The sequence below is a fragment of the Orrella marina genome (assembly GCF_003058465.1).
GTDB lineage: Bacteria > Pseudomonadota > Gammaproteobacteria > Burkholderiales > Burkholderiaceae_B > Algicoccus > Algicoccus marinus.
This window is the reverse complement of the sequence record NZ_CP028901.1, coordinates 2,650,258-2,707,032: the sequence shown is the minus strand read 5'-3', so window position 1 is coordinate 2,707,032 and position 56,775 is coordinate 2,650,258. Positions and strand designations below refer to the sequence as shown.

51 protein-coding genes, 1 tRNA gene and 2 pseudogenes are annotated in these 56,775 nt (G+C 56.0%); 27 read left to right on the top strand and 27 right to left on the bottom strand.

Annotated features, from left to right (window positions below; all coding sequences use genetic code 11):
• Window positions 1-623: 623 nt before the first annotated feature.
• Together pgi and DBV39_RS12255 are read right to left on the bottom strand one after the other, a co-directional pair.
• On the bottom strand, window positions 624-2,216 hold the full coding sequence (gene pgi, locus DBV39_RS12260) for a glucose-6-phosphate isomerase (protein WP_108621767.1): 1,593 nt from the start codon (window positions 2,214-2,216) through the stop codon (window positions 624-626).
• 110 nt (window positions 2,217-2,326) lie between these two features.
• Window positions 2,327-3,708 (bottom strand): annotated as a pseudogene (locus tag DBV39_RS12255) (phosphomannomutase/phosphoglucomutase).
• A gap of 254 nt (window positions 3,709-3,962) precedes the next feature.
• Between DBV39_RS12255 and DBV39_RS12250 the strand changes: the two are divergent.
• The gene (locus DBV39_RS12250) at window positions 3,963-5,360 is read left to right on the top strand and encodes an FAD-binding oxidoreductase (protein WP_108623255.1); all 1,398 of its coding nucleotides are present in this window, start codon (window positions 3,963-3,965) and stop codon (window positions 5,358-5,360) included.
• Here DBV39_RS12250 and mutM read toward each other — a convergent pair.
• Window positions 5,332-6,186 (bottom strand): bifunctional DNA-formamidopyrimidine glycosylase/DNA-(apurinic or apyrimidinic site) lyase, encoded by an 855-nt coding sequence (gene mutM / locus DBV39_RS12245; protein ID WP_108621766.1) that lies wholly within the window; start codon window positions 6,184-6,186, stop codon window positions 5,332-5,334. The two genes, DBV39_RS12250 and mutM, sit on opposite strands and share 29 nt — an antisense overlap.
• A gap of 80 nt (window positions 6,187-6,266) precedes the next feature.
• Between mutM and DBV39_RS12240 the strand changes: the two genes are divergently transcribed.
• The 8 genes from DBV39_RS12240 (at window position 6,267) to DBV39_RS12205 (ending at window position 13,121) form a co-directional block, all read left to right on the top strand.
• A complete protein-coding gene (locus tag DBV39_RS12240) occupies window positions 6,267-8,093 on the top strand; it encodes a tetratricopeptide repeat protein (RefSeq protein ID WP_159078928.1) in 1,827 nt (608 codons plus the stop codon).
• A gap of 86 nt (window positions 8,094-8,179) precedes the next feature.
• On the top strand, window positions 8,180-8,755 hold the full coding sequence (lolB, locus tag DBV39_RS12235; protein ID WP_159078927.1) for a lipoprotein insertase outer membrane protein LolB: 576 nt from the start codon (window positions 8,180-8,182) through the stop codon (window positions 8,753-8,755).
• Window positions 8,756-8,819: 64 nt separating this feature from the next.
• Window positions 8,820-9,827: a 4-(cytidine 5'-diphospho)-2-C-methyl-D-erythritol kinase gene (ispE, locus tag DBV39_RS12230; protein WP_108621763.1), complete on the top strand. Its 1,008-nt coding sequence runs from the start codon at window positions 8,820-8,822 to the stop codon at window positions 9,825-9,827.
• A tRNA-Gln gene (locus DBV39_RS12225) sits at window positions 9,805-9,881 on the top strand. The genes ispE and DBV39_RS12225 overlap by 23 nt, the downstream gene beginning before the upstream one ends.
• An 86-nt stretch (window positions 9,882-9,967) precedes the next feature.
• On the top strand, window positions 9,968-10,918 hold the full coding sequence (locus tag DBV39_RS12220) for a ribose-phosphate pyrophosphokinase (RefSeq protein WP_193853070.1): 951 nt from the start codon (window positions 9,968-9,970) through the stop codon (window positions 10,916-10,918).
• A gap of 115 nt (window positions 10,919-11,033) precedes the next feature.
• Window positions 11,034-11,645: a 50S ribosomal protein L25/general stress protein Ctc gene (locus DBV39_RS12215; RefSeq protein ID WP_108621762.1), complete on the top strand. Its 612-nt coding sequence runs from the start codon at window positions 11,034-11,036 to the stop codon at window positions 11,643-11,645.
• Window positions 11,646-11,751: 106 nt separating this feature from the next.
• Complete coding sequence (gene pth / locus DBV39_RS12210) at window positions 11,752-12,372, top strand: aminoacyl-tRNA hydrolase (RefSeq protein ID WP_108621761.1); 621 nt, start codon at window positions 11,752-11,754, stop codon at window positions 12,370-12,372.
• Entirely contained in the window at window positions 12,369-13,121 is a 753-nt protein-coding gene (locus DBV39_RS12205; RefSeq protein ID WP_108621760.1) for a CPBP family glutamic-type intramembrane protease, read from the top strand. The genes pth and DBV39_RS12205 overlap by 4 nt, the downstream gene beginning before the upstream one ends.
• 76 nt (window positions 13,122-13,197) lie before the next feature.
• Here DBV39_RS12205 and DBV39_RS12200 read toward each other — a convergent pair whose 3' ends face one another.
• Window positions 13,198-14,760, bottom strand: coding sequence for a class I adenylate-forming enzyme family protein (locus tag DBV39_RS12200; RefSeq protein WP_108621759.1), 1,563 nt, complete (start codon window positions 14,758-14,760; stop codon window positions 13,198-13,200).
• Window positions 14,761-15,229: 469 nt separating this feature from the next.
• Here DBV39_RS12200 and ychF point away from each other — a divergent pair, with 469 nt between their 5' ends.
• Window positions 15,230-16,321 (top strand): redox-regulated ATPase YchF, encoded by a 1,092-nt coding sequence (gene ychF / locus DBV39_RS12195; protein ID WP_108621758.1) that lies wholly within the window; start codon window positions 15,230-15,232, stop codon window positions 16,319-16,321.
• Window positions 16,322-16,380: 59 nt separating this feature from the next.
• Here ychF and DBV39_RS12190 read toward each other — a convergent pair whose 3' ends face one another.
• From DBV39_RS12190 to DBV39_RS12160, 7 genes are all read right to left on the bottom strand, one after another.
• Window positions 16,381-16,938, bottom strand: coding sequence for a rhodanese-like domain-containing protein (locus DBV39_RS12190; protein ID WP_108621757.1), 558 nt, complete (start codon window positions 16,936-16,938; stop codon window positions 16,381-16,383).
• Between the two features lie 11 nt (window positions 16,939-16,949).
• A complete protein-coding gene (locus DBV39_RS12185) occupies window positions 16,950-17,165 on the bottom strand; it encodes a SlyX family protein (RefSeq protein ID WP_108621756.1) in 216 nt (71 codons plus the stop codon).
• A gap of 244 nt (window positions 17,166-17,409) precedes the next feature.
• The gene (locus DBV39_RS12180; protein ID WP_108621755.1) at window positions 17,410-18,108 is read right to left on the bottom strand and encodes an SDR family NAD(P)-dependent oxidoreductase; all 699 of its coding nucleotides are present in this window, start codon (window positions 18,106-18,108) and stop codon (window positions 17,410-17,412) included.
• A 21-nt stretch (window positions 18,109-18,129) separates the two neighbouring features.
• Complete coding sequence (locus DBV39_RS12175) at window positions 18,130-19,701, bottom strand: cryptochrome/photolyase family protein (protein WP_227870614.1); 1,572 nt, start codon at window positions 19,699-19,701, stop codon at window positions 18,130-18,132.
• Complete coding sequence (locus tag DBV39_RS12170) at window positions 19,698-21,023, bottom strand: DASH family cryptochrome (protein WP_108621753.1); 1,326 nt, start codon at window positions 21,021-21,023, stop codon at window positions 19,698-19,700. Before DBV39_RS12170 ends, DBV39_RS12175 begins: the two co-directional genes overlap by 4 nt.
• Window positions 21,024-21,202: 179 nt before the next feature.
• A complete protein-coding gene (locus DBV39_RS12165) occupies window positions 21,203-23,770 on the bottom strand; it encodes a YbcC family protein (protein WP_108621752.1) in 2,568 nt (855 codons plus the stop codon).
• 62 nt (window positions 23,771-23,832) lie between these two features.
• Window positions 23,833-25,461 (bottom strand): NADH-quinone oxidoreductase subunit L, encoded by a 1,629-nt coding sequence (locus DBV39_RS12160; protein ID WP_108621751.1) that lies wholly within the window; start codon window positions 25,459-25,461, stop codon window positions 23,833-23,835.
• A 221-nt stretch (window positions 25,462-25,682) separates the two neighbouring features.
• On the opposite strand from DBV39_RS12160, the gene DBV39_RS12155 reads away from it, so the two are divergent.
• Window positions 25,683-26,603 (top strand): LysR family transcriptional regulator, encoded by a 921-nt coding sequence (locus tag DBV39_RS12155; protein ID WP_108621750.1) that lies wholly within the window; start codon window positions 25,683-25,685, stop codon window positions 26,601-26,603.
• A gap of 34 nt (window positions 26,604-26,637) precedes the next feature.
• On the opposite strand, the gene DBV39_RS12150 is transcribed toward DBV39_RS12155, so the two are convergent.
• Window positions 26,638-28,449, bottom strand: a complete 1,812-nt coding sequence (locus tag DBV39_RS12150; RefSeq protein WP_108621749.1) for an IlvD/Edd family dehydratase — start codon at window positions 28,447-28,449, stop codon at window positions 26,638-26,640.
• Window positions 28,450-28,609: 160 nt separating this feature from the next.
• Between DBV39_RS12150 and DBV39_RS12145 the strand changes: the two genes are divergently transcribed.
• On the top strand, window positions 28,610-30,469 hold the full coding sequence (locus DBV39_RS12145) for a sensor histidine kinase (RefSeq protein WP_159078926.1): 1,860 nt from the start codon (window positions 28,610-28,612) through the stop codon (window positions 30,467-30,469).
• Between the two features lie 86 nt (window positions 30,470-30,555).
• Here the strand turns inward: DBV39_RS12145 and ribA are convergent, their stop codons facing one another.
• The gene (gene ribA / locus DBV39_RS12140; protein WP_227870613.1) at window positions 30,556-31,770 is read right to left on the bottom strand and encodes a GTP cyclohydrolase II; all 1,215 of its coding nucleotides are present in this window, start codon (window positions 31,768-31,770) and stop codon (window positions 30,556-30,558) included.
• Window positions 31,771-31,842: 72 nt separating this feature from the next.
• On the opposite strand from ribA, the gene DBV39_RS12135 reads away from it, so the two are divergent.
• Entirely contained in the window at window positions 31,843-32,535 is a 693-nt protein-coding gene (locus DBV39_RS12135; protein ID WP_108621746.1) for a RibD family protein, read from the top strand.
• Here DBV39_RS12135 and DBV39_RS12130 read toward each other — a convergent pair.
• From DBV39_RS12130 to DBV39_RS12120, 3 genes are read right to left on the bottom strand one after another with little or no spacing between them, the layout of a single operon-like run.
• A complete protein-coding gene (locus tag DBV39_RS12130; RefSeq protein ID WP_108621745.1) occupies window positions 32,480-33,649 on the bottom strand; it encodes a glycosyltransferase family 4 protein in 1,170 nt (389 codons plus the stop codon). The two genes, DBV39_RS12135 and DBV39_RS12130, sit on opposite strands and share 56 nt — an antisense overlap.
• Window positions 33,634-34,044, bottom strand: coding sequence for a 6-pyruvoyl trahydropterin synthase family protein (locus tag DBV39_RS12125; RefSeq protein ID WP_108621744.1), 411 nt, complete (start codon window positions 34,042-34,044; stop codon window positions 33,634-33,636). The genes DBV39_RS12130 and DBV39_RS12125 overlap by 16 nt, the downstream gene beginning before the upstream one ends.
• A 2-nt stretch (window positions 34,045-34,046) precedes the next feature.
• The gene (locus DBV39_RS12120; protein ID WP_193853026.1) at window positions 34,047-35,051 is read right to left on the bottom strand and encodes a zinc-dependent alcohol dehydrogenase; all 1,005 of its coding nucleotides are present in this window, start codon (window positions 35,049-35,051) and stop codon (window positions 34,047-34,049) included.
• 263 nt (window positions 35,052-35,314) lie between these two features.
• Here DBV39_RS12120 and mdoH point away from each other — a divergent pair, with 263 nt between their 5' ends.
• The 5 genes from mdoH (at window position 35,315) to DBV39_RS12095 (ending at window position 41,343) form a co-directional block, all read left to right on the top strand.
• Window positions 35,315-37,084, top strand: a complete 1,770-nt coding sequence (mdoH, locus tag DBV39_RS12115) for a glucans biosynthesis glucosyltransferase MdoH (RefSeq protein ID WP_108621743.1) — start codon at window positions 35,315-35,317, stop codon at window positions 37,082-37,084.
• On the top strand, window positions 37,084-38,886 hold the full coding sequence (locus DBV39_RS12110) for a glucan ABC transporter ATP-binding protein/ permease (protein WP_108621742.1): 1,803 nt from the start codon (window positions 37,084-37,086) through the stop codon (window positions 38,884-38,886). Before mdoH ends, DBV39_RS12110 begins: the two co-directional genes overlap by 1 nt.
• Before the next feature lie 46 nt (window positions 38,887-38,932).
• Window positions 38,933-39,790 (top strand): class I SAM-dependent methyltransferase, encoded by an 858-nt coding sequence (locus DBV39_RS12105; protein ID WP_159078925.1) that lies wholly within the window; start codon window positions 38,933-38,935, stop codon window positions 39,788-39,790.
• Between the two features lie 30 nt (window positions 39,791-39,820).
• Window positions 39,821-40,864, top strand: coding sequence for an AsmA family protein (locus DBV39_RS12100; protein ID WP_108621740.1), 1,044 nt, complete (start codon window positions 39,821-39,823; stop codon window positions 40,862-40,864).
• Between the two features lie 119 nt (window positions 40,865-40,983).
• Entirely contained in the window at window positions 40,984-41,343 is a 360-nt protein-coding gene (locus tag DBV39_RS12095) for an MOSC domain-containing protein (RefSeq protein ID WP_108621739.1), read from the top strand.
• Window positions 41,344-41,360: 17 nt separating this feature from the next.
• Here DBV39_RS12095 and DBV39_RS12090 read toward each other — a convergent pair whose 3' ends face one another.
• Genes DBV39_RS12090 through rsmD form a run of 3 tightly spaced genes read right to left on the bottom strand, consistent with a single transcriptional unit; the run spans window position 41,361 to window position 42,726 of the window.
• Window positions 41,361-41,615, bottom strand: a complete 255-nt coding sequence (locus DBV39_RS12090) for a YfhL family 4Fe-4S dicluster ferredoxin (RefSeq protein ID WP_108621738.1) — start codon at window positions 41,613-41,615, stop codon at window positions 41,361-41,363.
• Window positions 41,616-41,639: 24 nt separating this feature from the next.
• Window positions 41,640-42,158, bottom strand: a complete 519-nt coding sequence (gene coaD, locus DBV39_RS12085; RefSeq protein WP_108621737.1) for a pantetheine-phosphate adenylyltransferase — start codon at window positions 42,156-42,158, stop codon at window positions 41,640-41,642.
• A 7-nt stretch (window positions 42,159-42,165) separates the two neighbouring features.
• Window positions 42,166-42,726 carry a 16S rRNA (guanine(966)-N(2))-methyltransferase RsmD gene (gene rsmD / locus DBV39_RS12080; RefSeq protein WP_108621736.1) on the bottom strand — a complete coding sequence of 187 codons (561 nt, stop codon included), beginning with the start codon at window positions 42,724-42,726 and terminating at the stop codon, window positions 42,166-42,168.
• Window positions 42,727-43,255: 529 nt separating this feature from the next.
• On the opposite strand from rsmD, the gene ftsY reads away from it, so the two are divergent.
• Window positions 43,256-44,260, top strand: coding sequence for a signal recognition particle-docking protein FtsY (gene ftsY / locus DBV39_RS20460; RefSeq protein ID WP_407669291.1), 1,005 nt, complete (start codon window positions 43,256-43,258; stop codon window positions 44,258-44,260).
• Window positions 44,261-44,633: 373 nt separating this feature from the next.
• Here the strand turns inward: ftsY and DBV39_RS12065 are convergent, their stop codons facing one another.
• The 3 genes and pseudogenes from DBV39_RS12065 to DBV39_RS20015 form a co-directional block, all read right to left on the bottom strand.
• Window positions 44,634-44,885, bottom strand: a complete 252-nt coding sequence (locus tag DBV39_RS12065) for a hypothetical protein (protein ID WP_108621733.1) — start codon at window positions 44,883-44,885, stop codon at window positions 44,634-44,636.
• Window positions 44,886-44,962: 77 nt separating this feature from the next.
• Entirely contained in the window at window positions 44,963-46,165 is a 1,203-nt protein-coding gene (locus DBV39_RS12060; RefSeq protein WP_227870612.1) for a CHAD domain-containing protein, read from the bottom strand.
• 155 nt (window positions 46,166-46,320) lie between these two features.
• Window positions 46,321-46,515, bottom strand: a pseudogene (locus DBV39_RS20015) (CYTH domain-containing protein); the annotation flags it as partial.
• Window positions 46,516-46,976: 461 nt separating this feature from the next.
• Between DBV39_RS20015 and ribBA the strand changes: the two are divergent.
• Genes ribBA through DBV39_RS12030 form a run of 6 tightly spaced genes read left to right on the top strand, consistent with a single transcriptional unit; the run spans window position 46,977 to window position 51,108 of the window.
• Window positions 46,977-48,071 (top strand): bifunctional 3,4-dihydroxy-2-butanone-4-phosphate synthase/GTP cyclohydrolase II, encoded by a 1,095-nt coding sequence (gene ribBA, locus DBV39_RS12055; RefSeq protein WP_407669290.1) that lies wholly within the window; start codon window positions 46,977-46,979, stop codon window positions 48,069-48,071.
• Window positions 48,068-48,556: a 6,7-dimethyl-8-ribityllumazine synthase gene (ribH, locus tag DBV39_RS12050; RefSeq protein ID WP_108621731.1), complete on the top strand. Its 489-nt coding sequence runs from the start codon at window positions 48,068-48,070 to the stop codon at window positions 48,554-48,556. Before ribBA ends, ribH begins: the two co-directional genes overlap by 4 nt.
• Complete coding sequence (gene nusB / locus DBV39_RS12045) at window positions 48,556-49,053, top strand: transcription antitermination factor NusB (RefSeq protein ID WP_227870611.1); 498 nt, start codon at window positions 48,556-48,558, stop codon at window positions 49,051-49,053. Before ribH ends, nusB begins: the two co-directional genes overlap by 1 nt.
• Before the next feature lie 15 nt (window positions 49,054-49,068).
• Window positions 49,069-50,049 (top strand): thiamine-phosphate kinase, encoded by a 981-nt coding sequence (gene thiL, locus DBV39_RS12040; RefSeq protein WP_108621730.1) that lies wholly within the window; start codon window positions 49,069-49,071, stop codon window positions 50,047-50,049.
• Window positions 50,039-50,593, top strand: coding sequence for a phosphatidylglycerophosphatase A family protein (locus tag DBV39_RS12035; RefSeq protein ID WP_108623251.1), 555 nt, complete (start codon window positions 50,039-50,041; stop codon window positions 50,591-50,593). The genes thiL and DBV39_RS12035 overlap by 11 nt, the downstream gene beginning before the upstream one ends.
• Window positions 50,590-51,108, top strand: a complete 519-nt coding sequence (locus DBV39_RS12030) for a CinA family protein (RefSeq protein ID WP_227870610.1) — start codon at window positions 50,590-50,592, stop codon at window positions 51,106-51,108. The genes DBV39_RS12035 and DBV39_RS12030 overlap by 4 nt, the downstream gene beginning before the upstream one ends.
• 300 nt (window positions 51,109-51,408) lie before the next feature.
• Here the strand turns inward: DBV39_RS12030 and pyrF are convergent, their stop codons facing one another.
• Together pyrF and DBV39_RS12020 are read right to left on the bottom strand one after the other, a co-directional pair.
• Window positions 51,409-52,230 (bottom strand): orotidine-5'-phosphate decarboxylase, encoded by an 822-nt coding sequence (gene pyrF / locus DBV39_RS12025; protein ID WP_108621728.1) that lies wholly within the window; start codon window positions 52,228-52,230, stop codon window positions 51,409-51,411.
• A complete protein-coding gene (locus tag DBV39_RS12020) occupies window positions 52,227-52,571 on the bottom strand; it encodes a diacylglycerol kinase (protein ID WP_227870930.1) in 345 nt (114 codons plus the stop codon). Before DBV39_RS12020 ends, pyrF begins: the two co-directional genes overlap by 4 nt.
• A gap of 203 nt (window positions 52,572-52,774) precedes the next feature.
• On the opposite strand from DBV39_RS12020, the gene DBV39_RS12015 reads away from it, so the two are divergent.
• Window positions 52,775-53,149: a tautomerase family protein gene (locus DBV39_RS12015; RefSeq protein ID WP_108621726.1), complete on the top strand. Its 375-nt coding sequence runs from the start codon at window positions 52,775-52,777 to the stop codon at window positions 53,147-53,149.
• A gap of 58 nt (window positions 53,150-53,207) precedes the next feature.
• The gene (locus DBV39_RS12010; RefSeq protein ID WP_108621725.1) at window positions 53,208-53,822 is read left to right on the top strand and encodes a LysE family translocator; all 615 of its coding nucleotides are present in this window, start codon (window positions 53,208-53,210) and stop codon (window positions 53,820-53,822) included.
• Between the two features lie 56 nt (window positions 53,823-53,878).
• On the opposite strand, the gene DBV39_RS12005 is transcribed toward DBV39_RS12010, so the two are convergent.
• The 3 genes from DBV39_RS12005 to DBV39_RS11995 form a co-directional block, all read right to left on the bottom strand.
• Window positions 53,879-54,925 (bottom strand): adenosine deaminase, encoded by a 1,047-nt coding sequence (locus tag DBV39_RS12005; RefSeq protein WP_108621724.1) that lies wholly within the window; start codon window positions 54,923-54,925, stop codon window positions 53,879-53,881.
• Window positions 54,926-54,959: 34 nt separating this feature from the next.
• Entirely contained in the window at window positions 54,960-55,553 is a 594-nt protein-coding gene (locus tag DBV39_RS12000) for a cupin domain-containing protein (protein ID WP_159078924.1), read from the bottom strand.
• 345 nt (window positions 55,554-55,898) lie between these two features.
• Entirely contained in the window at window positions 55,899-56,459 is a 561-nt protein-coding gene (locus DBV39_RS11995) for a phosphorylase family protein (RefSeq protein WP_108621722.1), read from the bottom strand.
• Between the last annotated feature and the right edge of the window lie 316 nt (window positions 56,460-56,775).

Genomic DNA, 56,775 nt, shown 5'->3' with positions numbered 1-56,775 from the left:
GCAACTGGGGGTGGTTCATCAACACAAGGTTGTCTCCTCCACCCTCCTCCTTTGGTGGATTTGGCCCGGAATCTTACGATCCCGGGCCTTTTTTTATGTGCGCCCAGCATGGGCGCACACCTGCGGGTGCAAGTCCCGCTGCGAGCTGGTCACAGTGAGCAAAGTGAAGCGCAACTGCGAAAGGGTGACCGATCGTGGGGAGAGCGAAGCGAGGGGCCAAGCGTGGAGCGTAAGTTGCGAGCCGACGAACAGAAATCGCATACAAGGCACTGCCGAGCAGAGCGAGCGGGCCATAGACCGCAAAGCTCTTGTGTCCAAGGCGAGGTGGTGTAGATGCGGCGGTTGTGCGACGAAGGTGTGCGTGAACCCTTACCTGGGGAGATCTCGCCTTGATCCTGAAAGGGTATAACGGCGTTGAGCCGGAGCGAGAAGTCAGCAGAGGTCGTAGTAGTCGTCGAACGCAAGGTTGCATCAAAAGCTCTGGACAAACGGATACGTCATCGGCTGCAGGCCCTCACGCTCAGACAATGGCATGGGGACAGATTGGCTTGCACAGGTGCTGTTGAGCGAGTGCACGACAAGCTCCATCCTCGGGAAACCGTCATTCAGGGTTCGAGAATGCGTCAACCGTCAGACAGTAGTGACTGCATCCAGTAGCGCGTGGAAGCGTCCAGATCGCCAAGCGCTTGCTGGTCACCCTGAGTCATGCGTCGGGCCATGTTCTTGCCAAACTCGACACCCCACTGATCAAATGGATTGATTCCCCACAACACGCTCTGGACAAAAACTTTGTGCTCATAAAGTGCTAGCAGTGAGCCTAGTGTGTGTGCAGATAACTCTGGAAGCACAATCAGTGTCGACGGTCTGTTGCCCGGGTGCACCAGATGTGGGGCGAGCTTCTCGATGTCATCTTCACTGCGTCCGGCTTGTGCCAGTTCCTGTCTGACTTGTTCCAGCGGTTTGCCTTGCCAGAGTGTGGCTCGCTGCGCCAGGCAGTTGGCCACCAGAAGTCGCTGGTGTTCCGGGTGCTGGCAATCTGCGCTCCTGCGCACAATGAAATCGACCGGTGCACCTGTCTGGTCCTGGTGAAGCCACTGAAAGAACGTGTGCTGGCTGTCAGTGCCAGGCATGCCCCAGACTGCCGGGCTGATATGCAGTCGGATGGGGCGTGAGTTCTCATCGACAGATTTGCCCAGGGATTCCATTTCGAGTTGCTGTAACCACATGACGAATCCCGCCAGCCTGGCGTCGTACGGGCAGATGACCTGAGATGAGTACCCGAGCACGCTTGTGTTGGCCACCGCGCTCAGTGCCATCTGGACTGGTGCGTTGGTCTGGACAGGACTATCCATGAAATGGGTGTCCATGTCCCTCGCCCCAGCGAGCAGTTGCAGGAACGTGCTCCATCCTAGTGTCAGCGCCAGCGACATGCCAATGCTCGACCAGAGGGAGTACCGTCCACCTACCCAGTCCCAGAACTCGAATATTTGTGCATCGGGTACACCAAATGCTTGAGCCGCTTTGCGATTGGCAGTGAGCGCAACAGTCTGGGCATAAGGATCTTCTACGCCGGCGTTGCGCATCCATTGCAGCGCGTACTTTGCATTGGTAATGGACTCAATGGTCGTGAAGGACTTGGAGGCAATCACGAGCAGCGTGTCTCTCGGGTCCAGACCGTCGAGCGCGGTGGTGATTGCTTGCGCGTCAATGTTGGCTGCAAAGCGAAGCTTACGCCGTGTTTCGTGACCTCTGAGTGACTCCCAGACCATGCGAGGCCCCCAGTCACTACCGCCTATGCCCAGGTGAACGATGTTGCGAAACTGGTTTCGCGCGTTGCACTGATCGACGAATGCTTTCATACATGCAAGCGATTCAGCAATCTGCGCTGATACGACCTCAGGCGCAGGACTCTGGCGCAGAGCTGTGTGCAAAGCAGGCCGGTCTTCGGTCCAGTTTACGTGTTCGCCGCGAAATAGTGCCTGACGCATGGTGTTGAAGTGGTGTGCTTCGAGCAAAGCGACAGAGGCATCATTCATTTCCTGGCTGTTGTGTTGAAGGCTCAGGTCAATGTCCAGGTCTGCAGCCCGGATGATCCGGGTGTCGGCGCAACGTTTCTGGTGAGCACTCCTGACCGAGCGCTCGAAGTCGCTCCACACTTTATTTACGGTTTCAGAATTCTGAAGACTGGACGAGTCAGATAAGCGCAATTTATTCATTTTTCAATTGTGATCAACGATGCAGTGGTTGGCGGGACGATCCTCCCCCGCCAGCCCATGACTAATGCAGCACACTTTGTATCGTTTGAAGGCGAGTCAGTACGAGTTGTTTAGAAAGGTAGCTTGGCATTCGGAGCAAGCCTGGTGAGCTTCTCTCTGAAGACGCCCTTGATCCGGTCGAGTGCCATCGGAGTGTCACCTTCGAACCTGAGTACGACGACTGGTGTCGTGTTGGATGCCCTTGCAAGTCCGAAACCATCCTCATAGTCTGCTCTCACGCCGTCAATGATCGAGACGTCCGCCGGACCGAATGACTGGTCTGCTTGTAAGGCAGCGATGATCTTGAAGGGTTCGCCTTCGGCCATCTCGATCTTCAGTTCCGGGGTTGAGAATGCGTTCGGCAGTGCTTCAAGCTCTGCGCAAGCGTTCTCTGAGCGAGACAGAATCTCCAGAAGACGTGCGCCTGTATAAAGGCCGTCATCAAATCCGAACCAGCGTTCTTTGAAGAAAATGTGACCACTCATCTCTCCTGCCAGTGGTGCGCCGCTTTCTTTGAGCTTGGCTTTGATTAGCGAGTGTCCCGTTCTCCACATGACGGGCTTGCCACCGGCCTGTTCGATGGCAACTGCAAGCTGTCGTGAGCATTTGACATCAAACAGGATCTCGCTACCTGGATTGCGCGACAGCACATCGCGCGCGAACACGATCATCTGGCGATCTGGCCAGATGATCTCGCCGGAACGGGTGACGATACCGAGCCGGTCACCATCACCATCAAAGGCCAGTCCAAGTTCGCAGTCCTCGCGCTCGACTGCAGCAATCAGGTCCTGGAGGTTGTGTGGATCTGCAGGATCGGGGTGATGGTTAGGAAATGAGCCATCGACTTCGCAAAAGAGCTCAACCACCTCGCAACCCAGTGCCCTGAACAGGCGAGGTGCGATCTCCGATGCAACGCCGTTGCCACAGTCGATGGCGATCCGGATGGGGCGTGCCAGTCTGACGTCGCGGGTGATTTCCTCAATGTAGGTATCAATGATGTTGGTGGGGCGGGATTCGCCCCGGCGATCAGCGATCGCAACAGGCCGTAACATCTCGTCTCGCAGGCTGGTAATGGCCTGTCCGTATAGCGTGACCCCTGCCATCATCATCTTGAAACCGTTGTATTCGGGGGGGTTGTGACTGCCAGTAATGGCCACCCCGGTGCCTGTTTCCATCGTGTGAGCGGCGTAATAAACGAGCGGAGTAGGAACCTGCCCAACCTCGATCGTATCGACGCCTTCTTCCTGGATGCCTGTCACGAGTGCCTGGGCAAGATCCGGGCTGCTGTGCCGGCCATCGTATCCGACCACGATGGCAGAAACCTGGGCTTGCCTTGCGCGCTTGCCCAGTGCCCGCCCAAGGAGGGTGGCAAACTCGGGTTCAAGGCGTCGGGGACGACACCCCGGATGTCATAGGCTTTAAAAACATGTGCAGGAAGTTCGCGGTTTGGCATGATGGCGGTATCGCAATAAGGAGCTGGCCAGACCAGGTAGTCGGCCAAGGTTGGTTCGAAGCGCTCGAGGCACTCGCTGAGATTCTCTTGGGGAAAGCTTCATCGGTATTATGGCAGACTGAAAGGTGATATGACGATGATGCACAGGGTTGTCGGATTATGAGGATCAACAGATCTAACAAGGCCCGGCGGTCAGGACAGTACATGACGCAGCGGGACATGACGCGACAAGGGGTTGACACTTGAAAACTGAACTGCAAGCAATTGTTGGAGTGGAGCATGTGCTGACGGATGAGGCGGCGCAACCGTACCTGGAAGACTGGAGAAAGCGCTACAGAGGTCAGGCACTTGCGGTGGTGCGCCCGGGTTCGACCCAGGAGGTCGCCGCGGTCATCAAGCTTTGCTACGATGCCGGCGTCCCGATTGTGACTGTCGGCGGGAATACGGGGCTATGTGGCGGCGCTACTCCCGACTCGTCAGGGCGTTCAGTGGTGCTGTCGACCGGGAGGCTGAACCGCGTTCGTGAAATTGATACAGATAACGACACGATCACGGTCGAGGCGGGGTGCGTTTTGCAGAACTTGCAGGAGGCGGCTCGCAAGGCAGATCGTCTGTTTGCTCTTAGTCTGGCGGCAGAGGGTAGTTGCACAATTGGTGGCAATCTGGCGACCAATGCCGGAGGGACTCAAGTCCTGCGATACGGCAACGCCCGCGAACAGGCGCTTGGTCTGGAAGTGGTGACGCCCCAGGGAGAGATCTGGGATGGGTTGCGCGGTCTCAGAAAGGACAACACTGGTTACGACTTGCGTGACCTTTTTATTGGTAGTGAGGGCACGCTTGGCATCATCACTGCAGCGACGCTCAAACTGTATCCCGTGCCAGTGGCGCAGCGTACTGCGCTGCTTGCGCTACGAAGTCTGCCTGACGCCGTGGCCATGCTCTCTCGCGCACGATCCGGGTTCGGACCTTCTTTGACGGGGTTTGAAGTCATGGCGGGTCATGTGCTGGAAGCGGTCGTGAAGCTGTTCCCGCAGCAGCGGATTCCGTTTGATGGGGATAGTGCCAAGTCTGCCTGGTTTGCGCTGCTGGAGCTGTCCGATAGCGAAAGCGCGGAGCATGCTCAGACGCGGTTTGAGCACGTGCTCGGGCAGGCGATAGAGGATGGTCTGGTGCTCGATGCGGCGATTGCCGAATCGGTTGCGCAAAGCAAGGCGTTATGGCATCTGCGCGAAAGTATTCCGCTTGCCGAGGCAGAGCTTGGTAAAAGCGTCAAGCACGATGTCTCCATTCCGATCTCCCGAATTGCTGAGTTCGTGGACGTGACCAATGCAGCGCTGCAAACAAAGTTTCCCGGCGTCAAGAACATCGTTTTTGGCCATCTGGGCGACGGTAACCTGCATTACAACGTCTCACGATCTGAGGATCAGACCGAACAGGAACTGTTGGGCTTGCAGGACCAGATTTATCAGCTGGTTCACGACAGTGTCCATGCTTTTAACGGCTCAATCAGTGCCGAACATGGGGTTGGCCAGCTAAAGACGCGAGAGTTGCCCCGGTACAAGAGTGAACTCGAATTGCGGTTGATGCGTCAGATCAAGGTGGCGCTGGATCCGAAGGGGCTGCTCAACCCCGGGAAGGTGCTCTACGTCTGAGGCGTTGACATCCCGGGCAGAAGTAAGTGGCCCGTTGCCCCTGCACGATGCGCCGGATGGGTGTCGTGCAGACTCTGCAAGGTGTGTTTTCGCGTTCGTAAACTGCTGCGTGAATGGTGAAATAGCTGCCGGGCTCCCCTGTTGCATTGACATAATCGCGCAGCGTGCTGCCGCCGCTCTCAAGCGCATCTTGCAGGGTCTGGATGATCGCAGCGTGTAGTCGCGTGGCCTGTTGCCGGGTCAGGTCACAGGCAGGCATCTGTGGGTGAATCCGTGCACGAAACAGGCTTTCCGATGCGTAAATGTTTCCGACACCCACCACGATATGACCTGCGAGGAGGGCTTGTTTAATGCTGACACGCCGGTTTTTGACGCCATCAAGCAATGTGTGAGGTGTAAATGCCTGACTCAGTGGTTCCACACCGAGGCGCTCGAGTAGAGGATGCTCAAGCAGGGGCTTGTCCCCGCGCACATGCCAGAGAATCGCACCGAATCTTCTGGGGTCATGCAACCTCAGACTGCAATTCCGGTCAAACAACCATTCGACGTGATCGTGGGTTCTCCAAAGTGCGCCAGGTTCGACTGAGCGGATGGAGCCTGACATACCTAGGTGAACGATCAGGTGGCCTGGATCGAAGCCGAGCAAAAGGTACTTGCCGCGTCGTTCGACCGAGTTCAGGGTGTGACCGACAATTACCTGGGGCAGACAGTCAGGAACAGGCCAGCGTAGCTGACGCTGACGTATCAGCATCGCTTGAAGCTTCTGTCCCTTTGCCGCGGTTTCAATTCCTGCGCGAGTTGTTTCGACTTCTGGTAATTCCGGCATACTCGGGTGCTAAGATCAGGTCTCTATCCAGTTGTGGCAGATTGTGCCACTAATGAGGTGGGTTTGTGGGATTGACTCGTTTGTTTACAACGTCTTCGAAAGGCTGGCTTGGCCCTGCCAAATGTCTGAGCGCTGCGCTGCTGGCCGCTGCCTTCAGTGGTGCCTGTGCCTCGCCGCCGGCCAGCTTTGCGCAGGATAGCGACCTGGAAATACGGCCATTGCCGCAGGAGGATGATGTTATTGTCCTTCAGTCGGACCAGCTGCCCGGCGTGAGGCTGACTGCCGATGTGCTCTACCGGCTTCTGGTCGCTGAATTCGCTGCTCAGCGAGGCGGATTTCAGCCGGCAGCGGACACCAGCCTGGAACTTGCCCGGTTTACAGGCGACCCTCGCCTGGCCCAGCGAGCGGTTGAGTTCTACATGCTTGTCGGAAATTACAGAGGGGCACTTAGCGCTGTCAATGCCTGGCGTGTGATTGATCCAGGCAACGAAGAGGCGCAATCCATGCGACTGGCACTGATGGCGGCCATCGGTCAGACCGGTGGGCTGGTTGATGCGCTGGTCGAGCATGTGGACGCCCGGTCTGACAAAACCGAGGCACTGGCACAGGTCATGGGTATTCTGGCGCGGATGAAGGACCGTGAGGAAGCGCTCCAGATCATCACCGATGTGATCGATCAGAGTGGGCAGACGGGTACCATGTCAGCATTCATGGCAACTGCGGATCTGGCCGAAGCCGCGCAGAACTATGAGCTCGCGTTTGAACAGGCTAGCAAGGCGCTTGCGCTGGATCCGGGCTCTGAAGATGCCGCGATGCGAGTGCTTGACTACGGAGTTCCTGTTGACGCTCAGAAAGCGATTGCCGCTGCCAGGCAGTTTGCGCGGTCTCACCCGCAGGCCAGGCGCCTGAGACTGATGCTGGCTGGACAAATGGCTGAACAAGGCGCGATTGACGAAGCGTTTGATGAGCTTCGCTTGATGTCCGCCGAGTTTCCCGAGGACTTTGATCTGCTGTTTATTCGGGCGCAGTTTGCGTTTCAGATGGGCCGGCTTGACGACGCCAGTCTTTTGCTCAGTGAGTTTATCGAGGTGCAGAGTCAGCGCGAGGACGCGATGTCTGCGGGTGCAACCGACGCGACCGCTGCATTGACCGACGCGTACACACTCATGTCCAGTATCGCAGAGCGTCAGGGTCAGCATGATCGGGCGGTCGAGTGGCTCGGATGGATTGAAGATCCCACAGCGATGTATTCAGCCCGACTGCGTCAGGCCAAGATCCGGGGAGATCAGGGACGTGTCGACGAGGCGGTTCGCATGATCGACGCGGCGCACCCTCTGGATCAGGATGAGCAGCTGATCGGCGTTTTGACGCTCACGCAGATTCTTCGCCAGGATGGCCGGATCGATCAGGCCATCGAGCGGCTGAGAGAGGCTGACAACCAGATCCCTGATTCGGTCGAGATCAAGTATGAGCTGGGTATGTTGCTCGAGCGCAAGGACGATATTCTCGGAATGGAGCGTTATCTTCGGCAGGTGATCGCACTTGATCCAGGGTATGCACACGCTTACAACGCACTCGGATATACCCTGGCAGATCGGGGGGATCGCCTGGGTGAAGCCCTGCAGCTGGTTACTCAGGCGCACCAGATTCTGCCGGACGACCCTTATATCCTGGACAGTCTGGGGTGGGTCAAATACCGTCAAGGCGACCTTGAACAGGCGCGCCGATACCTTGAGCAGGCCTACAACATGCGACCGGAATCCGAGATTGCTGCTCATCTGGGAGAGGTGCTCTGGGAGCTCGGGCAGCAGGAAGCTGCGCGCGCGATCTGGCAGGAGGGCCTGCAGATCAATTCACAGGATCCCGTGCTGATTGAAACCATTCAGCGCTACGGAGCTGATTCTTGACGCAAGTGCTCTTGATTTCAGTGCGACTACGCGATTCAAAGGTGATCAGGTCGCTCTGGCGTTTAATTTGTTTCACAGGGGCGGTCATGCTGATCGCTTCTTGTGCCTCGCATCCTGAACCTGGTTTTGTGTCTCAGTTTGAGAGGTCCGGAAGATTTGTGGCTCAGGTTGTGGCGTCGGGTGAGCCTGCGGAGTCTGTCCAGGGCGGGTTTCGATGGCGTCAGGCAGAGTACGGCTGGCAACTGGACTTGCTCGGTCCGCTCGGAAACACACTTGCGCGTCTGGATGCTTCTCCGGGCGTTGTTGTGTTGCAGCGTCCGGGAAATGAGACAAGGAGCGCGCCTACAGCTTCTGCGCTTGTTGCTGATCTGTTCGGTGCGCAGGTTCCGGTTGATGCACTCGCTGACTGGTTGCGTGGTCATATCCAGGATGATGCGCGTGTCCAGAACGTGCAGTACGACGAGCAAGGTCGTGTTGTCTCGTTGCGACAGGACGGCTGGCAGGTCAGGTTTGATCGTTATGACGGGGCAGGTCCGAGATTGATGGAAATTTCTGGTGTTGAACTGGGACGGACGGTGATCTTGCGGATGGTGGTGGACTCTGCGCACGTATCAGGAAGTTCGCGGGAAGACGGTCACGGTCCGGCAAGCACGGTATCCTGAATCCTCTCCAGGGCCTTTTTGTCAACTCATGTGCACATCAAGTTTTTATTAATTGCCCGAACCGATGACCTTCTACGATTTGCCGGCCCCCGCGAAACTCAATCTGTTCCTTCATGTCGTCGGTCGGCGAGAGGATGGTTATCATCTTCTCCAGAGCCTGTTCCGTCTGATTTCTCTGTCTGACTCCATTACGATTGATTTACGTCGAGACGGAAGGATCAGCCGCGAAAGCACGCTCACGGAGCAGATCGCCGACGAATCAGATCTGGTTGTACGGGCTGCGCGCGCTATTCAGAGAGCAACCGGTTGCGTACTGGGCGCACATATTCATGTCAACAAGCGGATTCCTTCCGGTGCAGGTCTCGGTGGTGGATCCAGTGACGCGGCGACCGTGTTGCTTGCGCTTAATCGTATGTGGCGAACAGGTCTGAATCGCCAGCAACTCATGGCGATTGGCTTGACGCTCGGTGCAGATGTGCCATTCTTTTTGCAGGGTACGGCTGCCTTTGTGCAGGGAATTGGCGAGCAGATCGAGTCAGTCAACGTGCCGGATATCAGTTATCTGGTCTTTAAACCGGATGTCCATATCGAGACCGCAGCAGTTTTTACAGATCCCGATTTGACACGAGACTCAGAAACAGTCAAAATAACGGACTTTTCTGGTTGCATCAATTTCGTTGGGTCAGGAAACACAGTCCAAAACAGGTTGTCCGATGGCGTTATAATGCGAAACAAGACAATCTGGTCAGGCAGCGGTTTCGGGAAAAATGATCTTGAAGCGGTGGTTCTCAGAAGGTTTGCTGCGGTTCATCGGGTAAAATCCTGGTTGTCCACGCTAGGAGTCGAAGCAAGATTGTCCGGTTCGGGGTCTTGCCTGTTTGCAGAAGCAGACACTCCTGAAAGCGCGCAGTTGGCATCAGAAGAATTGCTCGCTAAAATGCAGTCTGGCAATGAAATATCCAACTTCAAGTTGGGGGGTTCTCTGAAATCAGTTCACGTTTGTGACGGGCTTCAGTTCCACCCTTTAAAAGATTGGGTATCCGACTCGTTGGGGAGTCGCCAAGTTGGTTAAGGCACCGGATTTTGATTCCGGCATGCGAGGGTTCGAGTCCTTCCTCCCCAGCCACTCATTCACAAGCTGTTGAACATGCCTCACATCCGTTCGGCGCGGTTCAACAGCTTTTTGTTTTTGACGTGAGCGACGCTTTCATCATGGCCTCTGAAAGTTTCATGATATTTACGGGGACGGCGAACACCCGTCTCGCCGTAGACGTAGTTAATCATCTTGACATGTCGCTCGGCAAAATGACCGTGGGTCGGTTCTCCGACGGCGAAGTCATGGTCGAGATTAACGAAAATGTCCGGGGAAAGGACGTTTTTGTTCTTCAGCCCACCTGTGCACCCACCAATGACAATTTGATGGAAATCATGGTCATGGTTGATGCATTGCGTCGAGCCTCGGCAGGTCGTATCACGGCGGCAATTCCTTACTTTGGCTACGCACGTCAGGATCGGCGTCCACGCTCAGCCAGAGTTGCGATTTCTGCCAAAGTGGTTGCGAACATGTTGCAGGTCGTTGGTGTCGACCGCGTGCTGACGATGGACCTCCACGCCGACCAGATTCAGGGGTTTTTTGATATCCCGGTCGACAACATCTATGCGGGGCCGATTCTGCTCGGAGATATCTGGCGCCGCAATCTTTCCAACCTGGTGGTGGTGTCTCCCGACATCGGTGGCGTGGTTCGTGCGCGTGCGCTTGCCAAGCAGCTTGAAGCAGACCTTGCGATCATCGACAAACGCAGGCCGAGGGCCAACGTATCTGAGGTGATGAATATCATTGGCGAGGTAGACGGACGGACTTGCGTGATCATGGACGACATGGTCGATACAGCCGGGACGCTCTGTAAGGCCGCTTCGGCTCTGAAAGAACGTGGAGCGGGTGCCGTATATGCCTATTGCACTCACGCTGTACTCTCGGGTGGCGCGGTCGAGCGGATCGCTGAGTCAGAACTTGATGAGCTGGTTGTGACAGATACGATCCCGCTTTCTGCGGAAGCGGCGGCAACTGGCAGGATTCGCCAGCTTTCTTGTGCGGCGTTGCTCGGGGAAACAATTCTCCGGATCTCGCACGCTGAATCCGTGAGCTCACTGTTTGTAGACTGATCGTCTCTGATGAACAAGAATTAGATTTCATGCTGGTCGCGGCATGAAACCGATGCAGGGTGCCATAAGGCGCCCTGCCAACATTGGGTCGAGTGACCCGTTCTGGAGTTTAGAAATGGAATTTAACGCAACCCCACGTAGCGTTCAGGGATCGAGTGCGAGCCGCCGCCTGCGCCGTGCAGGTCGGGTGCCTGCAATCGTATACGGTGGTACTGATCAGCCGCTGAGCATCGAACTGGATCATAATGAGATCTACCATAGCTTGCGCAAGGAGCAGTTCCATGCATCCGTGCTGGATATGAAGATCGAGGGCAAGACCCAGTCGGTGATTTTGCGTGACGTGCAATGGCACCCCTACAAGCAGCTCGTTTTGCACGTTGACTTCCAGCGTGTCAGCGCCAAAGAGGTCATTCATACCAAAGTGCCTCTGCACTTCATCAATGCCGAAACTTCACCAGCAGTCAAGCTTTCGGCAGCCGTGATTACTCACGTCGTAACCGAACTCGACATCGAGTGTCTGCCTGCAAACCTGCCCCAGTTCATTGAAGTGAATCTGGCCAAGTTCGTTGCAGGTGCTTCGATGCACCTCGCAGACATCCGTCTGCCCGTAGGTGTCAAGTTCGTTCCGCATGGTGGTGACGAAAATCCGTTGCTCGTAACGGCAGTTATGCCAGGTGGCGCCAAGTCTGACGAGGCTGCTGAGGAAGGTGACGAAGCCGCCGAGTAAACGAGTCTTGTCCGGGTTGCGAGCCTGACAGGTTGTCGACCCGTTACGTGACATTGACCGGCCCTGCTGACATACTAGTCAGCAGGGCGTTTTTTTGGGTGCAAGCATGATAGAAAGTTCGATCCAGCTCGTTGTCGGACTGGGTAATCCGGGTAGTCAGTACGAGCAGACACGTCACAACGTAGGTTTCTGGTTAGTGGAACAGTGGGCGTCACGACTAGGCTCTGCGTTTCATCTGGAGAAGTCTTTTTTTGGGGAAGTAGCCAAATCCAGGAACCATGGGCAACCGATGTGGTTGCTCAAGCCTCAGACTTACATGAACCGTTCTGGACAGAGTGTGAGTGCACTGGCGCGTTTTTACAAGATTGACCCCGAACAGATACTCGTGGTGCATGATGAGTTGGACCTGTTGCCAGGTCAGGTGCGTCTCAAAAAGGGTGGTGGACATGCCGGACACAACGGCCTGAGGGATATTCAATCTGCTCTAGGTGGGCCCGGGTTCTGGCGCCTGCGCATTGGCATTGGACATCCGCGTAGTCTTGGCTTGCAGCAGGGAGTCGCGGATTTTGTGCTGCATCCTCCCCGCCTGGAGGAGGCCAGGGCGATTGATGAGGCACTCGCTCGTTGCGATCAGGCAATGGACAAGATTCTGGACGGCAACATGAACAAGGTGATGGGTGAGTTGCATCGTGATCCGGTCGCTTCTCAACAGGCAACAGGCGCATGACCGCTCAGACGTGGCGCCAGCAGTGGCGCTTGTTCATCCGGTTTTGTGCCAGACCTTATCTGGCACCACGCCGTCGTCATATTCACCCGCGTGCCGGTTGGGTGCAAGACTGGTTACCCGATATCGGTTGGCGTGATCTCCTGAAGTGGGCAACGGCGCTCTGGTTGCTGAACATGTTCCTGTTCGGTCCGCTGGTGATCGGTGTAGCACAGAGTGCGGGTGCAACCCACGCTGTCAGCCCTACGCAGTTGCCATGGTTACTGGCGCTTGTGTGGGCGCCGCTGGTCGAGGAGATGTTGTTCCGGTTCGGTTTGCGTCGACCAGCTATTGCTTTATGGCTGGTGCCGCTCATGATCATGGCACTCTGGAACGGGCCCGGCCTGGTGCAAGGTTTGCTGTTTGCGTTGGGCCTTTACCTGATCTATCGTTCAACGCGATCAACCAGTGTGCCAGCACCTGGCGCGAGGCGATGGCTAAAGCGATATCGCAATCATTTCTGGTGGATCTTTCACGCTTCGACTTTGCTGTTTGCCGCCCTTCATATTAAAAACTTCACGTTCGAAGCGTTCGAATGGTGGATGCTGCCTATTCTGGTATTGCCCCAGTGGATCACCGGGCTGGTACTTGGCTGGATGCGGGTGATGCACGGCATTGGCGCGGCGATCCTGTTGCATGCGCTCTTTAATTTTGGGCCGCTTTTACTGGTCTGGACGACCGTTCAGCTCGTGCCGTCAGACATGTTGCCCTAGCCGACATTCAGAGCAGGCGTACCGCCCGATCCGACAGTGATGGGGTGGTGATCGTCCACCCAATTCCTGGTGTCCGTCAGTTAAGTACGCCGTGGTCGCGAGAAAAGCTGTCTCGCAACTCACGTTTGAGGACCTTGCCGATTGCGTTGCGGGGCAGCTCAGCGACTATCTCAAGTCGTGCCAGGCGCTGTGTCTTTCCCAGCCGTTCATTGACCCAGGCCAGAATATCACCATCACCCGCACTCGCTCCTGGTTTGAGCACGACAAAGCCGACCGGTGTCTCTCCCCAGCGCTCTGATGCAACCCCGACCACAGTGCAATCCAGTACATCAGGGTGCTGAATCAGCTCGCTTTCGAGGTCTGAAGGGTAGATATTGAATCCACCGGATATCAGCATGTCCTTCTTGCGGTCTCCGAGTACAAGAAACCCGTCTTCATCGAAGCGTCCGACATCACCTGTCCGAATGAATCGCAGCCCTTGCGGTGAGTACCATTCAGCCTGGCGGGTCAGGTCGGGCTGCCGATGGTACCCCTTCATCATGGCCTTGGAGCGACCAACAATCTCTCCTTGCTGGCCAGGGGCAACTTCCACGCCTTGATCATCAATGATCCGGATCTCGCAACCTTCCGCTGGTTGCCCGACCGTGTGCAGTTTGTCGCGATGTAAGTGAGCCTGAAGTTCGCACCGGCCTCCGCCTTCAGTCATGCCATAAATCTCAGTCAGTTCACCAGGCCAGCGATCAAGTACATCCGCCTTTAGCTTGGCTGTAAACGGCGCGCTGGTAGAAAACTTCCCCTGAAAACCCGACAGATCGAATCGGTCGAACGCTGGGTGTGCCAGGATGCGCTGGAACTGAATAGGAACCAGGATGGTGTGGGTCGCACGGTAACGGTGCGCCTGTTCGAGGTACTTCTGTGCGTCGAACTTGTCCATCAGCACCACGGTTGCCCCGATCGCAAGCGATGGCAACACAGCCACCAGGGTCGTGTTCGAGTACAACGGTGTACCTGTCATGACGACCGACTCTGGCCGGTATCCATTGATCCAGGCGCGTTGGATGTGGGAATAGCGCATTCCATGCGGTTGCACAATTCCCTTGGGAACACCGGTCGTACCAGAGGAGTAGATCAGATTGAACGGGTCTTGCGGTTTGATCTCGACTGGTTTGGGCGTCAACTGGTCGTCAAGCCAGGATGACCACGGCGTTGCCACCTCACTGTCATCCACTGTGATGCGCTTAAGGTGAGCGAGTGCTTGCTGCTGTGGCCATTCACCATGAACCGCCTGATCCAGAAACAACCATCTGGCTTCACTGTTGTCCAGCATGGCAGTCAGATTATCCGCACGTGCTGACGGAGGCAACGGAGCCAGTACTCCCCCGGCGCGCAGGCATCCACAGTAAGTCGCCACGTAACGAATGGATGTCTGGGCGCAGACCGCGACGACGTCACCTGGTACAAGTCCGTCTCGTTGCAGGCTTGCCGCAACAGCATCGACCATCGCATCAAAAGTCTGGTAGTCAATGACTTCATCATTCAGGATGATGGCTGGGTGGCCAGGCTGCTCGATTGCCGTCTGGCGCAACAGGTCTGAGAGTGTCTGAAATGGAGAATTGATACGTTCGGATATGGTAGTCATGATGCTACGGAAAGTGTTCTTCAAGTCGTTCAAAGTGATTGAGGCAACCCGCAGATGCCTGGCTCGGCCGTTTCACATAAAGGTTGCCAGCGATGATCCAAGATAGCACGCAGCAACTCTTGCCGGTCAACGCGCACGTGAGTAAACGACCGGAAAGTGCAGGAATGTCCTGTTCATCCTCGGACGTCTGGGTATAACTCGTTGGAGAAATCTCGTGAGTTCGGAGGTCGTCTTGTTAGCGGGTTAAAATCGGGGGTTTCGCGACCCGTTGACAGGTTTCCTGTATGCCACGAGGCAGCAACCTGACGGGTTTGTCACGATGCCTGAGTGCATGTGGTGCGGCTGGCCAGGCGTTGAAAGCCCGCCGGTAATTGCTATGCGCACCGTTGAGGTTGCCTGGTGTCTGTTGCGTCACCCGTACCTCTTGTATCGCAGCTCTGGTGTCCATCTTGTTTCCCGAGGAAGTTCAATGAGTTTGAAGTGCGGTATTGTTGGTCTGCCCAACGTTGGCAAGTCCACTCTTTTTAATGCGCTGACCAAAGCGGGAATCGCCGCAGAAAACTATCCTTTCTGCACCATTGAACCCAACGTTGGCGTGGTCGAGGTTCCTGATCCGAGGCTTGAGAGTCTTGCCGGGATTGTGAAGCCAGAGCGCATTCTGCCCGCGACTGTCGAGTTCGTGGATATTGCCGGACTGGTCGCTGGAGCGAGCCAGGGCGAGGGGCTTGGAAACCAGTTTCTGTCGCACATTCGGGAAACTGACGCGATCGTCAATGTGGTTCGGTGTTTTGAGGATGACAACGTAATTCACGTCGCAGGCCGTGTGGATCCGATTGCTGATATCGAAGTCATTGAAACGGAGCTGGCGCTGGCTGATCTGCAAACGGTTGAGAAGTCATTGCACCGGCACCAGAAAACAGCGCGATCTGGTGACAAGGATGCGCAGAAACTGGTCACCATCCTTGAGCAATGTGTCAAACACCTTGATCAGGGGCATCCTGTACGCACCTTGGACCTGGATGAAGGCGAGCGCAAACTTCTCTCGCCTTTGTGTCTGATCACGGCCAAACCTGCTATGTACGTTGGTAACGTGAGCGAGCATGGCTTTGACAGCAATCCTCTCCTGGACAACCTGAAAGAGTACGCAGAAAAGCGCGGCGCGCCCGTAGTTGCAATCTGTGCCGCGACCGAGGCCGAGATTGCGGATCTGCCTGACGAGGACAAAGAGATCTTCCTGGCAGACATGGGTATGCAAGAGCCAGGACTGAACCGACTGATCAGGGCTGCATTCAGACTGCTGGGATTGCAGACTTACTTCACGGCTGGTGTGAAAGAGGTGCGTGCCTGGACAGTACCCGTCGGTGCATCGGCGCCCCAGGCAGCAGGCGTGATCCACACGGATTTTGAGCGGGGTTTCATCCGGGCGCAGACAATCGCATACGAGGACTTTATTGCCTGCAAAGGTGAGCAGGGTGCGAAGGAAGCCGGCAAGATGCGATCAGAGGGCAAGGAGTATGTGGTGCAGGATGGTGACGTCATGAACTTCCTGTTCAACGTCTAGCCAGGTGCAATACTGTTCACGGTATCCCGTGAACAGTGACAGCATGCCAACCACCCCGTTTACGCGGGGTTTTTTGTGTCTGGCTCGCCTGCGCCAGCAAGGCTGCCAGGTTGGCATTCGAGCAGGCCACACTCGCATTGTTTCACATGCGACGAGTGTCTCTCATCAGAGTATCGGGGCTCTCTAGCACTGTGCGCAAGGTTCAACCGGTAACCCGCGTGCCACCCAGCCAGGACCATCTGAACTACCGAGCATACCTTCGGGATATGTTTGACGTTGGTGAATCCTGTTTCCGATAGAATCTCGGCCATGCGACTGCTGCGGTTGCCAGTGCGACATATCAAGACAATGGGTGCATCGAGATCGTTGTTGACTGTTCGCGCAACCTCTTTTGCAAATCCGGGGATGCCTTGCGGGTGGTTCATGTCGATCGCGACAACATCCCTTGCCAGACCAGTCTGCTTCCATTCGTCCGGACGCCTGATGTCGATCAGTGTGATCTCGCCAGCCTGAGCTTGTTCGAAGGCTTCTGGTGCTGTCAGCTGCCGGGCGTCTTCACCCGAGCAGGCGGATACCAGGAGTGCCGTTGCCAGACAGAGAAGAGTTTTCCTGAACATGTGTGGTGAACTCAATAGTGGGGCGGAATATCGTCTCTGGGGTCGCGCGCGTGCGCGCCGCTAGAGTGCTCAGATCGTTCTTGAATCTGGCGTATCTGAGCGTCGAGACGATCAATCTGTGCTTGTTGACGAAACGCCAGGTTGTTGAGTTCTTCGAGCAGATCCTCCGCAAAACTCAGTTTGGTTTCGATCCGTTCGAGCCGTTCCTCAATTTCGGATTTCTGCATGGTGAATGAGCCTTCTAGCGTTGGTGGGATGCATATCAGTGTGCAAATACTTTAAATAATTGTAGATCGTTTGATCGATGGCAAGGTCGGATGTTCCAGTGAAACCTCCGAGACAAACCACTTTCAAGTCACTTGACTGGGGTGAGCAACGGACAGGTCTGCCATTGGAGCGCGGCCAACTGCTCATGCCCGGCAAGGGAAGGGGTGGGTCCAATGAAGGCCAGTAGCGCTTCGGGTCATCTGGCTACCAGGGCAGTTGTTCGCCGTTGTAGGACCAGAAGGTTCCGGAGTTGTCGGAACTAAGCTGGTCAAGAACCGAAAGCAGGTCGCTCGCAGCATCTGTTGCGGGGCGTCCGATCTCGGCACCGCGAAATGGCGCTGAAAGTCGGCTGTTAACCGTACCGGGATGCAAAGCGACCAGTGCGGCCATTGGGTGAGTGCGAGCCAGCTCGATTGCTGCGGTCCGGACGACCATGTTCAACGCTGCCTTGGATGCTCGGTAGCTATACCAGCCACCGAGACGATTGTCACCTATGCTGCCGATCTTGGCTGAAAGCACGCCCATCAGACTGCGCGAGTCCCTTGCGAGTAATGGAGAGAATTGGGCAATGGTGAGCGCCGGACCGATAGTGTTGATCCTGAAATTGTCTGCCATCTGTTGTGCGGTCAGCCCGGACAGGCGTTTCTCTGGCAACTGGTTTGCCTGATGCAGCATGCCAGTTGCAATGAGGATCAGGTGAAAGGGCGCTTGAGACCGCAGTTGCCGCGCTGCATCGGCGATACTTGATTCGTCGTTGTAGTCCAGGGGTGGGGTGCTGTTTCGGCTGAGTCTGACAAGGTTCGAACAACCTGGATCTTTTTCCAGGTACTCGGCGAACGCCGAGCCGATCTCACCAGTTGAGCCAATGATCAGTGCGTTATATCCATTTGGAAGGGACTTCATATGGCTGTCCTCGAGTAATGCCTAGAGTGATTCGATGTGTTCCAGAATCCACTGCGCACGGTTTCTGATTTCTGCCCGTTGCTCGTTGTTCATTTTGCCGATTTGTCGGTACGCCATAACCAGACGGGGGTTTTGACGCAGGGTTGGTCCATGGTGTTCAAAGAAATTCCAGTAAAGCGCGTTGAATGGGCAGGCTTGATCGGAAGTTTTCTGCTTTTTGTTGTAATGACAGGTTTTGCAGTAATCACTCATGCGGTCGATGTATGCCGCGCTGCTGACGTAGGGTTTGGTGGCTATCAGTCCCTGATCTGCCCATTGGCTCATTCCCGCTGTATTGGGAAGTTCCACCCATTCGAACGCGTCGATGTATACGCCCAGGTACCACCGATGCAACTCCTGTGGGTCAAGACCTGCCAATAGCGAGAAGTTTCCGATCACCATCAGTCTCTGGATATGATGAGCATGGGCTGTTTTGAGTGACTGGCCGATGCTATGGCGCAGGCAGTTCATTCGGGTCTGTCCGGTCCAGAACCACGACGGCAGCGGGCGATGATGATCAAGTCCGTTGAGTTGGTCGTATCCAGGCATCTGCGACCAGTAGATGCCTCGGACATATTCGCGCCAGCCGATAATCTGGCGGATGAAGCCTTCAACCGCTGCCAGGGGGGCGTGCCCAGCTTCATGAGCTTGCTCGACTCGCCTCACGACCTCAAGCGGATGCAGCATTTTTGTGTTGAGTGCAAAGGACAGCAGGCTGTGAAACAGTCGTTCACTGCTGACACTCATCGCGTCCTCGTAGTCCCCGAAGTGTGGCAAAGTGTGCTCGACAAATGCCTCGAGCTGGGAAAGCGCTTCATCACGATCACAAGGCCAGCGAAACGTCTGCGCCTGAGAATCCCCAAAACTTTTGACACCGCAGCCTTCTATCATGGCCCAGAGCGCACTGTGATCGTGGACAGAGCGAGTGTCGTCAGGCTCGGCTGGTGTGCCTGGCCACGGCTTACGGTTTTCCTTGTCAAAGTTCCATTTTCCACCGACCGGTGATCCATCTGCCGCAATCAGGACGTTCCATTTTCTGCGCATGACCCGATAGAAGTGTTCCATCAGCCATTGCTTGCGCCCTTTAAACAGGTGGGACATCTCGTTGCGGTCGGTCAGGAAGTGATCGGTGTCCACGGTTTCATATTCGAATGTCCCGGCTTTGGCCCAGTTTTGCAGACATTGATCAAGGCGCCATTCATCCGGAAGTTGCCATTGCATGCGTTGCGCCTGATAGCGGGCGAAAAGGGCATCAAGGTTGTCAGTGATGGAGTGCCGGTTTGAAGGATCATCTAACGTTACATAACGGACCCTGTGTCCCTGTTGGCGCAGCTTGCCAGCAAAGGCGCGCATGGCAGCGAAGATCGCGATGATTTTCTGGGCATGGTGCAGGACATAGTCGGTTTCTTGCCGAACCTCCATCAACACGTACAGCACACCTGGATCCGTGTTCTCGAACCAGTGGTGGCGCGGGTTCAGTTGGTCACCCAGAATGAGCCGAATAGTGTGTGCCGGAGTAATGGAGATTTGGTTTCCGGACAGTGAGGTGCTCAATCTTTGCTCCATTTTTGCTGATATCGGCCTTGTGGATCGTACTGTTGCATTTGCTTTTGCAGGTTGAAGTGCCGACCACCTCGTGGATCCGTACCGCGTCCTGCAATGTACAGCCAGTTTCCCTGGTTGCTGTACGGGTCGTAGTCCAGCAATTGTGATTCGAACCAGGCCGCGCCGGCGCGCCAGTCTCCACCAATATCATGAACCAGGTAACTCGCAACGATCTGTCGCAGTCGATTGCTCAGGAATCCCGTGAGTCGCAACTCTCGCATGGCAGCATCGATCAGTGGCTGTCCTGTTTCAGAGTGACACCAGCGCCAGAATCCTTCCTCGTTGTGCCCGGCGTAGCCGCTTGCCGCATGAAATCTGGGCGGCTGGAAGTCTGCCAGTCCCCTCTGTCTGTAGAGCTTTTGTCCATATTGACGGTGCAGGAAACGGAAATAGTCGCGCCAGAGAAGTTCGAACCACAGCCAGTAGCTTCCGTCATTGGCACCGTAAGATTCCTCAAACCCGCGCAGTTGAGACATGACTTCACGTGCCGAGAGCGAGCCTGTTGCGAGCCACGGAGACCATTTGCTCGAGTACCCGGTTCCGGTCAGGTCGTTACGGGTCTGTTTGTAGGTGTGTGGCCTTCGTGCGTGGAGATACTGCTCGAGATGTGTCAGTCCAGCCTGTTCTGTTCCATCGAACTCCGGTTGCGTATAAGGAAACGAGGACCGCGGATCCAGAAAGGGTGCAGGCAGGGTGGCAGGTCTGCCCGATAGCCCGGCTGGAATTGCCATGTCAGGTGCTGCGGGCAACCGTATCGGCACGGACAAGGGGGCGGGAGGCTGAATGCGCGCCGACTCTATCGCCTGTCTGAAGGGAGTGAATGACGCGGGAAGCTTCTGTGCTGGCCAAGGCAGATCGTACGGATCCAGCATCGAGCTTTGCCAGACTGTCGTGACGGACAACCCTGCTGCGCGTAGTGCGACGACTTCCTGTTCTTCATAGGGGGCGGCGATCGACTCGCAGTAGATCCTGCGGGTCCCGATGGAGCGGGCGAGTTCGGGAAGTACTTTCTCCGGGGCACCAAGGCAGTGAAGCAAGGTGCTGCCAAGTCCGGTCAACTCGCGTTCGAGGCCTTGCAGTGCACGCTGTATCCAGTACCGTCGATGCAGTCCTTGTTGTCTTGCGAATCCCCAGGGCGAGGCCATGTCCTGGTCCAGGTGACAGTAAACCGGCAGTATCGTGCTTGCACCAGAATCGATGGCTGCCTTCAAGGCAGGTTGGTCGTGAAGCCGCAGGTCGCTTCTGAACCAGAAGATGACAGTTTTTTCCATGTCCGAATGTCGTTGTTGTGCGGCCGCAACGGCCTGCTCAGCGAAGTGTCATCGGTCAGAGTCATAAAACCTATGTGAGTTTCGGCAACTGTGCCTGAATGGGTATGCCTCTCTCATCCAAACCGGGTCATGAATGGGACGGCGCCGAATGTAGTCATTAGGGTGACAAGTTCATTACCTCAGTCCTGTACTGTCACCCATTTCCCCTTTTGACCTGACACGAAACGGTGGATAGATCCGTCCGGGTCTCTTTGCCACAGGTGGATCCAGTGGTTGTGCAACAGGCTGGCCACGTTCAGGTGTCGATTCAGGATGGTATCGATACGTTCTTTGGGCGCATCGACGATCACCGTCAGTCTGACTGGTTCGTGCCGCCAGGAGGTGCCGTCGTGAAGTGACTGTCGGGATAGCCCTATCCTCAGGTCACCGCCGTTTCCCTCAAAGACACCGATGCGGCCCCCTACGACGTTGTGAAGAACTTTATTGCCGCTACCCATGTGATCGGGATCGCTGGTGCTGGCGTGATATTGCCAGTTGATCCAGCAGGCAACCATCAAAGGTCCGGTCAGCAAGGCTTCAAGAACGGCTCCCTGCGGATCTGCGCGCCGGTTGTAATCATGCAGAAAGACCCTGCCTTGGAGATCCAGGGTTTTTGTGAGATCACGCTGGCCGAAGATGATGGCCGCATTGCCAGCCAAGCCCCACTCGGGACGGGTCTGGGCACCATCATTGGCCCGCCGGCGCAAGCTCTTTAGCAGGCTTGACTCCGATAGAGACGGTTCCAGTCCGAGTGACCCTGCTCTTTCTGCCCGGGCCTTGTCCCCAGCGAGTCTGAATTGCTTCTGGATCTGGGCACACTGCTGCTGAATTGATTCTGGCAGCAGGTCAAGGTCAAAGCACGTTATCTCGTCTGTTGTCGTGTTGTGAACGGCGGGGACGAATGCTGTATGTTCAGGAATGTCAACGCTGAGTTGTTTTAGTCCTTTGCGTACACCCTGTTCGTTGAGCAGGCTGGCAAGGGCTCTCGCATTGACTTGACCCGATTGGCCGCCACAGGCGCCGCAGTCAAGTGCGCATGCATGTGCATTGTTGGCAGACTGACTTTCGTGTCCAACCAGGAGTACCACTGGGGCGAACCTGAGCAATCCCATCGTGCTCAGGATGCCTGCTGCAAGAGAGATTTTCGTGTCGAGATCGGGGGTGGTAAGAACTGGTCGCAGAATTGAGCGATATCTGGCCGGAACCCCTGTCAGATCATCGTTTGCCGCTTTGCTTTCTGACGGCAAAAGCCAGCCGGAAAGCTTTCTGACATAGGTGAGTCCGAGCGTCTCGACAAACGAGAACGCTGCGCTGGGCCAGTGGCTGGCTGCCTGCCACGGTTGTCCGCTCGCAAAGTTGCGATACCGGCGATCAAGCAGTTTTGTCTGGCTGAGTGACACAGACTGTCTTGCTGGCGTAACTGGCGTAACTGGCGTGATCACGCGATCGGTCACGTTCATGGAGGGCGTAAACAGGCCCGGCAGTTGTGCTCTGCTGGCTGACGTGCCCGCAGGTGTGTACAACACGGGCATCCCAAAGAATCCGGCAAAGCCAATGGTCTGGGCTTGCGGATTGACCGTTTCGATCGCACGCCGCATGGGTTCACTGCGGACATCGATGCAGAACACAGCCTGAAAGGCAAGGCACGACGGGGCGTCGGTTACGGGGAGCCGCGGTGCTGGTGTCCTCAGTTTGGCGAGCAGTTTACGCTGGTAGCTGATGTCCAGCGCAGACTGCCAGATCTCGTCGATGTGTAGCGTGCTGTCTGCTTGCCGCAGGGTTTCAGAGGCGCGTGCCCACTGGCTTCTCATGGCTGCGAATGCGTGTCTGGAGCTGTCTGCACTTTTACACTCAAGGAGCAAGGCGCCCCACGCAAGGCGAATGGCAAGTAGTTGATGCAGATGGTTGTCCTTCTCGCCACGAAGACGCGCCTGCCAACCAAGATGGGCACACCAGGAGGCCCAGCCATTGACCGTTAGCAGGACGGCTTCGAAGTAGTCAGCCCAGACGGCCTCTGGCAGGCCGATTCGGCCCAGGACACGGGTAAGCGCAGCGTCGGCGTCAATCGCGATTGAACGTGTGGCTAGTCCAAGATCAGGTAACCCCATCAGTGTACCGATCCCGTGATCCCTGCTCAAAGTCTTGCGCCAGAATGTGTAGAGACCCTGGTCGCGATCAGGATGCCAGTCTGCTTGATCCTGATCGAAGTACGCTGCGCAGGTCTGACTGATCTGGTGCGTGATGGCCTGACGCCAGTTCAGGCGTGTGTGGCGCCCCGGGTCATCGTCTAGCACATCCATCAGCAAGGGCAGGCGTGGCAAAGCGGGTTCAGTGTTCAGTGCCTGAATGCAGATACGAGTGCTTAACGCGTGATCGGCTGACTGTCCATCCTGTCCTGTGGCACCGCACCCTCTGAGTGCCTGTTCCAGATCCTGGATGTGAATCCTTCCGTCTTGCCAGGCTTGCCGAAAGTATGCGCGCGGCGGGAAGACATGGATGCCCGCAAACACCGCCATTCTGGTAGCGATCTCACGCAGCGGTCGTTCTGTTCGCTGGTGATAAGGGTTGACAGCGATGGACTGGTCCAGTGGCCAGGCAGGGGCGATCGCATGGCAGGCTTGTGCAGCGGCCCGCTTGCATGTCAACCGCATCCGCGCATTGACCGCCGTGCTGGTGTCCCTGTCCTCAAATATCGCAGTGGTGCTCATGATGCCGTTCCGTAAGAAATGATTTTTGACGTGCAGGTGTGAGTCGTCTCGAACTCAGTCTTTCAGGGCATGGTCGGCCTATCGCCGCCTGCCATCCAGAGCCGGCTGGCTGTGCGTCGATTTGATTGATCGGGCATCCACTGACCCGGCCACAGACGCAACGTCATGCGGGTATAGAGCTCGTCAACATAGAACCCGGCGTAGCTCCAGCGCCTGAGCGTTTCCAGCCTGGCAGGACAGACCTGCATGCAGACCAGAACTGCGTAGAAAGCGCTCATTGCCAGCGCGCTCACCCATCCAGCGATCGGTGCGGGTGAGTCAGTCACCCCGAGTGGCACCAGATGGGTGATCCTGATGATCAGTGAGAGCATGACAATGAGTGCGAAGGTGCTTGCCAGTTTCCAGAGATGGATTCTGAAGGAGAACCGGTGAAGGTTCGCGGGTTGCCGGCCTTGCCAGAACAAGGGCGACCAGGCCATGGCCAACAAGACAGCCCACCAGATTGGCAGACCCGTCGCACCGGTGCTTTGGACTGGCAGGCTGATCATTGGAATCGTGATCAGCAAGGCCAGTGCCGGAGCGGCTACCAGGTTTGGCCAGGTGTATTGGACAGGCTGATGCATGCGACGTACCCGGGTGTCCTGTACAGTGCTTGACGCTCGCAGGAATGCGTGTGCTTTGTAAAGCGAGTGACCAATCAGATGAAGGGCTGCCAGGGTATAAAGTCCAAGACCACACTCGAGCACCATGAATCCCATCTGGGCGATGGTTGACCATGCGAGTCGCACCTTGATGCTGACACGGGTCAGAATCACCAGTCCGGCCAGCAATGTGGTGGCAAGGCCCATCACAATCAGGATCCATCTGGCCCAGATGACTGAGTCAAGTAGCGGAGCCAGTTGTATCAGCACAAATCCGCCAAGATTGACAACACCTGCGTGCAACAGTGCGGACACGGGAGTCGGGGCCTCCATGACCTGTGTCAGCCACCCATGGGCTGGCAACAGTGCGGTGCGAATGAGGATGGCCACGACTAGCAGTATTGAGCCAATCTGGAGTGTCAGTCCTGCCGAGCCTGCTGCGAGGTGGCTTTCCAGCGCGGCAAGCGAACCCTGCCCCACTTCGAACCAGATCAGTCCTGCGGCCAGTATGAGCAGAAGATCTGCAATCCGGTCGGCCAACTGCTTCTTGCGGGCGGCCAGAAGCGCAAACGGGCGGTCCGGGTAAAAGCAGAGCAGCTTCTGCATGGAGAGGCCAACGGCAGACCAGGCGGTGATCAGGATGATCCAGTGTTGTGCAAATATGAGCACTTGAACCGAACCAAGTACGCATGCCAGCCAGGTGATGTAGTAGATCTGTCTGTGCTCGCCTTCCAGATAGCGAGCCGAGAAGGTGCTGATCACAAGACCTAGACCCTGCACCAGCAAGGCGAAGATGACTGAGAAGCGGGTTAACCCAAGCCAGTCCTGAATGATCCAGACAGGGTCTGTGCCTGGGTGAGCTACCCAGACTGCCACAGCTGCGATCAGGGATGCGAGCGCGGTGATGGCAGTGAGTCGCCTGAACTTTTTCCATGCTGCATGGGCAGACGAGTCAGTGGCTTGTCTGGCCGTGAGCGCGATCGCGTAGAGAATCAGGACGCTCGGTACAAACAGAGCCAGGCCCGAGACAAGAGCAATGGTGAATGACATGGTGTGGGGAGGAATAAGGTGGTCGGATGTCGAACAGATCTCATGATGAAGGCGCTTGGTTGTTCTGTAAAATACATATATAAGAATCTATTGTTCTTTTATAAAGAACAATCAAGGCAAGTGAATGTCGAACTACCTCGTGCACGTCTCGCGCCTTGTGTCGCCAGACCTGATGCAGGTCGATCCGAAAGCAGAGAAAGGTGAACCGCATGAACTTGAAAATGGACTTGAAACAACTGAATTTCAATCACCTGTTCTACTTCTGGCGGGTGGCAAAGCTTGGCCATCTGACCCAGGCCGCAAACCAGATCCATATTTCCCAGTCAGCACTTTCGGCCCAGATCCGGCAACTTGAAGATCGACTGGGTGAGTCATTGTTCGAACGTGCAGGGCGCTCGCTCACATTGACAGCCACGGGTCAGATGGTGTTCTCGTACGCAGAAAACATCTTTGGGCTCGGTCAGGAGATGCTTGGCAGACTTCAGGGAAGCCGCGATGGTCTGGTCTCGGTCCGGGTAGGCAGCGTGGCCACCATGTCAAGAAACTACCAGGAGAACCTGCTTCGGCCGCTTTTGAGCGATTCAACTGTCACGCTGACACTTGAGTCCGGATTGCTGGAAGGGCTGCTGGATCGACTGATCAGGCATCAGCTGGATCTGGTGCTAGCCAACGAACCGGTTTCGTCTGATGCACAGCGTCCCTTGCTATGCCGGTTTCTGGGTAGTCAGGCGATCTGTGTGGTGGGGCCTGCGAATCCGTGGCAGGCGCGATCCCTGCGAATACCTGAGGATCTGGATGGCATCGAGATTGCCGTGCCAGGATTGCGTCACGCACTCAGGGGGCAGTTTGAGGCGTTGTGTATTGCAGCCGATGTGAAACCAAGGATTCGTGCCGAGGTTGACGACATGGCCATGCTCCGTCTGATTGCGCGTGACAGTGGTTGGTTGACGTTGCTGCCGGAAGTCGTAGTGCAGGACGAGCTGGGGACAGGAATGCTGACCGTAGTCGGGCAGTCAGATGATCTTCAGGAGAACTTTTATGCTATTACGACTCCGCACAGGCACCGGATCGAACGCCTTGACCGGTTGATCATGCGACGCGGTCAGGCCGGGCCGCCTGATCAAGGTCCCCGGTCCCAGTAAAAGAGCTTCTGTTCGCTCCCTTGTTCAGCGGATCTCAGGTGCGCGGTATGGAGCCTTTGGCGTCAGGGTTGGCAAGAAACCGGAAATCAACGCCCTCATCCGCCTGGTTGATTTCGTCAAAGTACAGTTTCTCGTAGCCCCTGGCTGCCCCGCGTGGTGAAACCGGGTTCTGATGCTTTCTCTGCGCCAGCTCCTCTTCACTGACCAGCAGGCTGAGCTCTCGCCTGGCCACGCTCAGTCTGATGCGATCCCCTGTCTGCACCCAGGCGAGTGGGCCACCGTCAGCAGACTCCGGCGTGACGTGCAGAACGATGGTGCCAAAGGCGGTTCCACTCATGCGTCCATCAGAAATTCTGACAATGTCCTTGACGCCAGCGCGGGCGAGCTTGGCCGGGATAGGTATGTATCCTGCTTCGGGCATACCAGGGCCTCCCTTCGGACCGATGTTCTTCAAAACGATGATGTCCTGGTCGCAGATGTCCAGGTCTGGGTCGTCAATGCGGTCAGCGAGATCCTGCGCGTTCTCGAACACGACAGCCCGTGCTTCATGCTCCATCAACCCGGCATCAGCAGCTGATTGTTTGATGATTGCACCGCCTGGCGCAAGGTTGCCCCTGAGTACGGCCATCCCACCTTGCGGATAGACGGGGTTGCTTAGTGGACGGATGACAGTCTGGTCGAAGGAATCAGGGCGGGCATCGAGCTCTTCTCCGAGCGTTCTGCCGGTCACGGTCATCGCATCCAGATGTAAAAGCGGCCTAAGCTCGCGCAGCAAGGTCGTCATGCCGCCGGCCGCATGAAAATCTTCCATGTAATGTTGTCCAGAGGGTTTGAGGTTGACCAGCACCGGTGTCTCTCGCCCCATTCTGTCAAATGCTTCCAGATCGATGGTGTAGCCCGTGCGACCGGCGATTGCAGTCAGGTGGATGAGACCGTTGGTTGAACCGCCAATGGCAAGTAACACACGCATTGCATTCTCGAATGCATCGGCCGTCAGAATCTGGTCGATTGTCAACCCCCGCCGAGCCATGTCGACCGCAGCGGTTCCGGTCTGTTCAGCAATGCGCATCCGGTCTGCCGTAACGGCTGGCGGTGAGGCTCCTCCCGGTACGGTCATGCCAAGTGCCTCGGACAGGCAGGCCATGGTACTGGCGGTTCCCATCACCGAGCATGTGCCGACACTTGCAACGAGCTGGTCGTTGACCTCTCTGATTTCGTTTGCATCGATTTCGTTCGCCCTGTATTTGCCCCAGAAGCGACGACAGTCAGTACAGGCACCGACACGCTCCGACCGATGCGAACCGGTGAGCATTGAGCCTGTGATGAGCTCAATGGCAGGAATGCCGGCACTGGCCGCACCCATTAACTGGGCCGGCACGGTCTTGTCGCAGCCACCGATCAGCACCACAGCATCCATTGGCTGGGCGCGAACCATCTCCTCTGTGTCCATTGACATCAGATTGCGTAGGTACATGCTGGTTGGCCTGGAGAAGCTCTCGTGCAGCGAGATGGTTGGAAACTCCATCGGCAGCCCTCCTGCGAGCATTATGCCGCGTTTGAGTGCTTCGAGCAGTTGCGGCATGTTGCCGTGACACGGGTTGTAAGCGCTGCCAGTACTTGCTATACCGATAATGGGCTTGTTCAGCACCTGATCGGTATAGCCAGCTCCTTTGATGAAGGCTTTGCGTAAAAACATAGAGAAGCCTGCATCTCCGTACTGGGTCAGACCTCTGGACAGGCCGCCGGATTGCCCAGACCGGGATTCAGCCTGTCCTGATCTGCTTTGTTGCCCTTGTTGCTGACCCGGCAAGCCAGGTTTGTCGGATTGATTGTCTGCATTGGCCATGTTGAGATTCCAGCAGTGAGAGGGTTGTCTGGATAAAGTATGACTGATTGATTTCTGGATGGCGAGTCGTGCGACCTGGGGTGAATGCTTGCGTTTGCGGCGAATGAACGTGGCCGACTGGTATTCTTCAGTTCAGAGTGCCTGAAGAGCCCTTTGTGGCGTGATACGTAGTCGAGGCCAGCAATTGATCGTCGATCGGATGTTTCGCGGATTTCTGATGTGTCTGGTGATGCTGGCCGTCTCCTGCGCGGCGTCGGCACAGAGTTTTCTGCTGCAGACTGCGTACTATGATGACTCGTCAGGAAGACTGACGGTTGACGAGGTCATGGCGCAATCGTTCACCGTCTTCGATGGCATGCTCAGCGAAGGCTATACGGACTCGGTCATATGGCTACGTATCCGCGTGAAGGCGTCAGACAAACCGCTGTATCTGACGGTCAAGCCGCATTTTCTGGACACTCTGACGCTCTACACGTCCACTGCGGTACCGGGTGTCTGGAGCACCCAGGTTGCGGGAGACAGGGTGCACAATCAGGGTGACGAGCGCCTGAACGAATCTCATATTTTCGAGATTGAGCCCCGACAGGAAACTACCTATTACCTGCGGGTCAAGACGACCAGCACGGCCATGATCGAGGTCCAGGTGCTGACGTTTTCCGACTGGTATGTCCAGAACATGCGGACTCAGAGCTTTCAGGTTCCTTTCATCGGCCTGATGTTTGCGATTCTGTTATGGGCGACTAGCGACTTCATCGTACGACGGGAGGCGCTGGTTGGCTGGTTCGTGGCCGTTCAGGTCATGCAGATTCTGTTCAGTCTGGCGCTGATGGGTTATCTGGCGGTGTTTCTGCCGCACTCATTCAATCTCGATCTGTTGACCTCCGTCATTATTCAGGGGTCGATCGCTGTGACCATGCTCTTTCATCGCATGCTGATCCGGCCGTTTCAGCCCAGCCGGTGGGCAGTTCGAGTCCTGGATTTTTTGATCTTCCTGGCAGCAATCGAAATCACGCTGATTCTGTTTGGATTCCCGCGACAGGGGTTGCAGCTCGGCACGATCAATTTGTTGTTTTTCATTCCAACATTGCTATGGCTCGGTTACTCCACGAAGGTGGATGCCGTTCCAGGACGTATTGCCCTGAGAGTCGCCTACAACGCACTGGCACTGGCTCTGGCGATCGTTATCATGCCATTGCTTGGCTGGGGGCAGAGCGTCGATTTCTACATAAACGCGCTCACCACGCAAGGCGTGGTCAGTGCCATCATCATGGGCGTCTTTCTTTACAGACGTTCTAGCGAGATGGAGAAAAGCGCGATTGCTGACCAACTCAAGCTCGAACGAGTCGAGCAAGGGTTGCGGGACCATCAGCTCAAGCTCGATGAGCAAAGGCAGTTCATGGACATGCTCTCTCATGAGCTTAAAACGCCTATCAGCGTGATTCAGCTAACGCTTGACACTCTGAGTTTCCCTGACAAGAAGCGCGTACGTCTGGAGAGAGCCTTGCGTACCATGTCCGAGGTGATTGACCGTTGCAGATTGTCGACGCAGATTGACGAGCAGCGTCTGAGTGTTGTCAACGAATCGTTTGATCTTGCCGAGATGGTTGAGGAGGTCACGGACGCATGTCTGGAGCCAGGCAAAGTCGATCTCGATGTCGACTCCGTGATGGTGGACTCTGATCGTCAGCTGTTGTCGGTCGTGATACACAATCTAGTCGACAACGCGATCAAGTATTCACCAGCGACGGCCCGTGTCAAGGTTGAACTTGGTACGGCAACTGGACGGTTTGCTCGGGGCACGAGTCTGACCGTTACGAACAAGTTTCTGGGGAATCAACCACCGGACAGCAGGGCTATCTTCGAGAAGTATGTCAGAGGCCCGACAGCGACCGGATTGTCCGGCTCCGGCCTGGGCTTGCACCTGTGCAGACGCCTGGTACAAATGCTCGGTGGCAGCCTGACTTGTCAGGTTCTGGATCATCAGATTGTGTTTACGCTCTGGCTGCCCGATTCTGCCTGAGCGTGTGCTTGCTTTGCGGGTGAAAAAAAAGTCGCCCTCAACCGTTTGGTTGGGGGCGACTGGAGGCGGTCAGCTGCGGTGAGGCGTCAGGCCTTGTGCGGATCCGTTTCAAGTTCTGTGAGATTGAACAGGTGACCGCTGCGCGATCCTTTGGTGTACAGATAGCCACGATTATGACGGTTAGCCGGAAAAATGTGGGCAACTCTCTCAACCACCTCGACATCAAGACTGGTCAGTGAGTCCACTTTACGCGGATTGTTGGTCAGAAGTCTCACTTGTTTGACTCCTAGCAGCTTGAGCATCTGCACGGCACCGTGATAATCCCTTTCGTCTTCCTCAAATCCCAGGTCCAGATTGGCATCGACTGTGTCACGTCCTTGATCCTGAAGTTTGTAGGCACGCAGTTTGTTGATCAGTCCGATGCCGCGACCTTCCTGTGCCATGTAGAGAACAATGCCGCTGCCAGCCGTTGCCATCAGAGCGATCGCTCCTCGCAACTGATGTCCGCAATCACACCGCAGCGAGCCAAGCAGGTCCCCGGTATAGCACTCGGAATGAATCCTGATCAGAACGGGTGCATTCAGGTCTGGTTCACCGACAATGATTGCCAGATGCTCCGAGCCACCGTCAAGAGGTCTGAAGGCGACGATGCGCGTATTTTCCGAGTCCTCGAGAGGGACTCGAGCCTGAGCAACAACTTGCAACTGGCGAGTCGCCTCATGCAGACCTTGCCAGATTTCTTCAGATGAAATTTCCAGCACGCTGTCAAACGATCCTGACGTATCAGCTTTCGTAGCCAGTACCGCCGGAAGCAGGCCTGCGTGCTTGGACAAGGCGATGACAGCCTGGGCGACTTTTCCACCTCGGGTCACCGTGACGTCTTCCAGATCAAACGCTGCTGCTTCCGATGCCCAGAGCGGACTCGCTGGATCAGCGATTCGCTCGATCAGCGTTTGTGTGATGACGTCAAAACCGTGCAGGCAGTAGACAGTCGCGTCACGTTCCACGTCAAATCCAAGGCGACTTGCGCGCTGACCGGTAATGACCAGACTGGGCTCGCCACTGGCAAGTTGCATGAAAGTTTCAAGAGCCGTTTCGTTGACAGTCTCCGCAGAACTGATCCAATATGCTTCCTGACCCGCACGAACCAGAATGATTCCGGATCGTCGTAACTCGCTGATCACACGATCCAGACGAGTCAGGGCAGTCGATTCTGCCCTTAAAATTTCTGAAAGAGTTGCTGCAGGAATATTCATGAGCGTAATGGAGGAAGGGAAATCACAGACAGAAGAATCTGTCAACGAAGTAATCTTACTGCTAAACCCTAGTAGTGACCCCAATGTCCATTCTGATAAGCAGTGACTTTTACAGTTATGCAACAAAAAGCGCACACCGGGCCTGTTTGGTCTGAAATCCTTATTGACAAGTTCCCGCAAAGTGGCCAGATTGTCATTGCACAACTGGGTCAATCTCTGGACGGACAGATCGCGACTGCGACTGGAAAGTCCAAGTACATTAACGGTCAGGCAGGGCTGGAGCATCTACATCGCTTGCGCGCCTGGGCCGATGTCGTGCTGGTGGGAGTCGGGACTGTTCACGCCGATGACCCACGCCTGAATGTTCGACTGGTTGAAGGACCTGACCCGGACCGTGTTGTGATTGATCCGAAGGGGCGTGTTCCAGTAGAGGCCCGCATGTTCAGTGAAGGAGATGTGCGCAAGGTACTGATGACAGCGGGGGTCACCCATGTCAAAGGGTTGCCTGACTGCGTGGAAGTTGTCAGTCTTGGCGAACAAGGGGGCGACATTGCGCCAGGCGAATTACTGGACTGGATGGCTCGTCAGGGATGGTACAAGGTGCTGGTCGAGGGTGGGGCAACAACTGTGACCCGATTCCTTCAGGCGGACTGCCTCGATTACTTGCATCTGATTGTGGCGCCAGTCCTGCTGGGTGAGGGTACGCCCGGATTACGGCTTGCGCCGGTCCGGGACCTTGCTGCTGCCAGGCGATTTAGTGCGAGCACGTTTGCGCTGGGTCAGGAGCAGCTGGTTGTGTGTCGCTTTTGATGAGCGACTCGCTGAACCGTCGTGCTGATTCGATCCACGAAGGAAGTTCGTGCGCATGCTTGCGCGATGCCTGAGCTATCTTCTGCCGCTGCTCGGGATGCGAGAGCAACTGGGCAATTGCCTTTGAAAGCGATTCGACATCACCGGGTTCGACCAGAATGCCGGTTCCGGGGGCGACCGTCTGAGCGGTCGCGCCGCCTGTTGTTCCGATGACCGGTAGTCCCCGGGCAATGGCCTGTGCGTAGGCCATGCCATATCCCTCGTAATGCGACGCAAGCACAAAAAGATCTGCCTGTGCGTATTGATGTTCGAGAGCCGAGGGCTCCAGTGCACCAAGTAGTCGAATCCGGTCGCTCATTCCGAGTCGTGTAATCTGGGTTGTTAGCGCCTCGAAGACGATGGGGTCTCGATCGGGGTCGCCGACGATCCGTAGCTCCCAGTCTAGCGTCTGGAGTGATGCCAGGGCTTGAACCAGAACATCGTATCCTTTGCGCGCAATGATGGATCCGACGCTCAGCAGGATGGGTGACGCAGAGTGTTCGCGGCACGACACTTCTCCATCGTTGTGCGAGGCCTGCGTGTCAAGCGCCGGGCGTTCAGTGCCGGGAACGACAACGGAAACTCGATCTGGTCCAATGGCGAACAAAGATTCGAGTGTGGCTGCAGTGGTCGGACTGTTGACGATGACATGCCGGGCGTGTGCCAGCGCCTGTGCTTCCGATGCCAGCAGCGCTGTGGACTGTTCCGGACTCAGACCGGATTCGAGTCCGAGAGGGTGGTGTACCAGTGCTACAAAGCCTCTGGATATGGGGGCGCTGGCGCATCCTGTGACAGCAGCACCAGTGCGACGGGCAAATACTTTGGCGAGTGGGCCGATAGCACCAAGGGCAAGACCGTCAATCACCAGTAGTGAGTCGGCTGGAACGATTGCCAGTTGATCTGCGGCAGCTGCCAGGGCTGCCGCATCAGAAAATGGAAATGCGTCGCCCAGACTCAATCGTTTGACGGTCCAGCCCAGGTTTTCCAGCTCGTGGATGATGTGTTTGTCATAGAGGTACCCGCCCGTCAGGGTGTCGAGATCACCCGGGTAGGCGAATGTCAGGACTGGGGCCACAGTTTGCCTTCATACCAGGCCCGTGCGACGTGCGATTCGGAAATCAGGACCTTGATTGAATCAAGGTCCTCGCCCTTCCTGCCGAGCTCGCCATTGCGGGCCGCCTTCGCAAGACCGTCAAACAGGTATTTGGTCAGGAATTCGGTGGTTGTGTTCTGCCCTTTGAATAATTCCACCTCGTCCAGGTTGCGGTAGTTGATCGGAGCAAGCAGTGACTTCAGCACCTCATGCGCGCGTCCAATATCGATCACGATGCCGTTCTCATCGAGCGACGTGGAGAACACCGCTGCGTCAACGACAAACGTGGCGCCATGCAGCGCCTGAGCCGGGCCAAACACCGCGCCGCGAAACGAGTGGGCGATCATGATGTGATCGCGAACTTCAACAGCAAACATGATTAATTCACTCCGTCAGGGTACTGGATCACCTGGCACAGACGATCCGAGCCAGGTTTAAAAATGCTGGAAATTTCTTCAGGCAGACTTTCAAACGGGATGGGTGTCTCAAGTAGTGCATCCAGGCAAGGATCTGACAACATGCTCATCGCCGCAGTCAGTCTGCGGCGATAGTTCCAGCGTGGAGCATGGGAGGATTCGATGTGGCCGACCTGACACGATATCAGCCTGATCTGCTGGCTATGGAACGCCTGCCCAAGTGCAACGGGAACCGTTTGGTCGCCGTACCAGCTTAGTTCGACGACGCTTGCCTCGTTTCCGGCAAGCGCCAGCGCGCTGGATAGTCCGGCTGCAGTCGCGCTGGCGTGAAACACGACGTCGCAATTGTCCGTTCCCTCCGTGGTCTCGCAGTAGTTGAGCCCAAGTTGCTTGCAAACGCTGGCCCGACTCGGCTGCGGGTCTATAACAGTGACTTGCGCACCGGGCAGGTCGCGGCACAAATAAGCGACCAGCAATCCAATCAGTCCTGCGCCTACGACAGCGATGCGATCAGATGCACACGGCTTGCCCGTCCAGACCGCGTTCAGTGCTGTTTCCATGTTCGCCGCGAGTACCGCACGCTTGGGACTGACCGAAGGTGGCACCGGAACGAGTGCTGACGACTGATGACGTAACAGGGTCTGGTGGGGGCTAAGTGAGAATACGTACTGGCCGAGCAGGTACGAAGGGCCCTGGATAACCTGTCCCACGTGGCAATAACCATACCGGACCGGAAACGGAAACTTGCCGCCCATGAAAGGAGCCTGCATACGCTCATACTCGGATGCGGGGACCCGGCCATGAAAGATCAGGGACTCGGTTCCGCGACTGATTGCGCTGTAGACGGCGCGCACAAGACATGTCTGCTCACCCGGATCCTCTGGATTCTCCAGATCTTCTGTCCGTATCTCAGCCTGTCCTGGACTGACGTACCAGATTGCCCTGGTTTGGCGCGGTGTGGTTTGCACGCAATAAACCCATATTCGGTTGCGGAATACTGTTCCGCTGGCTGAGGGCGCTGCCCTATACTGATCAAAGCAATTCAATTATAGGGTGCAACAAACTGTCACAGTGCAGGTCGCGCAACGCGGTTCTGCAGGGCGTTTGGTGAATTCGTGCCCGATTGGGTGAGCTTGAATGGAAGCTGCCATGTCTCGCGATCTTGTTTGACTGTCGCACTCGAAAGCCTGCCCGAGCGGTTTGACTCCTGCCTTTACTTTCCGGATCTTCAATGATGACGCGTCGTCGTGTCCTGTTCGTTTCGCTTGTCCTGCTGACCGTCCTTTCTCTGGTCTGGCTGATGATCACGGTTTTACCGGCCGGTCCCTCGGCTTCCTGGTTTCATTGGGTGATCGTGGTTGCGTTTGCATGTGTTCTGCCGTGGACAGTGATTGGCTTCTGGAACGCCTCAATCGGTTTGCTGATAGACCTGTTGAGTCGCAACCCGCTTCGCGTTGTCAACGCTGGTGCTGCCCAGACGCCGGAGGACCTTCCACTGACCGAGTCAACAGCCTTGTTGCTTTGTATCCGCAACGAGGTGCCGGATCGTCTTGTCAGAAACCTGCAGGCGATGATCTCGAGTCTGGGCAAGAGTCCTTACCACAACAAGTTCCATGTGTACGTATTGAGCGACACCACTGACGTCGCCGTGGCCGCAATGGAGCAAAGGATGTTCGGGGTGCTGGCCGACCAGTGGGCTGGAAAGATTTCCGTAACTTACCGCAGGCGGGATAATAATCGCGCATACAAGGCGGGCAATATTGAAGACTTCTGCGATCGCTGGGGGCATTTGCATACGTTCGCCCTCGTGCTGGACGCTGACAGTCTGATGGATGCCAGCGCAATCGAAAGACTGGTCCGTGTCATGACAGCCAACCCTCAGATCGGCATCTTGCAGGGACTGGTTGTCGGTTTGCCGTCCAGGAGTGCGTTTACGCGCCTGTTTCAATTTGGTATGCGACTCGGTATGCGCTCCTATACGCTCGGAAGCGCCTGGTGGCAGGGAGATTGTGGACCGTACTGGGGGCACAATGCGGTCCTGCGCATCAAACCGTTTTCTGAGGGATGCCGGCTTCCTGTCCTGGCTGATCGCCACGGCAAGTCATCCTACATACTGAGTCATGATCAGGTCGAGGCAGTTCTGATGCGGCGAGCGGGATATGAGGTCCGCGTATTTCCGCTAGAGGATCAGAGTTACGAAGAGAACCCGCCAACGCTGGTTGAGTTTATTCAGCGAGATCTTCGGTGGTGCGCTGGCAACATGCAATATGTGCACCTGTTGTCGATGACGGGGCTCAAATTCACGAGCCGGGTACAGTTGCTGCTTGCCATTCTCATGTTCGCGGGGGCGCCAGCCTGGATCGTTTTGCTGAGCATGGTCTCCTGGACGCTCGGTACAGATTCTTCGCTACTGGAGCAGATTGATCTGACGCATGCGGGTGTCCTGTTGTTGGCAGTCATGACTATGATGCTGTTGCCTCAACTGGCCAGTGCTATTGGTGTACTGGTCCGGCCGAGTTCTCGCAAGGCGTTTGGTGGCGCGATTCGTTTCGTCACAGGATTGCTATTGCAGATTCTGTTTGCTTTGATGGTCACCCCGATTCTGTGGGTGTCCCAGAGCGTGTTTCTGTTTGGGCTTCTGGCTGGCAAGCGGATTACCTGGGCATCACAGAATCGCGAGGCACACAGGATTGACTGGCTGGATGCAATCAGGAGTTTCGGATTTCATACGCTCGTGGGTGTGGTGATGGCATGGCCTGTATTCGACATGGGGGCGGGCGCCATTCTGATTGCCAGCCTGTTCATGGGCGGACTCTGGTTAGCCATTCCGCTGGCCGTACTGACTTCTCGACCGAAACTTGGGGAATGGCTGGTTCGCCATCGCCTGCTGTGTCTGCCTGAGGAGACCAGGCCGCCACGACTACTTGAAGAGATCGCCCGCAGCATGGCCGTGATCAGCACGCTGCCAGGCCCGAATCATGTTGCCCCCGAGAGCAGGTGATGGCACAAAGACGCACTTCGGGTTTTGTGCAGATTTATCTTCGAGTATTGCGCTTGCTGGGCAGTCAGCGACAGACGGCTGCCAGGCTGATTGGTGCCAACCTGCTCGTGGTTGTGGCAACGCTATCCGAGCCCATTTTGTTTGGCAAAGTGATTGATGCTCTGAGCCGGGCGGCGGGGCAAGTTGACCAGACATCCAGTGGTTTGCCGTCCGCTCTCTGGCAACAGCTTTATCCGTTACTGGGTGCCTGGGTGTTGGTCGGTCTGATCGCGATCATGGCGGGCGCCAGTGTCGCGCTGTTTGCGGATCGTTTGGCACACCGGCGGCGACACGAAGTGTTGCGCGACTATTTCGAACATGTTCTGCAATTACCGGTTCATCACCGTGATGCCCGTCATTCAGGGCGTTTGCTCAAGATCATGTTGCAGGGGACTGATTCAATCGGGGCCTTGTTACTGGGGTTCTTCAGAGATTACTTCGGTGCATTCTCCGCAGCCATCGTGCTGGTACCAGTTGCGCTGTATTTGAACTGGCGGATGGGGATGCTGCTCCTGGTTCTTGGTGCGGTGTTTATCGCTCTGACTCGTCTGATCCTGAGGCGTACCGAATCAATGCAGCGTTCGGTTGAGGGCCATCATTCAAATCTGGCCGAATTTGCGGCTGATACGCTGGGCAATGTGACCCTGGTTCAGAGTTTTGGGCGAATCCAGGCGGAAGTCAGCAGCCTGCGTCAACTCAGCGAGCAGGTGATCAGTGCCCAGTTTCCGGTGCTTTGGTGGTGGGCGATCGTCACGGTTCTGGTCCGGGCCGCCACAACCTTGACGGTGCTGGCTATGTTGATCATTGGCCTGTTCCTGTTCTCTCGTGGTCTTGCTACGGTTGGCGAGATCGTCACGTTCATCGGGTTCTCCGGGGTGATCATCTCTCGTCTTGAACAGACTGTCAGCTTTGCAAACCGGCTTTCAATGGAAGCACCAAAACTGGTCGAGTTTTTCGAGGTGCTGGACAGCCAGCCGGGTGTTGCAGAAGCGGAGAATGCAAGGGATCCTGGGCGGCTTTCTGGAGCGATCAAATTTGATCAGGTCACGTTCAGTTACGACGGACGACGAAGTGCCTTGCGCGCGTTCAATCTGAGTATCGAGCCGGGTCAGACGGTTGCGCTGGTGGGGCTCTCTGGCGCAGGGAAGTCGACTGCCATGTCACTGGTCTATAGACTGTTCGACCCGCAGCAAGGGCGAGTGCTGATCGATGGTCTGGACATTCGGGATATGACCTTGACCGGCCTACGACGAAATCTCGGTGTAGTCTCGCAGGAGGCACTGTTGTTTAATCGGTCGATCGCCGAGAACCTGATGGTGGGTGACCCGAATGCAGATCCAGAGCAGCTCAGAGTGGCAGCCAGCCAGGCCCACGCACTCGATTTCATTGAACGGATGCCCGCCCAGTTTGATGCGCTCGCCGGGGAAAGAGGGCGACATCTGTCGGGCGGTGAGCGTCAGCGCCTGGCAATTGCACGAGTCTTGCTGAAGAATCCACCCATCCTGCTACTTGATGAGGCGACCAGTGCACTGGATGCGGTAACCGAGGCCAGCGTGCAGGAGGCGATTGAACGTGCCAGGCAAGGACGCACCACCCTTGTCATTGCTCACAGGCTTGCAACCGTCAGGCGTGCAGACCGGATTGTCGTACTGGATGATGGCGAGATCGTCGAATCAGGTACATTTGAGGAACTGGCTCGGGCTAAAGGTGCTTTTGCGCAGATGGTTGACAGACAGTTTGGTCGTTCCAGTCTGGCACAGTAGTGATCGAATCAGTGGCAACACGACATAATGCTTAAGGGTGAGGGACATGACGGGTTTTTCTTCGGGCTGGCTGGGATTGAGGGAGCCAATAGACCATGCCAGCCGGAGTGTGGCTGTCAGGAATGCCATGCTTGGCGAATTGCGCCGCGTTCATGGCCGCTCGCTCAGCCGGCTAAATGTGGTGGATATCGGTTGTGGCACGGGGTCGAATCTGCGGGCCGTGGCGCCTCTGCTGGGGCGCGAGCAGTCGTGGCGGCTCGTTGACAATGACCCGATCCTGCTGGAGGCCGCGCGGCACGCGATCAGCGGTTGGGCCGATATGGTCTTGGAGGATACAACCTCCTCACTGACTGTTCGCAAAGGAGTATGCGAAATTCAGGTCGCGTTCGTGGCGGCGGATCTGGCAGAGAATGTTGAAGCAGTGCAAGGCATGTTCGAGGCTGATCTGTTGACAGCCTCGGCGTTGTTTGATCTGGTTTCGGCCTCGTGGCTCACGACATTTTGTGAGCGTCTTTCCTGCCCGCTGTATACGGTTCTGACTTATGACGGGCGCATGCAATGGACGCCGGTGCATCCCCTGGATGTGGAGGTTGTCGAGGCGTTCAATGCGCACCAGTTGACCGACAAGGGGTTTGGGCCAGCTGCTGGCTGGCAGGCTGTCTCGATTCTCGAGCAACAACTCACCCGCAAAGGCATGGTAGTGGTAAAAGGCGACAGTACATGGCATCTTGAAGCAGGTGACGCGCGTTTGCATCATCAGTTGCTGCAAGGCGTGGCTGCTGCCGCGGGCAAGATGCACCAGCTTGGAATGCCGGATATCAATGACTGGCTGGCCTTTCGGCTGGATAGCACGTCCGGATCGATCGGACATCTGGATCTATTTGCGGCGGGGCAGTCCTCATAAACAGGCTGTCCTGTCAAAGCGCAGGAGAATATGACGAAGTGGCTATTGAGTCTGCTAGGTGGAGTCATCCTGTTGGCTCTGGGTGCATGTTTGCTGGTGCTTGTCACCATCAAAACATCCACCGGGGCTGGCTGGATGCTGGAGCGCGCGTTGCGCGCCACAGTTGATCCTGACATTGAAGTGCGTGGGTCGGTCGACGTTGATCTGCTTCCCATGATGACTGTTCGGGCTTCTGGTCTGGTTGCGCCAGCGAATCTCGGACGTGTTCCACAAGCCTGTCTGGCCGACACAGGGGTGAAAGAGGACCCTGTTCACATCGGAGCTCAGAGGGTGGAGTGGGTGCTGGATTGGCAATCGCTCTTTACAGGAAAGATTTTGTTTCCGGTGGTGCAGTTGGATGAACTCAGAATCATGCAGGGTTTGCCTCGGGGCGATCAGGCAACAGGCGACCAGGAAGGCTTGTTAAAGAGCCTGCAAGGGTGGCTGGCCAGCCGCGATACAGGCTGGATGTCACAGCACGCTGAACTACAGGTTGACGAACTGACGATCAATGGACTGACGTGGCAACAATGTGACGCATCGCGTGGCCTGGAGATGCTGGTGCAGGCTAGAAAAGCCGCGGGAGCTTTCAATTTGAAAGCTCGGTCTGACGCTGATGATGAGGCGAGTCTGGGGCTGACCTATGCGACAGGTCAGGTCCGCTTCGAGTCGGATGATCTGTCGGTTGGTGAGTCATTCCTGAATGCGGGTCTGTCGCGATGGCTCAGAGAAAGCAACTATCTAGATGGTGATGCCCTGCAGGTGGAAACGGTGCGCGGCCAGTGGGAGCTCGAATCGGGCGTCGCAACATTAACCTCCTTTTTGCTGGTTGGTGCAGGACCAAATGTTGAACTGGTGTCTGGTGAGGTCGACCTTAACAATCAGACGGTCTCGTTTCTGTTTGATGTGGACACGCAGCGAAGTGGCCAGGGTCTGACCGTGCCTGGTGTCAACATTATCCTGCGACGATCGAAATTGCCCGTTTCAGTGACGGGCGACTGGCATCATCCTGCTGTGGTGGTCGGGCAGGAATAGGGGTCCGGGTAGAACGTTAGGTACGCACAGGTAGATGGTTGTGATCGGTCATGCAGGGTCGATACGAGAATGGCCGCTTTCTGATTATCTTGAATTGTCAAGCAAGTGAGGTGGATTGAATGTCAACGCCGATCGTCGGATGTCCTGAATTGAATCGTGCTGATGCGGACCCCTACGCAAATCGCTGGTTTCTGGTAGACGAGCAGAACCAGTGGGTGACAGGGGCTGGTTTGGATGCTGTCGAGATGCGGATCCAGCATGGCATGCTGGTGCTTCGCGCGCCTGGCATGTTACGGCTCGACATCCCTCTTGATGTGATTGAAGACGATGACAGCGTAAGAATGAACGCACAGGTCGGTGAGCAGGTGGTAGATGTTGTCGATGAGGGCGATCTGCCTGCGGCCTGGTTCAGCAATCTCACCGGACAGTCTTGCCGCCTTGTCAAAGTCCATCCTGAGGCCAAGATGCCTTCCTTCTAGGAAGGGCTCGAGTGCGTTCAGACAGTCAAACCAGTCAACTGTCTGTATTTGGCCATGAGCGTGTCTTGACTTTCCTTCCATTGTGGGTGGATTTCGATGCATTCGACCGGGCACACGACCTTGCACTGAGGCTCATCGTGATGGCCCACACACTCTGTGCATGCCATCGGGTCAATTACATAAAACTCATCTCCCATCGAGATGGCGTCGTTGGGGCATTGTGGTTCACAGACGTCGCAGTTGATGCATTCATCTGTAATTCTGAGTGCCATAGTGATCCCTCCGGAGATCGGGCGTTAGCTGACTTCCTTTCCATCAGGCCAGCTTTGCTCGCGTCGCTCCGTGGCTTTGGCCTGAAGCCAGCGCTCAACTGATGGAAACACGAATTTACTCACATCCCCGCCAAGTATGGCGATTTCCCGCACGATCGTGCCGGAAATAAACTGATACTGATCCGATGGGGTCATGAACAAGGTTTCAACTTCAGGCAACAAATGGCGATTCATACCAGCCATCTGAAACTCGTATTCGAAGTCAGACACGGCTCGCAGGCCTCGCACGATTACGCGACCATTCTGCTCCCTGACAAAGTCCTTGAGCAAACCTGCGAAGCTACAGACCCTGACGTTCGGGTAGTGGCCCAGTACTTCTTTGGCGATTTCGACGCGTTCCTGAATAGAAAAGAACGGTTTCTTGGCATGACTGTGAGCAACGCCCACAACCACTTCGTCAAACAGGCTGGATGCACGGCGAACCAGATCCTCGTGACCACGGGTCATGGGATCAAACGTTCCGGGGTAGATGGCAGTAATCATTTGTTTTCTATGTCACAGTGCGATGGAACAAATGATAGTGTACGCCACCTGCGCGCCCGTATCGCAATGCAACATAACCATCCGGTGCATTGATCTGACAGTCGTTTTCTGCGTAAATCAGACCTTCATCGGTCAATAGTTCACCTGCCTGATTCAAAAGATCCGGAAACCACGCTTGTCCGAAGGGAGGATCCAATAAAATCAGATCAAAGCGTGCCGCTGCACCGCGCGCGAGTACCGTACGAGCGTCCCCTGAGTGGATGCGTACATGACTGGCTTTGAGCCGGTCGCGAAGACTGCGCAGCTCTCGCAGGGCAGTCGGGTTTGATTCGACCATCAGGACGTGGGCAACACCCCTGGAGGCTGCCTCAAAGCCCAGCGCCCCGCTTCCGGCAAACAGGTCTAGAACCTGTTTTTGTGCAAAGTCATTGTCCCAGAGGTGAGAAAGCCAGTTAAATAACGTTTCGCGCACCCGGTCAGGCGTTGGCCGCAGTCCGGGGGCATCGGGTACTTCAATCCGGGTTCTGCGGTACTGTCCCGCCACGATCCGAATATACTTCTTAACCATGTTCAGATTTTTCCGAAAAAAAGACAAGCAACCACCCGTGACGAGTCCGGAGCAACAGGAGCAGCCCTCAGTTGCTTCTGCTCAGATCGATGAAGCGTCCGGGCGGTCAGACGACTTGCGGGTGCCTGATCGGGGTGCTTCGCCTGCCGAAAGCGCATCCGTTGGCCCTTCCAGCCTTCCAAACCCCACTAACGTGGCTCCAGTCATCCCGGTCCGTACAGGGGCGCTTCCGAGTCGTTTCAGGGCAGGCCCTTCACCGGCGTCTGCACCCACACCGCCCAGGTCAACAACCCACGTTGTACCAGAAGATCCGGCGGTTCATCACGGTCATGCGACACAGCACCACGAGGCAGAGCTGCAGCAAGGCAAGCCAGATCCTGAGCAGGTAGAGATCGTAACGCCAGCAAGTGAGTCAGGTGCTCAGACTCAGGCGCCGATATCAGCCAGCTCTGGACAAGCGCTGGCAAACGATGATGCTGCATCGCTGAATGAAGGCACGGAGTCACCAGAGGAGAGCACCGACAAGGTTGTGGTGTCCGAGCCGCTAGCGCCAGATGTGCAATCGCCACAACTGCCCCAGGCGGCACAACCTGCCGGGTCCGTCGCTCGGAAGAAGTCATGGATGGCACGCCTGAAGCAAGGCTTGTCACGGACTGGACGTAGCATTGGCGGTCTGTTTGTGGGCAGCAAGATTGAAGAGTCTCTTTATGAAGATCTTGAATCTGCGCTCATTATGGCGGACGCCGGCGTTCAGGCGGCGACTCAGTTGATTCAGCAGTTGCGTAAGCGGGTCAATCGCGATCGTCTTCAAACGCCGGAACAGGTGCGCGACGCGTTAGTGGATGTGTTGACCGAACACCTCGTGTGTCTCGAAAAGCCTTTTGATGTGGGTCATGTCAAACCCCAGGTGGTCATGATCGCCGGGGTTAACGGTGCGGGCAAGACGACATCTATCGGCAAGCTGGCCTACACGCTGCAAAAGCATCAGTTAAAGGTCCTGCTGGCGGCGGGTGACACGTTCAGGGCAGCTGCACGTGAGCAACTCGTTGAATGGGGGCATCGTAACAACATTGCCGTGATCGCACAGCAGGGAGGCGATCCAGCGGCCGTCGCATTCGATGCAGTCCATGCCGGACATGCCAGGGAGCTGGATGTTGTCATGGTGGATACGGCCGGAAGGTTGCCTACGCAGCTACATCTGATGGAGGAGCTCAAGAAGATCCACCGCGTTATCCGTAAGGCTGATCCCGAGGCGCCACATGAGGTTTTGCTGGTGGTTGATGGCAATACTGGCCAGAACGCACTTGCCCAGATCAAGGCCTTTGATGCAGCTCTGACTTTGACGGGGCTTATCGTAACCAAGCTCGACGGGACCGCCAAAGGCGGAATTCTGGCGGCTCTGGCTGCGGGTACACAGGGCTGTCGGCCTGTTCCGGTCTACTGGGTTGGTGTTGGTGAGCAACTGGAAGATCTGCAGCCATTTGTGGCGCGTGAGTTTGCACAGGCACTGGTTGGTGACTCGGCTAACGAATAGGGAGACGCCTGACTGTCGGGCGAGCGCCTGACAGGCGTCGATTCCCGGCACAGCATTGCCTGCAGCGCGTGAAGCTTGACGCGAGCCAGGTCTGTTTTCCCAAGGTAGGCTGGCTGAAAACTGTGGTGCATCGTGAGATCGCCCGCAAGAGCAAAACTTTCATCGTTTTGCGGCAAACGACGGGAAAGCGTGACGCCTCAGTTCTCGCGGATGAAGGCCCGCCGGGGATCAGTCCTCTATGTCATATCGAGCACATCACAGGTATCGCCACGGGGTGAAGGGATGTGCTGGTGGCTAGCGCTGGGCGCAAGTCCGGCAGCACAAAGCATCGGGGCAACTGGCGGACGAAAACCAAGCCGTTGTCGCCGGGACGCTAAACATTCAATGCATGCAGAAGAGCCGGTGCCTCTGACGCGCTGTTGCGGATATCGGCCGGCGTGGCTTGCTGCTCAAGGCTGACTGTAAGCTCAAGCGGCGGGACGATAGCCTGGTGCTGCTCGGCCGTGACATTGATGCCGCCAAAAATAACCGGCGCCAGGGTTTGTTGAAACTCAAGGCTGAGACTGTCGGTCTCAGCCCATGGAGGCGGTGCAAGCCGGATACCTGGCGTGCTCGCAATCTCCAACGAGGTGGCAGGCCTGCGCCTTCAGGCTTGATGGGCTGTCACTTTTGTCGGAGATTCGTCGGAGGTGTGATGGCACCTCAGAAATGGTCAATGGTCTTGAGGGTCTCGAAAGCTTTTCGGGCATTTTTTGTCAACGCGTCCAGTCTTGATGCAATCCAGCCAACTGCAAACCAGGCTCCTGGCTGGCTTTCACGAATATGCTCAAACTTCTCTCTAGCAACATACAGGTCGTTCATCTCTCCGAGGATGTCCTGTATGCGTGAGAGTTGCTTGCGGTATCGCAACAGTTTTCGTGCTGGCAGCAAAGACTCTCCGAATTGAAGTCCGTAACGTAGTCGTTTCGCGCGTTTACGCAATTCATGCTTCGCCTCGATTTCCAGAGAATCAAACCTCAGGCCATCCTGCAGGACTCTCTTGTGCCACTTTTGAAGACGTTCGCGCAGGGCTGACCGTAACGGTTTCGGCTTGATTGTTGCATGCTCGATCGAGCCGACGGCGGGGGCCTGAATGGGATGGGCGTTGACGGCCCATGCGAGCAGTTCGATCTGCCAGGTCTGAAACGCAACACTTCGCGCCAGAGCAGGAGCTGCATCGTCTTCGACTGTTGCTGTCAGCTCCACCGGTGGTTGTCCAGCTGCATTCAGGACGGGCAAGACCGTTTCACGTAGTACATCATCATCTCGAGCGGTTCCCAGACTGGCAAAATGATCCTTGATCTCGTCGCGCCAAGTCTGCGGCGGCAGGCTGGCGAGAGGTTCAAACAGGGACCATGCTGATCGCAGTCTACGCATGCCAACCCTGAGCTGGTGGGTATGCTCGGGTGTGGCGGTGATACAGATGCCTGCGGTATCGATTTCAGCCAGTACGGCACTGTTGCGGGCAATCTGTTCCAGACATTCCTGCATCACAGCACCGAGCGCATCCGCACAAGACATGGATGGCTTGAGTCTGACAGGCTGAATCGGACGAGGTGCCCAGTACGAAGCGACTGCCTTGACGCGTTCTGCACTTGCCGCGGCATCGTCTAGCTCTCCCAGTGCAGCCAGCTTGTCGGAGAGCGAGGCCAGGCGATCGCCTCGCTCGGCTTTGCTACGAAGGTCGAGCAGCAGGCCGTGTGTTGCCTGCCACTTGAGGCCCAGCAGGAACACGGCTTGCAGTTGCCCAGACACGCTCTCGAACTCAACTTCCGAGACGGGCAAACAGATATCGCCTGCTGTGATTGTTCCCAGGTCGTAAGACACCTCAACGACGCCCGCGGCTGTGCGGATATTGCGATACATCCTCCGGATGTTTGTTTCGTATCTGACCCCAGGGAGCTCTCGAGTTTGAGGAGTTTCTTGTGAATGGGAAGGTCCTGATACACCGAAAGATCAAGGGTGGGGCCACTGAGCGGATGGTTCAATTCCATCCTGTCCAGCGCATGCGCACCTGGCATCTTGATGGTCTGTACCCATTTGCGACCCTCCTGACGCAGTCGCAATGCAATGCCCGCTTTGACCAGCGCTCTATCGGGCGTGTCAAGGTACTTGGCACGCAAATGGACGTGTTTGAGTGCGCCGCGTTTCATGGCGCGCTCGACTGATGCCCGGCTTGTGCGAGGGACATTCAGTTTAAGTTCTTGCTCTGACATGGTGGTCTTCTCAGGTTCTCGGGCGCCGATCGGGCGGCTTGGTCAGTGACGCCGGCGAGAGGATTGTATGTGTCTGCAGCCAGAAGCCGGCCCATTCATGCGTGCTTCGTGTACCGTCCTAACCGCTGGTAAGGCTTGCTACGGTCAGCTGCAAAAGAGAAAAGTTCCGTACAGCGATGGCTGTCGGACCTTGCCGTTTTTGAGTGTAACGATAGACCGGCAGAAAAATTGTGACAAGTCATTGAACGGTCATGAGTCTACCCAGGTGTGAAGGGCGGGTTCTGCAAGGACGTGAGCATCACCCGGCATATAATGATCCGATTCATGAATCAAGCAGCCCCAGAGGTGGGTGTATGTCAGCAATCGAACAAAAAGCGAGTAGCAGCGTGGGTGATGATTCAGACCTGACCGGGGCAATTTCTCCGGTAACCGAGATTCTCGAGGAGCTCAGGGCGGGACGCATGGTCGTTCTGGTCGACGAAGAAGATCGGGAGAATGAGGGTGACCTGCTGATGGCAGCCGAGTTCGTGACGCCGGAAGCGATCAATTTCATGGTCACGCATGGAAGAGGGCTGGTGTGTCTGACATTGACCGAAGATCGCTGCCGCCAGCTTGACCTGCCACTGATGTCCAACCGGAACGGCACAGCTTACGGGACCAATTTCACTGTCTCCATTGAGGCGGCCGAAGGGGTGCACACGGGCATCTCGGTCGCTGACAGGGCTCACACTATCAAAGTGGCTGTCGCAGACGATGCCAAACCAGAGGATCTGGTTCAGCCCGGACATATCTTTCCGCTCAGGGCAATGCCTGGTGGTGTGCTGGTGCGAGCCGGACATACGGAAGCAGGGTGCGATCTGACTGCTATGGCGGGACTGACTCCGGCAGCCGTGATCTGTGAGATCCTCAAAGACGATGGCACGATGGCACGTCTGCCTGATCTGGTCGATTACGCGCGCCGCCATAACTTGAAGATAGGTACGATTGCTGACCTGATTCAGTATCGTAGCGAGACCGAGTCGGTGGTGCAACGGGTGGCCCAAAGGCAGGTCCAGACTCGCTGGGGCAGTTTTACGGTTACAGCCTATAAGGACACGGTAGATGGCCGGGCCCATCTGGCGTTGTCGACGGGTGCCATTGTTGCTGATCAACCAACCTTGGTCAGAGTCCATGAGCCAACCACTGTGCTGGATTTTGTGTGTGGACAGGGGATGGGGCACTCATGGGGCATTGATCACGCCATGCAGTCTCTTTCCCAGGCCAATGCGGGTGTGATGGTGTTGTTGAACGCCGACGCCAGTTCCGATGACGTGCTGGCGCAGGCGGCGCACCTGCTCAACGACCAGCCCCAGTCAGCGGTGCGCGGACGGGCGCGAGAGCGGATGGATTTGAGAAATTACGGGATTGGTGCCCAGATTTTGCGTGATCTTGGCGTCAGAAAGATGCGCTTGCTGGCACGTCCACGCAAAATGCCCAGTATGATGCATGGATTCGGCCTCGAAGTCGTCGCTTATGACGATGGAACGCAAATCATCAATGAACAGGAAAAGTCATGAGCCCATACACAATTACTCCCGATCTGAACGGCGAGGGTTTGCACGTCGGTATCGTGCGTGCCCGTTTTAATGAAGAGATTGGCCTGACCGAACTTGACACATGCGTTCGTGAGCTCGTCGAACTGGGTGTCCATGAAGGCGATATTATGGTTGTGACAGTTCCCGGTGCACTCGAACTGGGTGTGACGCTGGCCCACATGGCCGAGACGGGCGAGTTCGATGCGCTGATCGCGCTGGGCGCCGTGATCCGGGGCGAAACCTATCACTTTGAAGTGGTGAGCAACGAAAGCGCCAACGCCATCTCACGTGTGGCGCTAGAGACTGGCATCCCGGTCATCAACGGCGTTCTGACTACGGAGAATGAAGCCCAGGCTGATGAACGTGCCTCCGGAAAGGGCAAAGATTGCGCGCAGGCTGCTGTCGAGATGGCCAACCTGCTGATTGCACTAGAGCCCGAGTCAATTGAAGACGAGCAAGACGATTGATGACTGATACGATGAATCCCGGGGAGTCTCCCCGGCGTGATACAAAACCCCGTAGTGCCAGACGGCGTGCACGGGAGTTTGTCTTGCAGGCTGTTTATGCCTGGTTGCTCAATGGGCCCGACCGGGACAAGGAGCAGGGTGCGATCGAGGCGCATGTACGAGAGGACACGGAGTTTGCTGAAGCAGACCGGGTGTGGTTCAACACCCTCTGGACAGGGGTGTTGCAGAACGCCGATGACTTAAGGGCTATCTTCGCGCCGTTTGTTGATCGTCCGATTGATGAGTTGTCCCCGGTTGAGCATGGGATTCTGCTGATTGGCAGTTTCGAGCTTGTTCACAAACAGGATGTGCCGTATCGCGTGGCTATCAACGAGTCCGTCGAACTTGCCAAGTCATTTGGTGGTACGGATGGATTCAAGTTCATTAACGGTGTGCTTGACAAGGTTGCCGCACAAGTGCGCGAGGCAGAAGTTCGACGCGCGACTCAGGGCCGTTAGGGACTGGCAGCCGTTATGTTGGGCGAATTCTCTCTGATCCGTGAGTATTTTCAGGATCAGGTCCCATCAGATACATTAGGGGTGGGTGATGATGCTGCCCGGATTCCAGTTCCTGGGGCAACTCAGGTTGTTGCTTGCAAAGACCTCCTGATTGAGGGGAGGCATTTCTTCCCTGATGTTGATCCGGGGACGCTTGGGCACAAGGCACTTGCGGTTAACCTTTCGGATCTGGCTGCTATGGGTGCCAGGCCGCTTGGGTATCTGCTAGGAATCGGGCTCAGAACAGTGCAGCCAGACTGGTTAAAGGCTTTCTCCGGGGGAATGGTCGGACTCGGACGCCGCTTTGAATGCCCGTTGGTTGGTGGAGACACTGTCAGGGTATCTGGTGAGATTGTCATCAGTGTGACTGCCTTGGGGACGCTACCTGCGGGGCAGACAGGATTGTTGCGCCAAGCTGCCAAGCCAGGTGATGACATCTGGGTCAGTGGTTATCTGGGCGCAGCACACATAGCTTTATCTGGACTTCAAGGTGACACACGCGTGTCACGAGAGTGTCTTGCGGCCACGCGAAGCTCGCTCGAGACGCCGGAGCCCAGAGTGGCACTTGGACAGGCATTGCTGGGTATTGCCCATGCCGCGATTGATATCTCGGATGGTCTGGCACAAGATCTTGGGCATATTCTTGAAGAAAGTGGGTGTGGAGCGATTCTGCGCTGCGCCGACTTGCCCCTGGATCCACGTCTTGATGGGTTGCCGCAGGATCTGCAAATCAGGGCGGCTTTGACGGGTGGGGATGACTATGAACTTTGCTTCACTGCGCCTGCATCAAAACGTGCCGACTTGTCCAGACTGTCGCAGACTTGTGGGCTTGCGCTGTCAAGAGTGGGTGTGATCAGAAAAGGATCAGGCCTGAACGTCCTGGATACGAACGGGCGGCAAATGGAACTTCAGCACGTCGGATTTGATCATTTCAGACGGGATGTCAATGAACGATGAAACTCAGGGTGAAACGGGAAAGCTTGATGTCAGTCAGCGTCACAAGGTGCTCTGGCCCAGTCTGAGCGAGGTTTTCAGCAGCCCTTCCTACTTTCTTGCGTTCGGTCTGGGATCAGGGTTGCTTCGGCCTGGTTCTGGTACATGGGGCTCGATTCTTGCCGCGCTACTCTGGCCGTTGTTGTCCACTTTGCCTTGGGGCGTACTGGGCGTACTCATTCTGGTTTCGTTTGTCGTCGGTTGCGTTGTTTGTGACCAGGCAGGTAAACGTCTGGGCGTGGATGATCATGTCGGAATGGTCTGGGATGAGATGGTTGCAGTCTGGATGCTTTTCTGGGTGCTACCGCAAAATCTTCCCGTTCTGATACTTGGATTTGTTCTGTTTCGATTCTTTGATGTCACAAAGCCGTATCCGATCCGGACACTGGATGCCCGGTTGAAAGGCGGTTTTGGGGTCATGATGGATGATGTCCTTGCCGCACTGTTTGCATGGGTGCTCACCCTTGGTATCCTGCTGGTATTGTCTTATTTGGGAGTAGGCGTGTGAACGATGTGGTCGATGAGGAAGGGGCGAACCCCTTGGCCAGAAAGTTGGGTGATCGGTTGCTGGCAATGGGTCTCAAAGTGGCGACTGCTGAGTCGTGCACGGGTGGGTTGCTTGCCGGTGCATTGACGTCCGTGCCAGGCAGTAGCAACTGGTACGACCAGGGCTGGGTTACATACACAAATAAGGCAAAAATGTTGCAACTCGGTGTGGCTGCCGAGACGCTACGTGAGTTTGGCGCTGTCAGTGAGCAAGTCGCCAGACAGATGGCGACTGGTGCTTTGGCCATGGCACCAGGTGCTCAGTTGTCGCTTGCAACCACCGGTATTGCAGGGCCGGGAGGTGGCTCTGACGGGAAACCCGTTGGGTTGGTCTGGTTCGGATTTGCGAGACGCACTGACGATGGCGTGATTGTGACGGCGAATGGACAGATCTTTCCTGGCAACCGGGCGCAAGTTCGCGACGCATCGGTTCATCACTCGATCGAGCAGGCGTTGCTTCTGTTGCAGACAGTATAGAGACATCTGCCGCCTGATCTCGGCGTAGTGACTCAAAGCATGCCAGTACACGTACACAAAAGTCACTCGCCCTGAAGCTTCCTGGCAAATTTCAGCGCGGCAGTAAAGTCGACGACTCGATCTTGTCTTGTGCCAGAAAGCGATAGGCAGCCTGCGCTTCGGTCGAGCCGCCAGAGACTGCTGCCTGGTGGATTGCTCGGGGATCTAATGAGCCGGAGTGACTAACATCTCCGATCAGCGCTCAGTGGACAATGCCTTGCCGAGAAAGACTTTCCTGCTGTTGACAGGGGAGGCAGGATGTCAGGAGGCTGGGCGATACTGGTTAATTGAGTCACGAGTCTGGCTGGCCGCCATCGCGCTGGCCTGAGCCCAGTGTTCGTCTTTGCCTGCGTACAGGATGGCTCGTGAAGAGTTAATCATCATTCCGTATCCGGCACTGTCACAGCCAGCCTTGCAGGTGGCCGCAATGTCACCGCCTTGAGCGCCGATTCCGGGAACCAGCAATGGCATGTTGCCGACTACCTGCCGAACTTTCGCAAGCTCATCCGGAAAAGTCGCGCCTACGACCAGTCCGCATTGGCCGCTTTGGTTCCAGCGATTTGCAATCATTTCAGCGACATGGAGGTAAAGCGGTTTGCCCCCGACGTCGAGCGCCTGCAAGTCTGACCCTCCAGGGTTCGATGTGCGGCACAAGACAATCACACCCTTGTCTGTGCGATCGAGGTACGGTTGAGCGGAATCCAGACCCATATAGGGATTGATGGTGACTGCATCCGCGACGTATCGGTCAAATGCCTCGGCCGCGTATTGTTCAGCCGTGCTGCCTATATCGCCACGTTTTGAATCAAGAACCAGGACATGATCCGGGTATTGGTCACGAATGAATGCGCACACTTTTTCAAGTACAGGCTCGGCGGCAATTGATGAAAAGTATGCAATCTGGGGCTTGAAGCCGCAACTGTATGGCGCAGTAGCCTCGATGATCCTGCAGCAGAACTCCAGCAGCCCGTCATGGGACGTTGCCAGATCCATCGGGATACGTGCTGGATCAGGGTCTAACCCGACCATCAACAGGGAGTCGAATTGACGCCAGCTGTTCTGTAGTTTTTCAGAGAAGCTCATGACCGTGAAAACAGATTGGTCAGGATAAGTGTCACCCAGACCAGAGTTGCGAAAAGTACTGAAAGAAAAACGGCGGCACTACCGAAATCCTTGGAGCGACCAAGGAGGGTGTGGTGCTCAAGAGAAATGGCGTCTGCGAGTGCCTCGATCGCCGAGTTGATTAGTTCTACCACAAGGACCAGGAACAAGCTGCCGATGAGCATTAACAGATCAACCGGAGAGCGCGCTAGCAGGAAAGCGAAGGGGATGAGTACGATAACCAGTCCCAGTTCCTGACGGAACGCAGCTTCATGCCTGACAGCCGCTTTTAGCCCCTTCCACGAGTACCCGGTCGCAGCCATTAGCCTGGACAGACCGGACTTGCTCTTGTAAGGAGATGTGTTGTCTGAATCAGGTTGAGACACTGTGAAAATCCGGGTGCGTGCTAGAGGGCAGACTATGTATGATTCGACGTACGCCAAGACACAACGAACCGAGTAAATTTGGTAGGCTTGCATGACAGCATTGTCATTTCCATAATACCCCAACCAGGAACTGTACACTCATGCCCATTCTGAACATCAAGATCCCTACCGGTCATTCAACTGAACAGAAGAAGAATCTTCTAAAGGGACTGACTGACGCTGTTGTGGCAAGTCTTGCTGCACCATTGCCATCGATTCGTGTCACGATCGAAGAGGTGGCGCCCGACCACACAATCGTGGCCGGTGAAATCGGGAAGCCGATGACGCTGATCACGGCTGTCCTGATCGTTGGGCGAACGCCTGAGTTGAAAGCAGCTCTGATCAAGGCGCTTGCCGAGAGTGTTCAAGCGACGATTGGCATATCGATTGATGACACTCGAGTGGTTATTCAGGACATTGAAAGAACCGATCTCGGTGTTGCCGGTGGCATCAGCGCCAAGGCTGCGGGACGCTAATCACTCGCAGGCCAATGACCGCACCGTGCGTGTGGGTTGGTGATAGGTAGTCAACTGGATGTTTGTTCCGTTTCTGATCGCTGCTATCGTACTTGCGGTCACACCTGGGCCGGGTGTGACCTATGTAATTGCGCGTACGATTGCTGGCGGACGCACTGAGGGACTGGCATCATGTGCAGGGACAGCAGTTGGTGGCATGGTACATGTTCTTGCCGCGGCGGCGGGCTTATCGATCGTGCTGGCTAAATCTGCTGTCGTTTTCGGAGTGCTGAAGTACCTAGGTGCACTCTACTTGCTTTATCTGGGAGTCCGAATACTGCTCAAGAGGAATGAGACATTCAGCATTCGCTCTCAGGCGTCTCATGGTGCCAGGAAAGCGTTCCTTGAGGGAGTTCTCGTCGAAGGATTGAACGTCAAGACTGCACTGTTCTTTGTTGCTTTCCTGCCCCAGTTCGTTTCTATGCAAGCGCCTCTTGCCCCTCAGCTTTTTGTTCTGGGTAGCATCTGTGTGCTGCTTAACACAATGGTTGATCTGATAGCGGTCTTCGGTGCAGACCGGATGTTGAGAAAGAGCGCTGTTCGTGCCACCCGGGCCAGGCTGCTGAATCGGCTTTCCGGCTTCACCATGATCGGGCTGGGAGCATATCTCGCGCTGGCTGAACGCGACAGTTGACCTGGTTTGCTATCCGTGGGCATTTGTGCCACATGTTTCGCTAGTGGTTTGCTCTATTACTTTTTGTCTTGATAGGCGTGATTCAGTGCAGTGATCCAGTGTTGCTTGTCTGAATCAGATGCAAATGATGCAAGCAGGCTGTTTCTAGCGAGCTGATAGGCGTGCTCCATACCAAGATTCAGAGCCCGAAAAGTCTGTACGTAGTTGTCCAGCAAATAGCCGCCAAAGTACGCAGGATCATCAGAATTAATCGTTACACAAAGACCGGCATCCAGCATCTGTGCAAGTGGGTGATCCGCTAGATCACGAAACACACAAAGCTTTACATTGGACAACGGGCACACGGTCAAGGGGATTTTCGTCTGCGAGAGTCGCAGCATCAGTGCAGGGGAGTGGATGGATTGAACGCCGTGATCAATGCGCTCAACCTTCAGAACGTCAAGCGCTGATTCAATGTAATCGGCAGGTCCTTCTTCGCCAGCGTGTGCAACAAGACGTAGTCCGAGTTCGCGACATCTTGCGTAAACGCGAGCAAACTTTTCCGGGGGGTTCCCCTTCTCACTGGAGTCCAGTCCGATGCCGATAAAGTCGTTCCGGAAAGCCAGAGCATCATCGAGTGTCGACATGGCATCCTCCTCAGAAAGGTGACGCAGGAAACACAGAATCAAGTCGGCACTGATGCCTAGCTTGGTACGCGCGCGTCGACACGCTTCGCGCAGACCTGCGAAGCATGCCTTTAACGGAACACCTCTGGATGTGTGCGTTTGTGGGTCAAAGAAAAGCTCAGTGCGAACAACACCATCGGCTTTGGCGCGTAAAAAGTATGCCCATGCCATATCCTCAAAATCCTGGGCCGTTCTCAGAACGCTGGCTCCCGCATAGTAGATGTCCAGAAAACTTTGCAAGTCTTTGAATGCATAGCCTGCTTTCAGTGTCTGCACGTCGGGGTAGACGAGCCTCATACCGTTGCGTTCAGCCAATGCAAAAATGAGCTCAGGCTCGAGTGAGCCTTCTATATGAATGTGAAGTTCGGCTTTGGGCATTTCCCGCAGAAAGGACATCAGTCGGGACTGCTGCTCAATTTCTTCTGTAGTCTTGATCATTCTTTTGGCTTGGCGAACGTGAGGGGACGTAAGTCTATGACTCGCGTGGCGACGAGGTGGACAGAAACTGAATGATGAAGTTCCAGTCAGGATGCAGCTCGCACCCCTCTTCTATAAGTTGCTTGCTGGTTGCCAGTTCGAAGTCTTCGAACTCAAACCCGGGGCCGACAACACAGCTGACCAGCGTGAATCCTGAAGGATCGACCGGTCTGGCTGCAAACCACGTGCCCGCCGGCACGGTTAGTTCGAAGGAGCCACTTTGCGGTCCGATCGACTGAATCTTGAGTGTATCGGTTGGCTTCACGGAGGGCGAGGGGAGTGTCATCAGCTCAAGGTCGCAGCCTGCGTGAAAGAACCAGCTTTCGTCCGAGCTGACTCGGTGCCACGCCGAGTACTGGGAACCAACTAGCAGGAAATAAATGCTGGTGAATGCTGCCCGCTCGCCATGGTGTGCTTGGGATTTCACGCGCAGCGGAGCACGATAATTCTCGCGGTAGTAACCGCCCTCAGGATGAGCCAGTAAATCAAACTTCTCGATCAGCTTTTGTGCTTCTGGATTCATGTGTTCGCCCGGGTCATGTCGGTTCAGGATATACCTGTGCGCAGAATATCGTGCCCAGGCTTTCATGTCGAGACTCACACCTTGTGAGTTGATGTCTGATGTGACACTTCTCACACATGAAGGCGCAGACCTCCCATCTGATTGGCGATTGCGAGCACGCCAGGTATCCAGCTTGCACCGCCTCCATGGGCTGAGATCGACAGTCTCAGCCTTGAGTTTCAACAAACCCTGGCGCCGGATATTTTTGGCGGCATCAATGTCACGGTCGTGTAGCACCACGTTATCGCCCCGCCGCTTGAGCTTACAGTCGTTCTTGGTTAGCAAAAAACACCCGATTAACCCCAAGTGCGCCGTTGGCATCCGCGTCTTAAACCCGGTCCCACAGGCTTTGCAGAGCAAAGTGTGACGGTATCAGGTGCTGCCGATTTCTGTCAGCTTCTTCAGAAACAGGGCTCTCCCATGGTGAATCCGCTCCATCCAGTCTCGGCCAGCATTCTCGTCGGTATCATCAGTGATGTACTTGAAAGAACGCCACGCAACACCACGCCGATGGCAGACGAGCGCCAGTGCAAACAATTCCATGTCCACGATGTCGACTTGTTGATCAAGGAGCCATGAGTCGGTGGATCTCATGAAGCTGTCACCTGTTCCGCAGCGTACCCCCTCGAAGCCGGATGCAATGGTCGTGGGGGTCTCGTCAAAGGGAGTTGTCCCTCTAGGGGAGAGTGGCTCGGCGTCCATGTCTCGCTGGATCACTTCGGCGACCTCGACCAGTCCTGATGCGTGTGCCGAAAGGCGGCCAGCAGTACCGAAGTTGATAACCATTGCCGGGCTGTGCTTTGAGATTGCATCCATCAGCGTGACGGCAGCATTGAGCTTTCCGATCCCGGTGAAAACGACCGGGTGCTCATAGGGTATCGGGGCGTGGTCGAGTTCCTGCGGTAATGCTGTCACGATTAGTAGTCGTTCCATGTGTGTCACTTGTCTTGTTGATGGTCAAGGGCGGCGGGTGGGACTCAACACTCTCTGATTCTTGCGTTAGGGCTTATTACTGTTTCTCGGTGTTCAATTTTGTGAACAGACCTGGCGGGCAAACTTGGCTTGTACTCGTCATCGTAAAACATTGGGCGTCAGACCGGGGGATATGAGAGGGTGAATTGCTCAACACCATGTTGCGTAACGAAACGCAAGCGCACTTTGGCTCTGCGCTTGAAGGGCAAGCATAAGGTTCTTTGCATGAGCAGGCTGTGCTGGCTCGTCTCGCGCTGGACTGGGTGGCTTGTGGAGG

Excerpts from the sequence above, each read along its gene's own strand:
- pgi (WP_108621767.1), bottom strand. The coding sequence starts at position 2,216 with ATGAATAAATTGCGCTTATCTGACTCGTCCAGTCTTCAGAATTCTGAA.
- mutM (WP_108621766.1), bottom strand. The coding sequence starts at position 6,186 with ATGCCGGAATTACCAGAAGTCGAAACAACTCGCGCAGGAATTGAAACC.
- lolB (WP_159078927.1), top strand. The coding sequence starts at position 8,180 with ATGCTGATCGCTTCTTGTGCCTCGCATCCTGAACCTGGTTTTGTGTCT.
- ispE (WP_108621763.1), top strand. The coding sequence starts at position 8,820 with ATGACCTTCTACGATTTGCCGGCCCCCGCGAAACTCAATCTGTTCCTT.
- DBV39_RS12220 (WP_193853070.1), top strand. The coding sequence starts at position 9,968 with ATGGCCTCTGAAAGTTTCATGATATTTACGGGGACGGCGAACACCCGT.
- DBV39_RS12215 (WP_108621762.1), top strand. The coding sequence starts at position 11,034 with ATGGAATTTAACGCAACCCCACGTAGCGTTCAGGGATCGAGTGCGAGC.
- pth (WP_108621761.1), top strand. The coding sequence starts at position 11,752 with ATGATAGAAAGTTCGATCCAGCTCGTTGTCGGACTGGGTAATCCGGGT.
- DBV39_RS12205 (WP_108621760.1), top strand. The coding sequence starts at position 12,369 with ATGACCGCTCAGACGTGGCGCCAGCAGTGGCGCTTGTTCATCCGGTTT.
- DBV39_RS12200 (WP_108621759.1), bottom strand. The coding sequence starts at position 14,760 with ATGACTACCATATCCGAACGTATCAATTCTCCATTTCAGACACTCTCA.
- ychF (WP_108621758.1), top strand. The coding sequence starts at position 15,230 with ATGAGTTTGAAGTGCGGTATTGTTGGTCTGCCCAACGTTGGCAAGTCC.
- DBV39_RS12190 (WP_108621757.1), bottom strand. The coding sequence starts at position 16,938 with ATGTTCAGGAAAACTCTTCTCTGTCTGGCAACGGCACTCCTGGTATCC.
- DBV39_RS12185 (WP_108621756.1), bottom strand. The coding sequence starts at position 17,165 with ATGCAGAAATCCGAAATTGAGGAACGGCTCGAACGGATCGAAACCAAA.
- DBV39_RS12180 (WP_108621755.1), bottom strand. The coding sequence starts at position 18,108 with ATGAAGTCCCTTCCAAATGGATATAACGCACTGATCATTGGCTCAACT.
- DBV39_RS12170 (WP_108621753.1), bottom strand. The coding sequence starts at position 21,023 with ATGGAAAAAACTGTCATCTTCTGGTTCAGAAGCGACCTGCGGCTTCAC.
- DBV39_RS12165 (WP_108621752.1), bottom strand. The coding sequence starts at position 23,770 with ATGAGCACCACTGCGATATTTGAGGACAGGGACACCAGCACGGCGGTC.
- DBV39_RS12160 (WP_108621751.1), bottom strand. The coding sequence starts at position 25,461 with ATGTCATTCACCATTGCTCTTGTCTCGGGCCTGGCTCTGTTTGTACCG.
- DBV39_RS12155 (WP_108621750.1), top strand. The coding sequence starts at position 25,683 with ATGGACTTGAAACAACTGAATTTCAATCACCTGTTCTACTTCTGGCGG.
- DBV39_RS12150 (WP_108621749.1), bottom strand. The coding sequence starts at position 28,449 with ATGGCCAATGCAGACAATCAATCCGACAAACCTGGCTTGCCGGGTCAG.
- DBV39_RS12135 (WP_108621746.1), top strand. The coding sequence starts at position 31,843 with ATGCAACAAAAAGCGCACACCGGGCCTGTTTGGTCTGAAATCCTTATT.
- DBV39_RS12125 (WP_108621744.1), bottom strand. The coding sequence starts at position 34,044 with ATGTTTGCTGTTGAAGTTCGCGATCACATCATGATCGCCCACTCGTTT.
- mdoH (WP_108621743.1), top strand. The coding sequence starts at position 35,315 with ATGATGACGCGTCGTCGTGTCCTGTTCGTTTCGCTTGTCCTGCTGACC.
- DBV39_RS12110 (WP_108621742.1), top strand. The coding sequence starts at position 37,084 with ATGGCACAAAGACGCACTTCGGGTTTTGTGCAGATTTATCTTCGAGTA.
- DBV39_RS12105 (WP_159078925.1), top strand. The coding sequence starts at position 38,933 with ATGACGGGTTTTTCTTCGGGCTGGCTGGGATTGAGGGAGCCAATAGAC.
- DBV39_RS12100 (WP_108621740.1), top strand. The coding sequence starts at position 39,821 with ATGACGAAGTGGCTATTGAGTCTGCTAGGTGGAGTCATCCTGTTGGCT.
- DBV39_RS12095 (WP_108621739.1), top strand. The coding sequence starts at position 40,984 with ATGTCAACGCCGATCGTCGGATGTCCTGAATTGAATCGTGCTGATGCG.
- DBV39_RS12090 (WP_108621738.1), bottom strand. The coding sequence starts at position 41,615 with ATGGCACTCAGAATTACAGATGAATGCATCAACTGCGACGTCTGTGAA.
- coaD (WP_108621737.1), bottom strand. The coding sequence starts at position 42,158 with ATGATTACTGCCATCTACCCCGGAACGTTTGATCCCATGACCCGTGGT.
- rsmD (WP_108621736.1), bottom strand. The coding sequence starts at position 42,726 with ATGGTTAAGAAGTATATTCGGATCGTGGCGGGACAGTACCGCAGAACC.
- DBV39_RS12060 (WP_227870612.1), bottom strand. The coding sequence starts at position 46,165 with ATGTATCGCAATATCCGCACAGCCGCGGGCGTCGTTGAGGTGTCTTAC.
- ribBA (WP_407669290.1), top strand. The coding sequence starts at position 46,977 with ATGGTCGTTCTGGTCGACGAAGAAGATCGGGAGAATGAGGGTGACCTG.
- ribH (WP_108621731.1), top strand. The coding sequence starts at position 48,068 with ATGAGCCCATACACAATTACTCCCGATCTGAACGGCGAGGGTTTGCAC.
- nusB (WP_227870611.1), top strand. The coding sequence starts at position 48,556 with ATGACTGATACGATGAATCCCGGGGAGTCTCCCCGGCGTGATACAAAA.
- thiL (WP_108621730.1), top strand. The coding sequence starts at position 49,069 with ATGTTGGGCGAATTCTCTCTGATCCGTGAGTATTTTCAGGATCAGGTC.
- DBV39_RS12035 (WP_108623251.1), top strand. The coding sequence starts at position 50,039 with ATGAACGATGAAACTCAGGGTGAAACGGGAAAGCTTGATGTCAGTCAG.
- pyrF (WP_108621728.1), bottom strand. The coding sequence starts at position 52,230 with ATGAGCTTCTCTGAAAAACTACAGAACAGCTGGCGTCAATTCGACTCC.
- DBV39_RS12020 (WP_227870930.1), bottom strand. The coding sequence starts at position 52,571 with ATGGCTGCGACCGGGTACTCGTGGAAGGGGCTAAAAGCGGCTGTCAGG.
- DBV39_RS12015 (WP_108621726.1), top strand. The coding sequence starts at position 52,775 with ATGCCCATTCTGAACATCAAGATCCCTACCGGTCATTCAACTGAACAG.
- DBV39_RS12010 (WP_108621725.1), top strand. The coding sequence starts at position 53,208 with ATGTTTGTTCCGTTTCTGATCGCTGCTATCGTACTTGCGGTCACACCT.
- DBV39_RS12005 (WP_108621724.1), bottom strand. The coding sequence starts at position 54,925 with ATGATCAAGACTACAGAAGAAATTGAGCAGCAGTCCCGACTGATGTCC.
- DBV39_RS12000 (WP_159078924.1), bottom strand. The coding sequence starts at position 55,553 with ATGAAAGCCTGGGCACGATATTCTGCGCACAGGTATATCCTGAACCGA.
- DBV39_RS11995 (WP_108621722.1), bottom strand. The coding sequence starts at position 56,459 with ATGGAACGACTACTAATCGTGACAGCATTACCGCAGGAACTCGACCAC.